The sequence below is a fragment of the Nostocoides sp. F2B08 genome (assembly GCF_009184895.1).
Classification (GTDB): domain Bacteria; phylum Actinomycetota; class Actinomycetes; order Actinomycetales; family Dermatophilaceae; genus F2B08.
In genome coordinates, this window is sequence record NZ_WESE01000004.1 from 226,892 (window position 1) to 284,562 (window position 57,671).

The 57,671-nt window shown below is 71.1% G+C and carries 51 protein-coding genes (2 of these 51 running past the window's edge); 31 read left to right on the forward strand and 20 right to left on the reverse strand.

Translation table 11 applies throughout. From position 1 onward, the window contains the following. Positions 1–967, forward strand: partial view of a substrate-binding domain-containing protein gene (locus GA707_RS10945; protein ID WP_193315287.1) — the 3' portion only. It extends 713 nt beyond the left edge of the window; only the last 967 of its 1,680 coding nucleotides appear in the window; its start codon lies off the left edge, out of view; the stop codon is at positions 965–967. A 92-nt stretch (positions 968–1,059) separates the two neighbouring features. On the opposite strand, the gene GA707_RS10950 is transcribed toward GA707_RS10945, so the two are convergent. Then, positions 1,060–2,001 (reverse strand): type IV toxin-antitoxin system AbiEi family antitoxin domain-containing protein, encoded by a 942-nt coding sequence (locus GA707_RS10950; protein ID WP_152178469.1) that lies wholly within the window; start codon positions 1,999–2,001, stop codon positions 1,060–1,062. 203 nt (positions 2,002–2,204) lie between these two features. Here GA707_RS10950 and galE point away from each other — a divergent pair, with 203 nt between their 5' ends. From galE to GA707_RS20830, 9 genes are all read left to right on the forward strand, one after another. Next, a complete protein-coding gene (galE, locus tag GA707_RS10955; protein WP_152178470.1) occupies positions 2,205–3,221 on the forward strand; it encodes a UDP-glucose 4-epimerase GalE in 1,017 nt (338 codons plus the stop codon). After that, a complete protein-coding gene (locus tag GA707_RS10960) occupies positions 3,218–4,570 on the forward strand; it encodes a DUF2254 domain-containing protein (protein WP_193315288.1) in 1,353 nt (450 codons plus the stop codon). Before galE ends, GA707_RS10960 begins: the two co-directional genes overlap by 4 nt. 207 nt (positions 4,571–4,777) lie before the next feature. Beyond that, positions 4,778–6,205, forward strand: coding sequence for a cytochrome ubiquinol oxidase subunit I (locus GA707_RS10965; RefSeq protein WP_152178472.1), 1,428 nt, complete (start codon positions 4,778–4,780; stop codon positions 6,203–6,205). 31 nt (positions 6,206–6,236) lie between these two features. Further along, on the forward strand, positions 6,237–7,310 hold the full coding sequence (gene cydB, locus GA707_RS10970) for a cytochrome d ubiquinol oxidase subunit II (RefSeq protein WP_152178473.1): 1,074 nt from the start codon (positions 6,237–6,239) through the stop codon (positions 7,308–7,310). 37 nt (positions 7,311–7,347) lie between these two features. Further along, a complete protein-coding gene (gene cydD / locus GA707_RS10975) occupies positions 7,348–8,955 on the forward strand; it encodes a thiol reductant ABC exporter subunit CydD (protein ID WP_152178474.1) in 1,608 nt (535 codons plus the stop codon). After that, a complete protein-coding gene (gene cydC, locus GA707_RS10980; protein ID WP_152178475.1) occupies positions 8,952–10,652 on the forward strand; it encodes a thiol reductant ABC exporter subunit CydC in 1,701 nt (566 codons plus the stop codon). Before cydD ends, cydC begins: the two co-directional genes overlap by 4 nt. Next, a complete protein-coding gene (locus GA707_RS10985) occupies positions 10,649–11,050 on the forward strand; it encodes a BlaI/MecI/CopY family transcriptional regulator (protein WP_370460039.1) in 402 nt (133 codons plus the stop codon). Before cydC ends, GA707_RS10985 begins: the two co-directional genes overlap by 4 nt. Before the next feature lie 109 nt (positions 11,051–11,159). Continuing rightward, on the forward strand, positions 11,160–12,074 hold the full coding sequence (locus tag GA707_RS10990; RefSeq protein WP_152178476.1) for a M56 family metallopeptidase: 915 nt from the start codon (positions 11,160–11,162) through the stop codon (positions 12,072–12,074). A gap of 244 nt (positions 12,075–12,318) precedes the next feature. Then, on the forward strand, positions 12,319–13,677 hold the full coding sequence (locus GA707_RS20830; protein ID WP_193315289.1) for an NYN domain-containing protein: 1,359 nt from the start codon (positions 12,319–12,321) through the stop codon (positions 13,675–13,677). Positions 13,678–13,696: 19 nt separating this feature from the next. Here the strand turns inward: GA707_RS20830 and GA707_RS11000 are convergent, their stop codons facing one another. Together GA707_RS11000 and GA707_RS20835 are read right to left on the reverse strand one after the other, a co-directional pair. Then, entirely contained in the window at positions 13,697–15,454 is a 1,758-nt protein-coding gene (locus GA707_RS11000; RefSeq protein WP_152178477.1) for a cell wall-binding repeat-containing protein, read from the reverse strand. Between the two features lie 146 nt (positions 15,455–15,600). Next, a complete protein-coding gene (locus GA707_RS20835; protein WP_193315290.1) occupies positions 15,601–15,756 on the reverse strand; it encodes a hypothetical protein in 156 nt (51 codons plus the stop codon). A gap of 107 nt (positions 15,757–15,863) precedes the next feature. Here GA707_RS20835 and GA707_RS11005 point away from each other — a divergent pair, with 107 nt between their 5' ends. The 5 genes from GA707_RS11005 to GA707_RS11025 all read left to right on the forward strand — a co-directional run bounded on the left by GA707_RS11005 (position 15,864) and on the right by GA707_RS11025 (position 20,171). After that, positions 15,864–16,253, forward strand: coding sequence for a DUF2237 family protein (locus GA707_RS11005; RefSeq protein WP_152178478.1), 390 nt, complete (start codon positions 15,864–15,866; stop codon positions 16,251–16,253). 57 nt (positions 16,254–16,310) lie between these two features. Next, the gene (locus tag GA707_RS11010) at positions 16,311–16,829 is read left to right on the forward strand and encodes a low molecular weight protein-tyrosine-phosphatase (protein WP_152178479.1); all 519 of its coding nucleotides are present in this window, start codon (positions 16,311–16,313) and stop codon (positions 16,827–16,829) included. Between the two features lie 417 nt (positions 16,830–17,246). Next, a complete protein-coding gene (locus tag GA707_RS11015) occupies positions 17,247–18,035 on the forward strand; it encodes a CPBP family intramembrane glutamic endopeptidase (RefSeq protein WP_152178480.1) in 789 nt (262 codons plus the stop codon). Positions 18,036–18,070: 35 nt separating this feature from the next. After that, positions 18,071–19,780: an alpha/beta-hydrolase family protein gene (locus tag GA707_RS11020; RefSeq protein WP_152178481.1), complete on the forward strand. Its 1,710-nt coding sequence runs from the start codon at positions 18,071–18,073 to the stop codon at positions 19,778–19,780. A gap of 46 nt (positions 19,781–19,826) precedes the next feature. Further along, entirely contained in the window at positions 19,827–20,171 is a 345-nt protein-coding gene (locus GA707_RS11025; RefSeq protein ID WP_152178482.1) for a hypothetical protein, read from the forward strand. An 11-nt stretch (positions 20,172–20,182) separates the two neighbouring features. Here GA707_RS11025 and GA707_RS11030 read toward each other — a convergent pair whose 3' ends face one another. Further along, complete coding sequence (locus tag GA707_RS11030; protein ID WP_152178483.1) at positions 20,183–21,820, reverse strand: hypothetical protein; 1,638 nt, start codon at positions 21,818–21,820, stop codon at positions 20,183–20,185. A gap of 119 nt (positions 21,821–21,939) precedes the next feature. Here GA707_RS11030 and purB point away from each other — a divergent pair, with 119 nt between their 5' ends. Continuing rightward, positions 21,940–23,355 carry an adenylosuccinate lyase gene (gene purB / locus GA707_RS11035; RefSeq protein WP_152178484.1) on the forward strand — a complete coding sequence of 472 codons (1,416 nt, stop codon included), beginning with the start codon at positions 21,940–21,942 and terminating at the stop codon, positions 23,353–23,355. A gap of 146 nt (positions 23,356–23,501) precedes the next feature. Here purB and GA707_RS11040 read toward each other — a convergent pair whose 3' ends face one another. After that, positions 23,502–24,611 carry a sterol desaturase family protein gene (locus GA707_RS11040; protein ID WP_152178485.1) on the reverse strand — a complete coding sequence of 370 codons (1,110 nt, stop codon included), beginning with the start codon at positions 24,609–24,611 and terminating at the stop codon, positions 23,502–23,504. Between the two features lie 194 nt (positions 24,612–24,805). Here GA707_RS11040 and GA707_RS11045 point away from each other — a divergent pair, with 194 nt between their 5' ends. Then, positions 24,806–25,117: a metal-sensitive transcriptional regulator gene (locus GA707_RS11045; protein ID WP_152178486.1), complete on the forward strand. Its 312-nt coding sequence runs from the start codon at positions 24,806–24,808 to the stop codon at positions 25,115–25,117. Positions 25,118–25,119: 2 nt separating this feature from the next. Continuing rightward, the gene (locus GA707_RS11050; protein ID WP_152178487.1) at positions 25,120–27,438 is read left to right on the forward strand and encodes a cation-translocating P-type ATPase; all 2,319 of its coding nucleotides are present in this window, start codon (positions 25,120–25,122) and stop codon (positions 27,436–27,438) included. Positions 27,439–27,553: 115 nt separating this feature from the next. Here GA707_RS11050 and GA707_RS11055 read toward each other — a convergent pair whose 3' ends face one another. Beyond that, positions 27,554–28,192, reverse strand: a complete 639-nt coding sequence (locus GA707_RS11055; RefSeq protein WP_152178488.1) for a VOC family protein — start codon at positions 28,190–28,192, stop codon at positions 27,554–27,556. Between the two features lie 83 nt (positions 28,193–28,275). Further along, positions 28,276–29,100 (reverse strand): RNA methyltransferase, encoded by an 825-nt coding sequence (locus GA707_RS11060; protein ID WP_152178489.1) that lies wholly within the window; start codon positions 29,098–29,100, stop codon positions 28,276–28,278. Between the two features lie 31 nt (positions 29,101–29,131). Between GA707_RS11060 and GA707_RS11065 the strand changes: the two genes are divergently transcribed. The 4 genes from GA707_RS11065 to GA707_RS11080 are packed head-to-tail and all read left to right on the forward strand — an operon-like array spanning position 29,132 to position 31,285. Next, positions 29,132–29,887, forward strand: coding sequence for a phosphatase PAP2 family protein (locus GA707_RS11065; protein WP_152178490.1), 756 nt, complete (start codon positions 29,132–29,134; stop codon positions 29,885–29,887). Continuing rightward, complete coding sequence (locus tag GA707_RS11070) at positions 29,884–30,417, forward strand: universal stress protein (protein WP_152178491.1); 534 nt, start codon at positions 29,884–29,886, stop codon at positions 30,415–30,417. The genes GA707_RS11065 and GA707_RS11070 overlap by 4 nt, the downstream gene beginning before the upstream one ends. Then, positions 30,414–30,899, forward strand: a complete 486-nt coding sequence (locus tag GA707_RS11075; protein ID WP_152178492.1) for a CrcB family protein — start codon at positions 30,414–30,416, stop codon at positions 30,897–30,899. Before GA707_RS11070 ends, GA707_RS11075 begins: the two co-directional genes overlap by 4 nt. Continuing rightward, entirely contained in the window at positions 30,896–31,285 is a 390-nt protein-coding gene (locus GA707_RS11080; RefSeq protein WP_152178493.1) for a CrcB family protein, read from the forward strand. The genes GA707_RS11075 and GA707_RS11080 overlap by 4 nt, the downstream gene beginning before the upstream one ends. 21 nt (positions 31,286–31,306) lie before the next feature. Here the strand turns inward: GA707_RS11080 and GA707_RS11085 are convergent, their stop codons facing one another. From GA707_RS11085 to GA707_RS11110, 6 genes are all read right to left on the reverse strand, one after another. Beyond that, positions 31,307–32,110 carry a DUF1206 domain-containing protein gene (locus tag GA707_RS11085; protein ID WP_152178494.1) on the reverse strand — a complete coding sequence of 268 codons (804 nt, stop codon included), beginning with the start codon at positions 32,108–32,110 and terminating at the stop codon, positions 31,307–31,309. Then, complete coding sequence (locus GA707_RS11090) at positions 32,107–32,898, reverse strand: HAD hydrolase family protein (protein WP_152178495.1); 792 nt, start codon at positions 32,896–32,898, stop codon at positions 32,107–32,109. The genes GA707_RS11085 and GA707_RS11090 overlap by 4 nt, the downstream gene beginning before the upstream one ends. Positions 32,899–32,919: 21 nt before the next feature. After that, on the reverse strand, positions 32,920–34,146 hold the full coding sequence (locus GA707_RS11095; RefSeq protein WP_226963722.1) for an ABC transporter permease: 1,227 nt from the start codon (positions 34,144–34,146) through the stop codon (positions 32,920–32,922). Next, positions 34,143–35,075 (reverse strand): ABC transporter ATP-binding protein, encoded by a 933-nt coding sequence (locus GA707_RS11100; protein WP_152178496.1) that lies wholly within the window; start codon positions 35,073–35,075, stop codon positions 34,143–34,145. Before GA707_RS11100 ends, GA707_RS11095 begins: the two co-directional genes overlap by 4 nt. 218 nt (positions 35,076–35,293) lie before the next feature. Next, positions 35,294–35,959, reverse strand: a complete 666-nt coding sequence (locus GA707_RS11105; RefSeq protein WP_152178497.1) for a response regulator transcription factor — start codon at positions 35,957–35,959, stop codon at positions 35,294–35,296. Next, the gene (locus tag GA707_RS11110) at positions 35,956–37,329 is read right to left on the reverse strand and encodes a sensor histidine kinase (RefSeq protein ID WP_152178498.1); all 1,374 of its coding nucleotides are present in this window, start codon (positions 37,327–37,329) and stop codon (positions 35,956–35,958) included. The genes GA707_RS11105 and GA707_RS11110 overlap by 4 nt, the downstream gene beginning before the upstream one ends. Before the next feature lie 207 nt (positions 37,330–37,536). Between GA707_RS11110 and GA707_RS11115 the strand changes: the two genes are divergently transcribed. Continuing rightward, the gene (locus GA707_RS11115; protein WP_152178499.1) at positions 37,537–39,432 is read left to right on the forward strand and encodes an alkyl/aryl-sulfatase; all 1,896 of its coding nucleotides are present in this window, start codon (positions 37,537–37,539) and stop codon (positions 39,430–39,432) included. Positions 39,433–39,474: 42 nt separating this feature from the next. Here GA707_RS11115 and serS read toward each other — a convergent pair whose 3' ends face one another. Next, positions 39,475–40,755, reverse strand: coding sequence for a serine--tRNA ligase (gene serS / locus GA707_RS11120; RefSeq protein ID WP_152178500.1), 1,281 nt, complete (start codon positions 40,753–40,755; stop codon positions 39,475–39,477). A gap of 211 nt (positions 40,756–40,966) precedes the next feature. Between serS and GA707_RS11125 the strand changes: the two genes are divergently transcribed. The 4 genes from GA707_RS11125 to GA707_RS11140 all read left to right on the forward strand — a co-directional run bounded on the left by GA707_RS11125 (position 40,967) and on the right by GA707_RS11140 (position 44,998). Next, positions 40,967–42,091: a hypothetical protein gene (locus GA707_RS11125; RefSeq protein ID WP_152178501.1), complete on the forward strand. Its 1,125-nt coding sequence runs from the start codon at positions 40,967–40,969 to the stop codon at positions 42,089–42,091. Positions 42,092–42,094: 3 nt separating this feature from the next. Further along, positions 42,095–43,006 carry an N-acetyltransferase gene (locus GA707_RS11130; RefSeq protein ID WP_152178502.1) on the forward strand — a complete coding sequence of 304 codons (912 nt, stop codon included), beginning with the start codon at positions 42,095–42,097 and terminating at the stop codon, positions 43,004–43,006. Between the two features lie 84 nt (positions 43,007–43,090). Then, positions 43,091–43,933, forward strand: coding sequence for a patatin-like phospholipase family protein (locus GA707_RS11135; RefSeq protein WP_152178503.1), 843 nt, complete (start codon positions 43,091–43,093; stop codon positions 43,931–43,933). Positions 43,934–43,939: 6 nt separating this feature from the next. Then, positions 43,940–44,998 carry a lysophospholipid acyltransferase family protein gene (locus GA707_RS11140; RefSeq protein WP_152178504.1) on the forward strand — a complete coding sequence of 353 codons (1,059 nt, stop codon included), beginning with the start codon at positions 43,940–43,942 and terminating at the stop codon, positions 44,996–44,998. Between the two features lie 99 nt (positions 44,999–45,097). Here the strand turns inward: GA707_RS11140 and pheA are convergent, their stop codons facing one another. Both pheA and GA707_RS11150 read right to left on the reverse strand, forming a co-directional pair. Then, complete coding sequence (pheA, locus tag GA707_RS11145; RefSeq protein WP_152178505.1) at positions 45,098–46,042, reverse strand: prephenate dehydratase; 945 nt, start codon at positions 46,040–46,042, stop codon at positions 45,098–45,100. Continuing rightward, a complete protein-coding gene (locus GA707_RS11150) occupies positions 46,039–46,458 on the reverse strand; it encodes a DUF4446 family protein (RefSeq protein ID WP_152178506.1) in 420 nt (139 codons plus the stop codon). Before GA707_RS11150 ends, pheA begins: the two co-directional genes overlap by 4 nt. Before the next feature lie 155 nt (positions 46,459–46,613). On the opposite strand from GA707_RS11150, the gene GA707_RS11155 reads away from it, so the two are divergent. Together GA707_RS11155 and GA707_RS11160 are read left to right on the forward strand one after the other, a co-directional pair. Then, positions 46,614–48,449: a long-chain fatty acid--CoA ligase gene (locus GA707_RS11155; RefSeq protein WP_226963723.1), complete on the forward strand. Its 1,836-nt coding sequence runs from the start codon at positions 46,614–46,616 to the stop codon at positions 48,447–48,449. Positions 48,450–48,668: 219 nt separating this feature from the next. Next, the gene (locus tag GA707_RS11160; protein ID WP_152178507.1) at positions 48,669–49,685 is read left to right on the forward strand and encodes a TIGR00341 family protein; all 1,017 of its coding nucleotides are present in this window, start codon (positions 48,669–48,671) and stop codon (positions 49,683–49,685) included. 6 nt (positions 49,686–49,691) lie between these two features. Here GA707_RS11160 and GA707_RS11165 read toward each other — a convergent pair whose 3' ends face one another. Further along, positions 49,692–50,990 (reverse strand): glycosyltransferase 87 family protein, encoded by a 1,299-nt coding sequence (locus tag GA707_RS11165; protein WP_152178508.1) that lies wholly within the window; start codon positions 50,988–50,990, stop codon positions 49,692–49,694. A gap of 39 nt (positions 50,991–51,029) precedes the next feature. Here GA707_RS11165 and GA707_RS20840 point away from each other — a divergent pair, with 39 nt between their 5' ends. Beyond that, positions 51,030–53,387, forward strand: coding sequence for a hypothetical protein (locus GA707_RS20840; protein ID WP_193315291.1), 2,358 nt, complete (start codon positions 51,030–51,032; stop codon positions 53,385–53,387). A 1,363-nt stretch (positions 53,388–54,750) separates the two neighbouring features. Here GA707_RS20840 and GA707_RS11175 read toward each other — a convergent pair. Next, complete coding sequence (locus GA707_RS11175) at positions 54,751–55,563, reverse strand: glycosyltransferase (protein ID WP_152178510.1); 813 nt, start codon at positions 55,561–55,563, stop codon at positions 54,751–54,753. Between the two features lie 8 nt (positions 55,564–55,571). Further along, positions 55,572–56,468 carry a DUF5926 family protein gene (locus tag GA707_RS11180; protein ID WP_152178511.1) on the reverse strand — a complete coding sequence of 299 codons (897 nt, stop codon included), beginning with the start codon at positions 56,466–56,468 and terminating at the stop codon, positions 55,572–55,574. Between the two features lie 159 nt (positions 56,469–56,627). Here GA707_RS11180 and GA707_RS11185 point away from each other — a divergent pair, with 159 nt between their 5' ends. Next, positions 56,628–57,104 (forward strand): ATP-binding protein, encoded by a 477-nt coding sequence (locus tag GA707_RS11185; RefSeq protein ID WP_226963724.1) that lies wholly within the window; start codon positions 56,628–56,630, stop codon positions 57,102–57,104. Here GA707_RS11185 and GA707_RS11190 read toward each other — a convergent pair. Further along, a protein-coding gene (locus GA707_RS11190) for an AI-2E family transporter (protein ID WP_152178512.1) crosses the window boundary here: on the reverse strand, positions 56,985–57,671 show its 3' portion. 630 nt of this gene lie beyond the right edge of the window; 687 of the gene's 1,317 nt are visible here — the last part of the coding sequence; its start codon lies off the right edge, out of view — the gene reads right to left on this strand; its stop codon occupies positions 56,985–56,987. The two genes, GA707_RS11185 and GA707_RS11190, sit on opposite strands and share 120 nt — an antisense overlap.

Sequence of the window (57,671 nt, forward strand, 5' to 3'; positions counted from 1 at the left end):
GGACATCGTTCCCTTCCCCGTCTCCGAGCAGCGTCTGGCCGCCTACGTCGAAAGCAACCCATCCTCCGGACTGCGGCCGGTCATCCCCGAGGGCGGCACACCCGAGCTGACCTACCCCATGTATGCGAGGACCGGCGCCCCCGCCGACGTCACCTCGGCCGCGGAGCGGCTCTACGAGGCCACCCAGAGCGACGAGGTCCTGGCCGCGCTGAGCGAGGCGGGCTTCCGGACCTCGGCCGCACCCGGGCCGACGATCAACGAGGTGCCGGCCGACGCATACGAGGCGTCGGTGCTGCCCGAGCCGGAGCGAGCGATCGCCACGACCCGGCTCTGGGACACCCTCCGCCTCGACATGCGGATGCTCGCGGCCATCGACGTCTCCGGCTCGATGCGCTGGGAGGCCGGTGACTCGACGCGGGTCGAGCTGACGCAGCGCTCCACGCAGGACGCGCTGGCGATCCTTCCCGACGGCTCGCAGATCGGCGCCTGGGGATTCTCGACGGACCGCGGTCCGGACGGGGAGGACTTCTTCGAGATCACCCCGATCCGCGGGCTCGAGACGCGCGTCGGCGACCAGACCCAGCGGCAGGTCCTCGCGGACGAGGTGGCTGCGCTCGACGAGCTGCTCGGCGGCGACACCGGGCTGTACGACACGGCGTTGGCCGCCTTCCGCGCCGTGCAGGAGGGGTACGACCCCGCCTATGTGAACTCGGTGGTGCTCATCACCGACGGCGAGAACGATGACAGCACCGGCGGCCTGGAGCTCGACGAGCTGCTCACCGAGCTCGAGTCCTCGGCCGACCCGGAGCGTCCGGTGCGGATCGTCGCCATCGGCATCGGGCCGGACACCGACCCCTCGGCCCTGCAGGCCATCGCGGACGCCACCGGCGGCACGAGCTACGTCGCCACCCAGCCGAGCGACATCGAGACGGTGTTCTTCCGGGCCCTGCTGGCTCGCGCCGCCTGAGTCGTCCGTGTTTGGTGCGTTGTGCTGAGTTCGGCGCGCTGTAGCGCACCGTTGTCAGTGCTGGGCACCTGCTCGGGAGCAACGCACCGGTGTCAGACCGCCCTGGCCGATGGCGCCGGGATTCCGCCGCGCCGACCGGCGAGCGCGAGTGCGGCGCGGACCATGGCGTCGAGACGTTCTGAATGGAAGAGGTCGGCCCACGTCACCCGAATGACGACGTAGCCCAACGCACGGAGCGCGTCCTCCCGCCGCTTCTCGCGGATGAGCTCGTCACGGCCCTGCGCTCCTGCGTACTTCACGGCACCGTCGAACTCCGCGATGACGATGCCGTCGATGAGCGCGTCCACGCGCCCGACGAACGCGCCTCGGGCGTCGCGGATGACGACCTGGGTGCGCACGGTGTAGCCGAGTCCTCCGAGCACGAGACGCTGCAGGCTCTCGCCGGGTGACTCACTGGCGGCGTCAACCGCTGCGAGCAGCGCTGCGCCCCGTGGCGCGAGGCGGCGTAGCCGTCGCCGGCACGTCTCCAGCCCCTCAAGATCAACGAGGCCACGATGCAGTGCGGCGTCAGCGGCGATGACCGCTGTCCGCAGCCCGTCCCGCGCGACGGTCTGGAAGATCGCCGTCTCGACGGATACCGAGCGCACTTCGTCGAGCTCGATCGTCAGCTCGCCGATGGGCATCGGGTAGGTCACCGCCCCGTCACGGTGGTACCTCTCCCGACCAGGGCCACACAGGACGACCGTCTCGAGAGCGGCCCCCACCAGCGGCAGGTCGGCCAGTGCCAGCGCGGAGCGAGCGGCGGCCACACAGGTGCGTCGCGCCGCCACGAGAGCGCGGACACGCTCGGCATGTCGCTGCTGCGGGGAAGCGTCCACCGGACCTGCGGAGTACACACCTCTGCTGAGGCGGCGAAGGGAGCCGGCCCGGACGGCTGCAGCGAGGTCGTTGTCCGTCAGGCCCATGCGAAGGGCGTCGATGCGAGTGAACACGCCGGAGCGTCCGAGAATGGGGTTCAGTCGGGTGGAGTCCATGAGCCGACGATGGGCGAGCAAACGCAGTGGCCGCGACGGCGGACGCCGGGACTGTGGACGACACACCCGACTCGAGGACCGGTGCGCTCCTCCGAGACCGGGCCGTTGCACTGTGTTCGGCGCGCTACAGCGCACCCAACACAGTGCAACGCACCAAACGCGGGAGGGGCGGGTGGGCCGGTGAACGCAATACCGTGGTCCCCATGCGTGTCCTCGTCTCCGGCGGTGCCGGGTTCATCGGCTCCCACACCGTGGTCCAGCTCGTCGCCGCCGGTCACGACGTCGTCGTCGTCGACTCGTTCGTCAACGCCAAGCCGTCCGTGGTCGCGCGGATCGAGGCGTTGACGGGTCAGCCGCTGCCGCTGCACGCGTTCGACCTGACCGACCGCGACAAGACCGAGCACCTGTTCTCCACCGAGGACATCGACGCGGTCATCCACTTCGCCGGCCTCAAGGCCGTCGGCGAGAGCACCGAGCGGCCGCTGGACTACTACGAGAACAACCTCGGCACCACCTTCTCGCTGCTGCGCGCGATGGAACGCCACGGGGTGAGCAGGATGGTGTTCTCCTCCTCGGCGACCGTCTACGGAGCGCAGGCGCCGGTGCCGATGCACGAGGACCTGCCGACCTCGGCGACCAACCCCTACGGCTGGTCCAAGGTCATGCAGGAACAGGTGTTCCGCGACGTCGCCGCCGCCAACCCGCACTGGCGGATCGCGCTGCTGCGCTACTTCAACCCGGTCGGCGCCCACCCCTCCGGCACGATGGGCGAGGACCCCTCCGACATCCCGAACAACCTCATGCCCTACATCGCCCAGGTCGCCGTCGGGCGCCGCGACCGGCTCGGCGTCTTCGGCGCCGACTACCCCACCCCGGACGGCACCGGCGTGCGCGACTACATCCACGTCGAGGACCTCGCCGCCGGCCACATCGCCGCCCTGCACCGTCTCACCCAGGTCGACGACCCGGTCTCGGTGTGGAACCTCGGCACCGGCCACGGCACCTCCGTCCTGGAGCTCCTGCACGCGTTCGAGCGCGCCTGCGGCCGCGAGCTGCCCTACGAGATCCTGCCCCGCCGCCCAGGTGACATCGCCGCGTCGTATGCCGACCCCACCCGCGCCCACACCGAGCTCGGGTGGCGGGCCGAGAAGACCGTCGACGACATGTGCGCCGACACCTGGCGCTGGCAGTCCCAGAACCCCGAGGGGTATCCGGAGTGACGACGACGCTCAAGGAGCGCTACCTCCGGGCGCGGGACTCCTTCTGGTTCCTCCCCGCGCTCCTGGTCCTGGCCGCCGTCGTCCTCTCGCAGGTGGCCGTCCTCATCGACCGTCAGCTCGAGCTGGCCTGGGCCAGCACCTCCGCTCTGGCCCTCGGTGTCGACGGCAGTCGCGGCCTGCTCACGGTCATCGGCGGGTCGGTGCTCGGCGTGGCCGCCACCGCGTTCTCCATCACGGTCTCCGTCATCGCGACGGCGAGCTCGTCCTACGGACCGCGCCTGGTGCGCAACTTCATGGCCGACCGCGGCAACCAGCTCGTCCTCGGGATCTTCGTCTCGACCTTCGCCTACTGCGTGCTCGTGCTCCGCTCGGTGACCGCTGCGGACAGCGACGCGGGCCGGGAGGCGTTCATCCCCTACATCGCGGTGTACCTCGCGATCGTCATCGCGCTGGTCAACATCGGCTGTCTGGTGTATTTCATCCACCACATCGCGGACTCAATCCAGATCTCCACGCTCGTCGAGACCGTCCGCAACGAGCTGCGCACGGTCGCCGAACGTGAGTACCCCGAGGACGCGGCCCGGTGGGCCGACTCGGCCGTCGCTGCCTCTCGCCTCGACCCGGGCGACCCGCGGGTCGTCGAGGTGACGATGGGCTCGCCGGGATACGTCGTGGGCGTCGACGCCGACTCCCTGGTCTCCTACGCGCGCAAGCACGACGTCGTCGTCGAGATCGTCCCGCGGGTCGGCGACCACGTCATTGCCACCGAGCCGGTGGCGCGGATCCGAGCCATGCGGGATGCCGAGATCGACCAGGCGGTGGAGGCGGCGATCCGGCGCAGGGTCAGCATCGACGACGCCCGGAGCCCGTACCAGGATGTCCGGTTCGCGATCCAGCAGCTCGTTGAGATGGCCGTGCGGGCACTCTCGCCGGGGACGAACGACCCCTTCACCGCCCAGAACGCGATCGAGGAGCTGGGCTCGGGGCTGGCCGCCATCGCGCGGGGCACCGAGCAACCGGACGGGATCGCCGACAGCGACGGCGAGCTGCGGCTCGTCCTGCGACGGCCGCGCCCGCTCGAGCTCGTCGACCTCGTCTTCGACGACCTTCGATCGCACGGCTCCGCCGAGATGCGCGTCATCCGTCCGGCGATCCAGCTCGCCAAGCGGATCGCCGAGGCCGGCTCGCCCGAGCTGGCCCAGCGGGCGTGGATGCATGTCGACCTGCTCCTCGACGCATACGGCGACTCCGGGGCTCCCGAGTTCGACGTCGACCGGATGCGTGAGCTCGCGACCACCTCGACCCAGACGCTGCGGCGTCATCCCTGGCCGCCCGAGCCCACCCGCTGACGTGGGCCGTGGTGCCGAACGCGGCGAGTAGCCCCCACTCGACACCGCACCGCAGCGGCCACGACATCGTGACGATCGCATACCCCACGGGGTGTGATCAATCCGACACCCTCGACAAGGGTTGAACGACTTTCGGTCCGACTACGGCGGCGGTAGCGTTACTACGTCATGTAGTAGGGCAGTTTCTGCGCGCACGGAGTCTCGAACATGAGCAATGTCGACCTGGCCAGATGGCAGTTCGCCATCACGACCGTCTACCACTTCCTCTTCGTCCCGATCACGATCGGCCTCTCCGCCATCGTCGCGTGGTACCACACCCGCTACGTGCGCCGGAAGAACCCGGACGACATGCGGCTCGCCAAGTTCTTCGGGAAGCTCTTCATCATCAACTTCGCCCTCGGGCTCGTGACCGGCATCGTCCAGGAGTTCCAGTTCGGGATGAACTGGTCGGACTACAGCCGGTTCGTCGGTGACATCTTCGGTGCGCCGCTGGCCTTCGAGGCCCTGCTCGCGTTCTTCCTCGAGTCAACCTTCCTGGGCCTGTGGATCTTCGGCTGGGGACGGATCCCGGAGAAGCTGCACGCGGCGACCATGTGGGTCGTCCACGTCGGCACCGTGCTCTCCGCCTACTTCATCCTCACGGCGAACTCGTTCATGCAGAACCCGGTCGGATTCCGGTTCAACGAGGAGACCGGCCGCGCCGAGATGGCCGACTTCGTCGCCGTGCTGACGAACAAGGTCCAGCTCGTCACCTTCCCCCACGTGATCTTCTCCGCCTACATGGTCGGGGGTGCCGTCGTCATGGGCGTCGCGCTGTACCGGATGCTCAAGGCCGACCCGCCGGCCGACCAGAGCATGTGGCGTCGCTCGGCCCGCCTCGGAGCCGTCGTCACGATCGTCGCCTCGCTCGGCGTCATCGTCAGCGGCGACATCCAGGGCAAGATCATGACCGAGGTCCAGCCCATGAAGATGGCCGCGGCCGAGGCGCTCTACGAGACCCAGAGCGGCGCGCCGTTCTCGGTCCTGTCGATCGGTCGGCTCGACGGGTCGGAGGCGACCGACATCATCGCCATCCCGGGCCTGCTGTCCTTCCTCGGCACCGGCGACTTCGCCGGCGAGGTACAGGGCATCAACGAGCTCCGCGAGCAGTACATCGAGGAGTACGGCGGGGACCCGAACTCGATCGTCTTCGACGCCACCTACACGCCGATCATCCCGCTGACCTACTGGTCGTTCCGGTTCATGATGGGCCTGGGATTCCTCACGATGATCGCCTCGGCGGCCGTTCTGTGGGCCACCCGATCGGGCCGCGTGGTCTCGCACCGCGGATGGCTCTGGGTCGCGGTGCTCGCGCCCCTGGCCCCGGTGTTCGCCAACAGCTGGGGATGGATCTTCACCGAGGTCGGACGCCAGCCGTGGATCGTGCACGGCCTCATGACAGTCCAGTCCGGGGTCTCCCCGTCGGTCTCGTCGGCCGAGGTGTGGATCTCGATGATCGTCTACACGCTGGTCTACCTCGTGCTCGCCGTGGTCGAGGTCAAGCTCTTCCTCATCTACGTCCGAAGGGGCGCCGAGCCCTACGAGGAGCCCACCGCGTCCGGATCCGACGACGACAAGCTCGCCTTCGCCTACTGAGCCGGCACCAGAGAAAGACAAAGGAATCACGATGGATCTCGCACTCTTCTGGTTCATCCTCATCGGCGTCCTGTGGATCGGCTTCCTGGCGCTCGAGGGGTTCGACTTCGGCATCGGGATGCTCCTGCCCGTGCTCGGCCGCGAGGGCGGACTGAGCGGCACGGCCGACGTCACCGCCGACGAGGCGGAGAAGCGCCGCCGCGTGCTCCTGACGACGATCGGCCCGCACTGGGACGGCAACGAGGTCTGGCTCCTCACCGCCGGCGGTGCGACCTTCGCCGCCTTCCCCCACTGGTACGCGACGATGTTCAGCGCCTTCTACCTGCCCCTGCTCCTCGTGCTCGTCGCGCTCATCGTCCGCAACATGGGCTTCGAGTACCGCCACAAGCGTAACGACCCGATCTGGCGCCGCAACTGGGACTGGTCGATCATCGCCGGCTCGTTCCTCGCTCCGTTCCTCGTCGGTGTCGCCCTGACGAACGTCGTCCGCGGTCTGCCGCTCGAGCTCCCCGAAGGCGCCCCTCCCGGAGCCTCGGAGTTCACCGGCACCCTGCTGACCCTGCTCAACCCGATGGCTCTGCTCGGGGGTCTGGTCATCGTCGGCCTCTCCCTGACGCACGGCGCCTTCTTCGCGGCGCTCAAGACCGCCGGTCCGATCCGCCAGGAGGCCCGCCAGGTCGGGACCACCGCCGGCGCCGTGACCGCCGTGCTCGCCGTCATCCTCCTCGGCTGGCTGGGACTGAGCCAGGGCACCGTCTGGTCGTGGATCACGACGATCATCGCGGCGGTCGCCCTGCTCGCCGGCCTGTGGTTCAACCTGCGCGGCGCCGAGGGACTGGCGTTCACGAGCACGATGGTGACGATCGCGATGGCCGTGACGACGTACTTCCTCGTCCTCTACCCCGACGTCATGCCGAGCACCCTCGACCCGGCGTGGTCCCTGACGATCGAGAACGCCTCGAGCTCTCAGCTGACCCTCCAGATCATGACCGGGGCGGCGCTCGTCTTCACGCCGATCGTCCTCGGCTACACGGCCTGGACGTACTGGGTGTTCCGCCGCCGGATCACAACCGAGCAGATCCCCGACCCGGTCTCGGTCCCCTGACCGGTCCGACCGCTCCACCCACCTCACCAGGCGCACGATGAGACCCTTCGACCTCCGGTTGCTCCGACTGGTCCCCGCGACGCGGGGGCCGGTCGGCGCGCTGGGGGTCGTCGGCATCCTCCAGGGGATCGCGACGATCGCCCTGGCCTTCGCGCTCACCGGTGTCGTCGTGGCCGTCGTCGACGGCACCGAACTGCGCGGACCGCTGATCCTCCTCGTGGCGCTCTTCGCGGTGCGGGCGACCCTCGCATACGCGGCGGAGGCCATCCAGGCGTGGGTGGGCGTGCGGGTGGCCTCGGCGCTGCGCGAACGCCTGGTCGCGCACCTCCTGCTCACTCCGATCGACCGCCGACCGGATCCGGAGCGGACGGGGACCCTCGCCGCGCAGGGGTGCAGCGCCGTCGAGCCGTATGCGGCGCGCTACCTGCCGAGCCTGGTGCACGCCGCCGTCGTGCCGGCTCTCGCGATCGTCGCGATGCTCGTCGTCGACTGGTCCTCCGCCCTCATCGTCATCCTCACCGTCCCGTTGCTGCCGGTCTTCGCGGCGCTCATCGGCCACACGACGGCCGACGACACCGGCCGCCGGTGGCAGGCGCTGAGTGCGCTCGCCGGCCACTTCGCCGACGTGATGCGCGGCCTGCCGACCCTCGTGGCCTACGGTCGCGGTGAACGCCAGGTCGAGACGATCGAGCAGGTCAGCGACCGGCACCGGCGCGCGACGATGCGCACCCTGCGCCTGGCCTTCATGAGCTCGGCGGCGCTGGAGCTGCTCGCGTCGATCAGCGTCGCCATCGTCGCGGTCTGGTGCGGCATCCGCCTCGCCAAGGGCAACATGGAACTCACCCCGGCACTGCTCGCCATCCTGCTCGCCCCCGAGGCGTACTGGCCGATCCGCCGCGTCGGGGCCGAGTTCCACACCGCCGCCGACGGTGCCGAGGCGATCGAAGCCGTCGCAGACCTCCTCGCCGCCGACGCCTCCCCCCTCCCTGCACTCTCGACCGGGGACCGCGGTGCGGACGAGCGGCGCGACGCGCTCGTCCACATCGCCGCCGACGGCCTCGGCTACACCTACCCGGGCGCGGAGGAGCCGGTCCTCGAGAACGTCTCGCTGCAGGCCGAACCGGGCCTGACGGTCGTCACCGGGCCATCCGGCGTCGGCAAGTCGACCCTGCTCGAGCTGCTCGGGGGTCTGCGCACCCCGACGACGGGCACCCTGACGGCCGGCCGGGCCCACCTCGTCTCGCAGCGTCCCTTCGTCGCAGCGGCGTCCGTGCGCGACAACCTGCGCCTCGGCAACGGCGCGGCGGACGAGGCGCTCTGGGAGGCCCTGCGCCGCGTCGGCCTCGACGGGACGGTCGCGGCCATGCCCCAGTCGCTCGACACCCTGCTGGGCGACGACGGCTTCGGCCTGTCCGCCGGGCAGCGCGCCCGGCTCGTCCTCGCGAGGGCCCTGCTCTCCAGCGCACCGGTGCTCCTCCTCGACGAACCGACCGCTCACCTCGACGCCGCCTCGAGCGCGACGATCCACGACCTCATCGCCGACCTCGCCGAACGGCGCACGGTCGTCGCGGTCACGCACCGCACCGAGCTCCTCGTGGCGGCCGACCGGCACCACCACCTCGAGCCCCGCGAGGTGCGGTCATGAGCACCCGCCGCCCCGCATCCGTCGTGTCGCTGCGGCCCACCCCCCGGATCCTTCTCGCCGGCCTCGTCGGCGGCGCCGCCACCGCGAGCGGCATCGCGCTCACGGCGACCTCCGGGTGGCTCATCGTGCGCGCCAGCGAGATGCCGGTGATCCTGACCCTGCTCGTCGCCGTCGTCGCCGTCCGCGCGTTCGGCATCGCGCGCCCGGTGCTCCGCTACGCCGAGCGCCTACTCTCCCACGACGAGGCGCTCGCCGACCTCGCCCGTCGCAGGTCGCAGATGTATGCGGCGCTCGTCCCCCTCACTCCGGCCCGCCTCGGGCGTCGGTCCAGGTCGAGCCTGCTCGGCGGAGTCGTCGACGAGATCACCGATGTCGTGGACGCGCACGTCCGCGTGACCGTCCCCGTTGTCTCGGGGGTGGTGGCCGGCGTCCTCGCCGCGGTCCTCGCGGCCCTCATCGAGCCGGCCGCCGGTGGCGTCATCGCCCTGCTCCTCCTCGCGGTCGCCGCGGCCTCGGTCGTGGCCTACCTGCTCGAGCGCTCCGCGCAGAGCGAGCTGCTCTCCGCACGCGCCCGGGTCCAGCAGGTCTCCGACCTCGTCGCCCGTTCGGGTCTGGAGCTGCAGGCGATCGGAGCCGAGGCCGACGCCCACGCGTGGCTCGCCGACGCTCACGGCACATGGCGGGCGGCGGTCCGCCGCCAGGCGCGAGGCCGGTCCCTCGCCGCCGCCATGATCCTTCTCGCCACGGGCGTGGCGACGGCCGGCACGGCGTGGATCGCATGGCGGGAGGTGTCGTCGGGGCCGGTCGCCGCGCTCCTCGTCGTCCTCCCCGTGGCCCTCGGCGACGGACTCGCCCCGCTTGCGGAGGCGATGCGTGCACTGGCCCGCACCGAGGGTGCCCAGGCCCGGGTCTCGGCGCTGCTCGACCAGGTGCCGGCGGTCGCGGAGGCCGGCGACCGCATACCCGAGGCCGTTCCCGAGCCGACCACCGACCGGCTGACCGCCTCGTGGCGCGGCGACCACCCCGACATGCCCGACGTCACGCTGACGATCGAGCCGGGCGCGGCGCTCGCGCTGACCGGACCCAACGGCGCGGGCAAGTCCACCCTGCTCGCGGTCCTGGCCCGTCACCTCGACCCGATGCGCGGAACGTACGCGCTCTCGGGGACGTCGGTGCGCGACCTCGACCTGGCGGCGACCCGGGCCCGATTCGCGGTCGTCGACGACGAACCGCACGTGTTCGCCTCGACCCTGCGCGAGAACCTCCGGTTCGCCGGCCCGGACGCGGACGACGAGGACCTCACGACGGCGCTGGTCCGCGCCGGGCTGGGCGACCTTCTCGACTCCCTCCCGGACGGCCTGGACACGAGGCTCGGCAGCGGAGCACGGGGTCTGTCCGGCGGTGAGCGGGCCCGGCTCGCGATCGCCCGGGCGGTCGTCTCGCAGCGGCCGATCCTCCTGCTCGACGAGCCGGTCGCCCACCTCGACCACGCGACCGCCGTGGCGGTGCTGCACGACCTGCGCTCCGCGGCGCGCGAACGTACGCTCGTGATGGTCTCCCACCGGCCCGACGGTCTCGCCGATTTTGACGCCGTGATCGAGGTCATGGACAATGGCGACATATCTACTACAGTGTGTCGTAGGGCGGCGTGCACTGATGAATCGGACGAGATCCGACAGGCTGAGGAGGCCCCATGAAGATGTCCCGACGAGCGCGACTCGGCGACCTCGAGCGAGCCATCATGGACCGACTCTGGGCGATCGACCCCCCGACCCCGGAGGCGGCGATGTCCGTCCGGGAGATCCACGACAGCCTCTCCCAGGAGCGCGACATCGCCTACACGACCGTCATGACCGTCCTCGACCGGCTGACCAAGAAGGGCCTGGTCACACGGGAGCGCGACGGCCGCGCCTGGCGCTACCTACCGCAGTCGACCAGCGAGGAGCTGACCGCCCACCTGCTGCGCGACAGCCTCGACCACATCGACACGAGCGACCGGCGCGCGGCGATGCTCCACTTCCTCGACTCGGCCAGCGCCGACGAGATCGACGACCTCAAGGCCGCCCTCGCCGAGCTGGAGTCCCGCCAGGCCTGACCAGGGCGACGCCGCGCGCCGCCGCGTGCGAGGGACGGGGCCCCGGCGGGGACTACGCTGAAGTGTCCCTGCCCGCCCCGTGATCCGCGGATCCCGACCCCCTCACTCCATGCCACTGCCGATGCTGAGCGCGCTCCTCACCGTCGCAGGACTCCTCCTGCTGGCGGTCGTTCTCATCTGGCCGGTGCAGCGGGCGATGATCCGACGGCACGTCTTCCGGCGCGAGCCCCTCCTCGCCCTCCTCGTCTGGCAGGCCGTCTCGCTCGCGGCGGTCGTGTCGCTGCTCGCCGCCGGACCGGTGGCGGTGTTCCTCATGCGGGGCCTGCTCGACCAGCCGCAGCACCGGGTGGTGGCCTACATCGCCCTGGCGATCACCGCATACATGCTGGTCCGGCTCGCCGTGGCCGGCCACCGGGTGGGTGCCTCCTTGCGGCGTACCCGCCGCGAGCACCGCGCCCTGCTCGAGCTCGTCGGGCGTGAGTTCGACGCCCTCGACCAGCACCGACCGCAGAGCCTGCGCGTCATCGACCACCCGACCCCGACGGCGTACTGCGTACCCGGCGTGCGCAACCGCGTCGTCATCTCCACGGGGATGCTCGCCAAGCTCGGCGGCCCCGAGGTGGCCGCAGTGCTCGCCCACGAGCGATCGCACGTGCGCGCCCGGCACGACCTGCTCGTCGAGTTCTTCACCGTCCTGCACACCGCGATGCCCGAGCCGCTGCGTCACGACGACGTCCTCGCCGAGGTCCACCTGCTCGCCGAGGTGCTCGCCGACCGCGCCGCCGCCCGCCTGGTCGGGCCGGTCCCGATGGGCCGCGCCCTCGTCGCGCTCGCGAGCTCGCCGCACCCGACCGCCACGCTCGGTGCCGGAGGGAACGGGTCCGCGAGCGCTGCGCAGGTGCGGTTGTCGCTGCTCACCGAGTCCGGCAAGCGCGACTGGGCGCTGGCCGCCGCCATGAGCACGTATGCGCTGGTCGTCCTCGTCCTGCCCGTCGCCCTCATCGGGATCATCGGCTCGCGCTAGCGCTCGGGCACTGCGGCTCTGCGGGGCTGGAGTCCGGCGGGGGTGCGGGGCTGGAGCGCGGCGGTCGGAGCGTCGAACCGTCGGCCGGAGAACCGGTGGTGCGGCGCAGATCCGAGCCCGTGCCGCGGAACTTGCTGCGCCCGGGGATGGTTTCCGCGGCATCAGCGCGGTTCCGCGTCCGGTCGCGGCCGCGGCGTGGGGCCGGGCGTTCACCGAGAGCGCGTTCACCTGGCAAGGTGGGGGCATGCGGTCCCATTGCGCCATCTACGTCGACGTCGGCTACCTGCTCGCAGCGGCGGCGACGCGGGTGACCGGAACCTCGCTGCGGCGCGGCGTCGAGGTGGACCACGCCGACCTCATCCGGGGTCTCATCGAACGCGCCGAGGAGGACTGCGGCCTGCCGCTGCTGCGTGTGAACTGGTACGACTCGGGTGCCCGACCCGGCGGCATGCCCGACTTCATCCAGGACTCGATCGGCCTGCTCCCGCGCGTCAAGCTCCGCCTGGGTCGGCTCTCCCACGCGGGCGAGCAGAAGGGCGTCGACCTGCGCATCGGCCTCGACCTCGCGACCCACGGCCGCAACCGGGTCGTCGACGTCATCTACCTCGTCTCCGGGGACGACGACCTCACCGAGGCGGTCGAGGAGGCGCAGGGCCACGGAGTCCAGGTCATCCTCCTCGCCGTGCCGGGACAGGACGGCCGCCCGCACGGCGTCGCCCGGCATCTGCAACGGGCCGCCGACGGTCTCATCCTGCTCGACGGCGAGGTCGTCGACGCGACCGTCCGCTCGCGCGCCATCCCCGAAGCACTCATCCCCGAGGAGCTGCGGCCGGACGGTGAGCCGGAGCCCGAGGGTGCCGGCGCCGACGCGGGCGGCGGTGTCGGCGTGGATGCCGGCGCCGAGGCACCCGGCGAGGCCGACATCGAGGCGGCCACGCCGGCGGCGGAGGGGTCGATGTCCGGGGACGATATCGGGGCGGAGGCGCAACCGCAGGACGAGGTCACGGACGGCGACACCCTCCACGACCCCGGGTCCGGGGCGATCCGCGCGGACCAGGAGACACCGGACGTCGACGGGTCACGACCGACCCGGCCGACACCCACGCCGGCAGGGGTCAACGGCTCGGGACCACCGCATACCCCAGAGGCGGAAGCCGTAGACACGCCGGCGGCCGACACGGCCCCCGAGCCGGATGAGGGGCCGCGGGAGGACGGAGCGGCGGAAGATCACGAGGACGCGGCGGCCGCGCCGAGCCCGTCGATCTTCGCCAAGAAGAAGGCGACGACCCTCGTCCCGCCACCGGAGCCGGTGTGGACCTCCACGAGCGCGACCGGGGGCTACGCCACGGTCGCCGAGACCGAGATCGACCCCGAGATCATCGACACCGTGGCTCGGCACGTGCTGCGCTCGTGGTGCACGACCGCCACTCCGGAGATGCTCGCCGAGCTCAAGGAACAGCGCCCGTCGATCCCCGGCGACCTCGACCGGGCGATGCTCGTCGACCTGTCCAATCGCAGCGGTCAGTACGACATCGACGAGGTCAGCCGCTACGAGCTCCGCGGCCGGTTCTGGCAGCTGGTCGACCAGGTCAGGCTGGTCTGAGCGAGCGGCTCGGTGTGGTTCACCGAAGGTACGTGCCGAGGGACTCCTCCACGGTCTGCGAGACCACACTCGTCCCGCCCAGGACGGTGATGGCCTTCAAGGGCAGGCGTGCGAGCTGCTCGTCCACACCCTTCGGCACGGACGCGCCGGGCACCAGGAGCACCGGCCCGCCGGTCCACGCACCGCGACCTGCGCCGGCCAGTGCATCCGGGAACGTGGCCCCGGTCGCGATGAACGCCTGCGCCGGCGCCACCGGGAACTCTGATGCGATGCGAGCCGAGGTCTCGTACCGGTCGGCGCCCGCAATGCGGGTCACGGTCCCGCCCTGGCGGACGAAGCTCCAGAGGTGCGCCTCGACGTCCTGAGAAACCCGGCTGACCCCCCCGAGGATGACGATCCGCTGCGGCTGGAGTCGGTACAGCTGTTCGAGGGCGTGGGAGTCGAGCCGGTCTGGCCGAGTGAGGAGCAGAGGGGCTCCGTCCACCCCGGCGAGGGCCGCGCCCGACATCGCGTCCGGGAAGTCGACTCCGGTGGCCACATAGATGGCCTCCACCGCGTGATTCCGCCACCCTGCGACCATGGCGGCGGTCTCATACCGGTCCTTGCCGGCGAGGCGAATGAGGCCATCGGGACCGGCCATCGGAACGTAGGAGTACAGGCTCTGGTAGGTCTCTGCCGACACCGATCCCTCACCCCCGACCACGATGATCCGTCGCGGCTTGAGCCTTGACAGCTCCGCGTCGACGTCTGCGGGGATGCCCGACTTCGGAACCAGGATGACCGGACCGCCGAGGTATCCCGCCAGCGCCGCCCCGGCCAGAGCATCCGGGTAGTTCTCTCCTGTCGCGACGACGGCGACAGGCACTCGCGGCGGGAACATGCTCGAGATCCGAGCGGCGGTCGCATAGCGGGTGGCACCCGCGAGCCGCGCAACACCACGCGAGCAGGTCGTTCCCCATGACTCGACACACACCTCGAAGGGTCCCGGCTGGTTCGCCGTCACCGTCAACCAGTTCTCGTTCCAACCACGGCTCATGGGTACGCTCACCTCCCGGCCGGACCACTCGGTCAGGTGACCTGGGGTGGAAACGATTCCCGCCGTATGGTCGGGGAACAGGACACGCGCCGTCCCGAAGGCGCCGGTGAGCTCTGGAGGTACGAAGCTGTCGGTGTCGCGTCCCGCTCGGTAGAAGCGGGGATCTGGATCGGCCACATCGCTGCGCACCCACTCTCCGGGAGCGATAGGACGTCCGATGAGGTGGTTCCCGTCTGGCTCACCGTCCGTTCCTCGCTCGGCGCCGAGCGCGTTCTCCGGCATCACCCGAATGCGGTAGCTCCCCTGCCGGTCCACCGGCCGCCCACCCCCGGGTTGGGCCGAGACGACGACGAAGTAGCGCGCGCCCGCCTCGGCCGGGATGGCGTTCGACGCCACGCTCGTCGGACTCGGTCGGCCCGCTCCGAGGAAGCTCGTCATCCGGGTCTCGTCGTACGCATACATCGTGAGCGGACCCAGCTCGACTGCGACATCGAAGGTATCGACCAGGTACGTGCCGGTGGCGGGTGCGACGAACGTGTAGTAGTCGACGTCCGCCTCTCCGCGAATGGTGGCATCGACCGTGTTGCTGATCCCTGGGAGCAGCGTTGTCGCGGTCGCCTCGGTGTCGTTCGGCTCCGGCTCGGTGAGCGCGTGCGCCCCGGTCGCAAACCAGAACGGGAGCAGGACCACGCTCGCCACGGCGGCCACGCTCTGCCGCGCGGCTCGGGACAGCAGCCTCAACGAACGACCCTTCGGAGTGAACCACCGGTGGGGCAAACCCCAACGCGGCTCCCCGGGGCGGCGAGCCCTCCGAAGGTTAGCCGATCAGCCTCCTGTAGACGGACGCCGTCTCGGCCATACGGACGAGGGCCCGAGGACCCGACGGGTCAGTGGCCGACGTGGCGCAGGCGCGGGTGCCGCAACGAGTGCGCGAGATGCGCCATGGCGTGCCGGACGACGACCACCGGTCGGCGCTCGAAGATCGGCCGCGCCTCGCGCTCCGGGTGCTCGACGAACTGGACGGGCGTGAGTGAGCGGGCCATGCCCGGCGTGATCATTCGCATATCCAGAAGGAGTCCGGACACGCCCGTTTGATACACCGGACCCGTGCGGTGTTCCCGGCGGGCGGCCGGGCTGGGAGGATCGTGGCATGCTCCAGCGCAACGTCCTCGGCGAGGACCTCGAGGAGTGCGGCAGCGACCCGGTGACCGGCTTCACGCGGTCCGGATGCTGCGAGGCCGTGCCCGAGGGCCACAACCTGCACACGATCTGCACGGTCGTCACAGAGGACTTCCTCACCCATCAGCAGGAGATCGGCAACGACCTCGTCACGCCTCGCCCCGAGTGGGGGTTCCCCGGGCTGCGTCCGGGTGACCGGTGGTGCGTCGTCGCCCCGCGCTGGGTCGAGTCGGCCCGCGTCGGGCGGGCAGCGCCGGTGGTGCTGGCGGCGACGAACGAGGCCGCCCTCACCTACGTGCCCCTCGAGGTGCTCCGCCAGTATGCGGTGGACGTCCCCGACGACCCCCGCGGACTCGCATAGGGGTCGGGTCCGCGACGGATTCTCCTCCCGCCCTCGGTCTCTGAGAGGCTGGTGCGCATGTCGGATTTCAGCACGTCGGAGTACCGCATCGCCGTCGTCTGCTGGGGCAACATCTGCCGCTCACCCATGGCCGAGTTCGTCCTGCGCCAGGCCTTCGACGAGGCGGGCCTCGGCGACCGGGTGACGGTCTCGAGCGCCGGAACCTCGACCGAGGAGCTGGGCCGGCCGATGGACCGCCGCACGATCGCCGTCATGGAGCGCAACGGCGTGCGGGACAGCGGCTTCCGCGACAAGCGGGCGCGTCAGTTCCGGACCGACGACTTCGACGGGGTCGACCTGGTGCTCGCCGCCGACCATGTCCACGAACGGATCCTCAAGGACCGGGCCCGGCACTCGGACGACGCCGACAAGATCCGGCTGCTGCGCTCGTTCGACCCCGAGGCCGCCGCCGCCGGAACGCTCGGCATGGATGATCCCTGGTACGGCGACGACGACGACTTCGACATCACCTACGCCGAGATCGCCGCCGCCGCGCCGCACATCGTCGAGCACGTCCGCCGCGAGCTGGCCGACTAGTCCCGCCGCGCGACGCACCGTCCGTCCTGCGACGGTCACTGTTGAGCGCGCACACATCGCCCAGGGATACAGCGTCGGATCGGCCGGTGCGGACGGCGGGTTGGGATCGGGAACCGCGCCGGGGGTGCGGCGGTTCCAAGGCCGGCTACGTCAGTCTCGCCACCGATGCGATCGTCAGCCAGGGCACGTGGAAGGCGCTCGTCAGCGGGGCGGTCGTGAGCAACGACGGCCGCCCTCGTACTGCGCCCTGAGCACCACCGCGCTCAACGGCTACGCCGCCAGGTCGCCTTCACCGCCCCTCGGATCGGGGTGTAACGGTTACGCCCCCTCGCACAGCTTTCAGGGCCTCTCGCGGCGAACGCGCAAGGCGCATACTCGATCCACACCTTCCCCGGCGACCCCTGTGAGGAACCCGCCATGCGCGTCACACCACGCCCGCTGATCACCGTCGGTCTGGCGATCGGCTACATCACCATCATGGTCATCACCTGGGCCGTCGTCGGCCTGGACTACGACGCCGTCGGCGACAGCACATCGACCATCCTCGAAGGCATCGTGCTGCCGGTCGCGCTCGCCTCGGCCTTCCTGGCCGGTGCCACGAGCTACCTCGGATGGTGGGGTCCTGCGATCCGTGAGCAGCTGCGCGCCCCGAGGTGGCTGTGGGCTGTGCCCGCGCTGATGGTCCTGCCGGGTCTCGGATCGCTGCTCGGGGGGTTCGAGCCTGCCGGCCGCACCGCGTCCTACCTTCTCGCCCTGGGCGTGGGCACGTTGCTCGTCGGCTTCGGCGAGGAGATGCTGACCCGCGGCACCGGTCTCGTCGGTCTGCGCGGGGGCTTCAACGAAGTGCTGTCGTGGTTCTTCAGCTGTCTGATCTTCGGCCTGCTCCACGCGGTCAACGTCTTCTTCGGACAGTCGCTCGGCTCAACCGTGCAGCAGATCCTCATCGCCTTCCTCGCCGGCTCGGTCCTCTACATCACCCGTCGCGTCTCAGGCACCTTGATCGTCGCCATGATCCTCCATGCCTGGATCGACTTCACCACCTTCGCGTTCTCGGAGGCCGCCACGGACGCCGAGTCGCCTCTCATGGTGCTCAGCTTCGCCCAGTGGGCAGCGTTCGTGATCGCCGTCATCGGAGTGGTCGTCGTGCTTCGCCGGGGAACCCCTGACCGGCGGCACGACCCGCAGGACGCGCTCGCGGTCTCCTGAGTGGAGCTGCGGGACAGACCGAGCCAGGAGAGACGATGAGCGCAGGACCGGGAACCATCGAAACGGACACCGACCCCACGACCCACGTACGGGAGGCGCCGGCATCGACGTCCTCCCGGCATCGGCGTCGGCCGGGTCGGCTGAGCCTGACCGGTGGAGCACTCGGCCTCACCTTCGCGGCTATGGCAGCCACGCCGTCCCTCGTGCCTCGGGGATGGCTCGTCAACGGGGTGCTCGTGGGGCTGTGCATCATCACCGGCTACGGCCTCGGGGCGTTCGCGGGATGGGCATACCGCACCCTGCAGCTTCCCGACCTTCCGCCGCAGGCCCGTCGGGTCGCGTGGCAGGTCCTCGCGATCCTCGGGGTCGCCGCGCTGCTCCTGAGCGCGTGGCTGGGTCGCACGTGGCAGTCCGAGCAGCGCGAACTGCTGGGCATGGACACAGCTGTTGAGTGGCTCTGGCTGGCCTCCCCTCTGCTCGGAGTCGCCATCGCGGTCCTGCTGCTGGGCATCGGGCGAGGCGTGAAGGTGATGGGTCGCGGCATCTTCGCGCCGCTGGGCAGAAGGCTGCCGACCCGGGTGGCGTGGCTCATCGCCCTCGTCGCGACGGCGTTCATCACCTGGCAGATCCTCTCCGGCCTCCTCATCACCACGGCCATCTCGGTGGCCGACTCGAGCTTCGCTGCGAGCAACGACGACGACAAGCCGGGCGTGGTCAACCCCGAGTCGGAGTACCGCTCCGGTGGACCCGCGTCCACGGTCGCGTGGGAGAGCCTGGGGCGGGAGGGACGCGCGTTCATCCACCAGGGGCTGACCGCCGACGAGATCGCGGAGGTCGTCGACGACCCCGCAGCGGTCGACCCGGTGCGGGCCTTCATCGGACTGGAAGCGGCGTCCACGGCGACGGAGCGGGCGCAGCTCGCAGTCGCCGAGCTGCGGGCCTTGGGCGGCTTCGACCGTGCCGCCATCGCGGTTGCCGGTGGCACGGGCAGCGGATGGATCGATCCCAAGGCCGCCAATGCCCTCGAGTATGCGACCCACGGCGATGTCGCGACCGTCTCGATGCAGTACTCCTACCTCCCGAGCTTCCTGTCCTTCCTCGTCGACCGGAGCCGTTCCGCGACCAACGCCGAGCAGCTCATCACCGCCCTGAGGGTGGAGCTCGACCGCATCCCACCCGATGAGCGCCCGGATCTCTACGTATTCGGAGAGAGCCTCGGAGCCTTCTCCACCGGCAACGCCTTCACCAGCGTGGAGGACATGTCCACGACCACCGACGGAGCTCTCCTCATCGGACCGCCGAGCTTCGACACGACGTGGCAGGAGGTCGTCGCCGCGCGCGAGCCGGGCTCACCCGCCTGGCGGCCCCTGTACGGCGACAGCGGAATCGTCAGAGTCGCGACGACCGAAGCCGACCTCACCGGGCAGACGCTGCCCTGGGCGACCGGCAACCCGATCATCTATCTCACGCATCCCTCGGACCCCATCGTGGCATGGACGGCCGATCACGCCCAGTGGCTCGATCCGCGAGGCGCCGACGTCCACCCCCGAGTCACCGCTTGGCCGGTCGTCGGCGGCCTCCAGGCCACGGTCGACCAGTTCGGGGCCAACGGGGTTCCTCCGGGGCACGGCCACATCTACGACGAGACCATCGCCATCGCTTGGTCCGAGATCGTCGCCCGACCCGGGCTCCCGGACAGCGAGGTGGACGCCATCAAGAAGGCCATCGCGGACCTACCGCACTGATCAGGTGACCGGCGCATACAACGCGCAGTACCTCCTGGAGTTGGACATGAGCATCCCCGTTGTCGACGGGCAAGCCGGCCTCCCGACGCCTGCATCAGGCGACGTGCAGGCCGAGACAGCGACGCCTACGGTGTCGTGGTCCGCTGTCGGCCTGCGCAGCGCGATCCACGACGAAGCGCAGAGGCTCATCGGCGAGTACCCGACCATCCCGGCGGGCTCCGTACTCCGCTGCTTCGCCCGCGCTCTGCGTCTGGCTCGGCTCCACGGGTTTCCACCGGGGGAGACTGTGCCCACAGCGGCCAAGACGGCCCGGCTCGCGCTGAGCAAACGGATCGGCGGATCCCCCGGCGCTTCGGAGCAGCCTCGAGGCAGCGGCTCCACAGCGGGGTAGACCGTCGCTGGTCAGTCCGCCTGCGCTGGGGAGACCGCGCGAGAACGGGTCCAGTCGAGCAGCCGACGCCGCAGCTGCACCCTGGCCTCCTCGGGCGCGTCCAACAGGCTGTCGGTGATGAAAGCGGCGTCGTTGTCGAGGAGACCGGGTTCCATGGCGAGGGCGGTGTCCAGCTCCCGCGCGGCCGGCTCGTCCATCCCCAGCCCGGCAAGGGCGAGGGCACGGAGCAGGGGCCCCCACACATCATCGGGCTGGTGCAACAGACTCATCTCCGCCAGCGCGCCTGCGTTGTCCCCGGCGAACAGACGGTCCATCCCGAGGAACACGTGGTTGTAGCCGGGATGGTAGGGGTTGAGCCGGTTCGCCTCGCGGATCATCTCGATGCCGCCGTCCCAGTCACCCGTGCGCAGGAGCAGCACACCGGAGGTGTAGAGCAGTGAGGCGTTGGCCGGATTGAGCTGGACGGTGCGCAGCGCGTGATGCCGACACTGCTCGTCCAGACCGCGGTAGAGAGCCACCCCTGCCAGGACCTGATGGGCTTGAGCGCTCGCGGGGTCGAGCATCAGGGCGTTCCCGGCGAGTCGCTCGGCGAGCGCTATCGACTCGTCGGGATCCGGCGTCCAGTGCATGATTCCCTGCAGGCAGTGGACCCAGCCGGCCATGGACAGCAGGACGACGTTCCTCGGCTCCACCTCGAGTGCCGTGAGCAACCTGCTCGCCGCTGTCTCGGTGTCCCTTCTGCTCCCGGAGTCGGCGAACCTGTAGAAGGCCAGCACGGCAGCCCGCACCTCCGTCCCGGGGTCGTCCTCGCCGACCTGGTGCCTCTCGACCTCGCGGCGTACCACTCCTCTGACGTCGCCGACGGTCGCAGCGATCCTCGTGACGAGTCGATCCTCATCTCTGAACCCGTGGAGACCGGCCTGGTCCTGGTCGAAGTGCTCGGACCACAGGACCCTGCCCGACGCCCCGTCGTACACGCGAATGGTCAGCCGGAGGGTGTCGACGGTGGAGCGCACCGATCCCGCAAGCACGTACTCGACGTCGAACTCGCGGGCGATCGCCGGCGCGTCCACCGGGGCGGCGACGCCGCGCTCCGCGACGACCGGTCCGATGATCCGCAGGTCCGGGAAGGCGCTGAGCGAGCGCACGAGTGAGTCGGAGAGAGCGACTGACGCCTGGTCGCGGTGCCCCTCCGCGCGGAGATCCGCGAACTGGGCGACGGCGACACCGGGACGCAGCGGCTCCGCCCTGCCCACGGCCCTGGGCCGCTCGGAGTAGAAGAACCTGGGGACATAGCTGCCCTTGGGGAGCTCGATCACCAGCGGCTCCTCGGACCCCTGGCCCGCGTAGTACCGAGCCATCGCGGCTCGTAGACGGATCGCCTGTACCCGTGCCGTGGGATTGGTCCTCGGGTCGAAGTCCCCGCCTCGGCCGAGGGCATACCGGGCGACCGTGCGCTCCTTGAGCCGGTCAGCGCGGCCGGCCAGTGTCTCGCTGACGACGTACGCGAGGAAGTCTCGGGAACGGACCGAGGACCGCAGCTCCTCACTGTCCAACAGCCGTTTCAGGGCGGCGATGACGGCGACGGGCGTGGGCGCGTACTCGCCGGCAGCCTCACGTCCCCCGTCCGCGGCGTCCGAGTTGTACACACTTTAAGCATGCACCCCCGCACACGATGTGTGCACGGCTACCCGAAAGCATCGGATCGACGTCATGGTCGGTGGACGGCGTGGCTGGACCACGAACGGGGTCTGGGAGGATTGGGCCCATGTCATCCCTTGCCGACGCGATGCCGCCGATCGCCCTCGGACCGCTGGACGGTCGCTACCGCGGCGTCGTCGCCCCGCTGGTCGACCACCTCTCCGAGCCGGCGCTGAACCGGATGCGCGTCCACGTCGAGATCGAGTGGCTCATTCACCTCACCGACGGCCAGGTCGTCCCCGGCGTCCGTGTGCTGACCGACGACGAGAGGGGCGAGCTGCGCGCTGTCGTCGGGCACTTCGACACCGCAGCCATCGAGGAGCTCGCCGACACCGAGCGGGTCACCCAGCACGACGTCAAGGCCGTCGAGTACTTCCTCAAGAAGCGGCTCACCGACATCGCACCCGACCCCCAGGACGCGGGCCTGGCCGAGCTCATCCACTTCTGCTGCACGAGTGAGGACATCAACAACCTCTCCTACGCGCTCATGGTGCAGGGCGCCGTCCACCAGGTCTGGCTCCCCCGCGCCCACGCGCTGCTCGGCACGGTCGAGGACATGGCACGGGACCTCCGAGCGGTCCCCCTGCTCGCGCATACCCACGGACAGCCCGCGACGCCGACCACGATCGGCAAGGAGTTCGCGGTCCTCGCCTGGCGGCTGCGCAGGCAGCTCCGTCGGATCGAGGGGGCGGAGTTCCTCGGCAAGCTCAACGGCGCGACCGGGACCTTCGGCGCGCACATCGCAGCGGTGCCCGGCGCGGACTGGCCGACCGTGAGCCGGACCTTCGTCGAGGGGCTCGGCCTGACCTGGAACCCGCTGACCACCCAGATCGAGAGCCACGACTGGCAGGCCGAGCTGTACTCCGATCTCGCGCGCTTCAACCGGATCCTGCACAACCTGTGCACCGACGTGTGGACCTACATCTCGATGGGCTACTTCGCCCAGGTCCGCGGCCAGGGCACGGTCGGGTCGAGCACGATGCCGCACAAGGTCAACCCGATCCGCTTCGAGAACGCCGAGGCCAACCTCGAGGTGTCGAACGCGCTCTTCGATGTCCTCGCCGCGACGCTCGTGTCGTCGCGCCTGCAGCGCGACCTGACCGACTCCTCGATGCAGCGCAACATCGGCACGGCGTTCGGGCACAGTCTGCTCGCGATCGACAACGTCGTGCGGGGCCTCGCGGGTCTGGACGCCGTGCCCGAGGCGATGGCCGCCGACCTCGACGCGAACTGGGAGGTCCTCGGCGAGCCGGTCCAGTCGGCGATGCGGGCCCTTGCCGCGCAGGGCGTGCCGGGGATGGAGGAGCCCTATGAGCGGCTCAAGGAGCTCACCCGCGGTCGGCGGATCGGCCAGGAGGACCTCATCGGCTTCGTCCGGGGGTTGGGCCTGCCGCCCGAGGTCGAGGAGCGCCTCGTCGAGCTGACCCCTCAGACGTATGTGGGGCTCGCCCCCGCGCTCGTCGACCACCTCGGGCACGGCTGAGCTCGCGCCGGTCCGGTCTCACCTTTCTCTCCCCATCCGGTAAAGGGATCCTTCACCACGGTTAGTTCGCGTGGTGGAGAATCCCTTTCTCTCCCCAACCGGGAAACGTCAAGGCCCCGGCGCTGTGCCGCACGCCGCCCTGAGGCTCAGGCGGCGGTGAGCTCGGCGCGACGTTCCGACGCCCAGCCCGGCCCGCGCAGGACGAACCCCACCCGGTCCGCCCACGTCGTCGACCTGGCTACGTCGCGCGCCATGTCCCGCCACTCGTGGCCGGCGATGACGACCGGGTCGAACGAGTCGATGTTGCTGGTCAGCCCGTAGACGACCGGCTCACGCTCCGCCTCGAACGTGCCGAACAGCTTGTCCCACACGATGAGGATCGAGCCGTGGTTGCGGTCGAGGTAGCGGCTGTTCGACCCGTGGTGCACCCGGTGGTGCGACGGCGTGTTGAGCACCTTTTCGAGACAGCCGATCGAGCGGACGGCCTCGGTGTGGATCCAGAACTGGTAGATCAGGTTCAGCGCCCGCGCCTGCTCGATGAGCGACGGCCGCACCCCGAGCCAGGCGAGCAGTCCGTAGGGCACCGTCATCGTGACACCCTCGGCGACCGGCTGGCGCAGCGCGGTCGAGAGGTTGTAGTGCTCCGAGCTGTGATGCACGACGTGCACCGCCCACAGCCATCGGCTCTCGTGCGAGAGGCGGTGGTTCCAGTAGTAGATCGCGTCCCACCCGAGGATCGCCACGGCCAGCGCACCCGCTCCGCCGCCGAGGTCGCGCCCGCCCCGCTCGAAGAGCCGCTGCCCGCTCGTGATCGCCGACCACGTCGTCGCCGCGGCCAGCGAGGTTGCGCCGACTGCGGCGAGGGCCATCGCGCCGGTGAGCCGACCGGCCTTCTCAGCCCGACCGGGCCGGTCCTCGTCGCGGACCACTCCCGCCTCCGGAAGGGACCCGTCCTCGCGCCGCCGCCGTACGACGTCGAGCACCGTCGTCGCGAGTGATGCGACGACAGCTCCCGCGACGAGCGCCTTCGCTCCCCGACCGACGCCCGGGGTCAGCGGGTCGAGCAGGCGGCGCGACGCATACGGCGCGATGAGCGACCCGACGCCCATGGTGAGACTGGCGATCGTGTCCTTGAGCTCGTAGTCGGCGGCGCGTCGCTCGCCGGGCGCGGCCGGGTGCCGCCGCAGCCAGACATACTCCGCCGCCATCGCCCCGATGAAACCCGGGATCGCGAGGACGGTGAGATCGACCTTCATGGGAACCGAGGTTACCGACCGGTATTCCTCGGGCGGGACCGAACCGAGAATCCGGTATGCGGTGCGCGTCTTCGCGCGAGGCCGCCCGTGGTACCGAACGAGGGGTGCTCGCCCCATCGGCACCACAGTCACACGCGCGGAGGCATACCCTCCAGGGGTTTGACACATACCCCTTAGGGGTATACTTTCGAACAATGGATCACGTGCCTGACCACACCACTGCGACTCCCGGCTACGCGGACACCAAGGGCGCCCAGCTCAAGCGCCTCCGGCGCATCGAGGGCCAGGTCAGGGGTCTGCAGCGGATGGTCGAGGAGGACACCTACTGCATCGACGTCCTCACCCAGGTGAGCGCCGTCACCCGCGCCCTGCAGGCCGTGAGCATGAGCCTGCTCGAGGAGCACCTGCGCCACTGCGTCGTCGACGCCGCGCGCGAGTCCGACGAGGCCGGCCAGGCCAAGATCGACGAAGCGACCGCCGCCATCGCGCGGCTCGTCAGGAGCTGACCATGACGACCCACACCGACCACGACCTCACCACCGCCGCACGCGGCACCGACGGCACGACCGCTGAGAACCTCCACGAGGTCGACCTCGCCATCAGCGGCATGACGTGCGCGTCCTGCTCGGCCCGCGTGGAGAAGAAGCTCAACCGTCTCGACGGCTGCGAGGCGACCGTCAACCTCGCCACCGAGAAGGCCAAGGTCCGCTTCAGCGCGCCGCTCACGATCGAGGACATCATGGCGACGGTCGAGAAGACCGGATACGGCGCCTCGCTCATCGAGCCTCGCGGCGGTCCCGACGGCAGGACTCACGACGGCAGTGCTGGCAACGGCGATGCGCACGGGGAGCACGACCACATGGAGGACATCGCACCCGTCGACGTCCTCAAGCGGCGCGCCCTCATCGCCGCGGCGCTGACCGTCCCCGTCGTCATCCTCGCGATGGCGCCCGGCATGGACTTCGCCGCGAACCCCTGGCTGCAGCTCGCGCTCACCACGCCCGTCGTCCTCTGGGCGGCCTGGCCGTTCCACCGGGCCGCGGCGATCAACGCCCGACACCTCGCCTCGACGATGGACACCCTCGTCTCCATCGGCGTCAGCGCCGCCTACCTGTACTCCCTCGTCGGCGTCCTCAGCGGGGCGGCTTCGGGCGGGATGGCCGGCATGGACGGCGAGGCCGAGCCGGCAACGCACCTGTACTTCGAGACCGCCGCCGTCATCACGACCTTCCTCCTCATGGGGCGCTGGATGGAGGCACGCGCCAAGAAGCGCGGCAAGTCGGCGCTCGAAACCCTCCTCACGCTCGGGGCCAAGGATGTCGCCGTGCTGCGCGACGGCGGTGAGCAGCGCATACCGATCGAGCAGCTCGCGGTCGGCGAGGAGTTCGTCGTGCGCCCCGGCGAGAAGGTCGCGACCGACGGCGTCGTCGTCGACGGCGCGAGTGCGGTCGACGCCTCGATGATGACCGGCGAGCCCGTCCCCCTCGACGTCGGTCCCGGCGACGACGTCACGGGCGGGACCGTCAACGCCCACGGTCGGCTCATCGTCCGGGCGACCGCGGTGGGCGCCGAGACGACCCTGGCCGCGATGGCGCGGCTCGTCGAGGATGCCCAGACCGGCAAGGCCCCGGTGCAGCGGCTCGCCGACCGGGTCAGCGCGGTGTTCGTGCCCGTGGTCCTCGTCGTCGCGGTGCTCACGCTCATCGGCTGGTGGGTCGCGACGGGCGAGTTCACGACGGCACTGCCGATCGCCATCACCGTCCTCATCATCGCCTGCCCCTGTGCGCTCGGGCTCGCGACACCGACCGCGCTGCTTGTCGGCACCGGTCGCGGCGCCGAGCTCGGCGTCCTCATCAAGGGCCCGCAGATCCTCGAGGACACTCGCCGCGTCAACACCGCCCTCATCGACAAGACCGGCACCGTCACCACCGGCGAGATGACGCTGCAGCACATCGAGACCGACGGTGAGATCACCGAGGAGGCGGCGCTGCTCGCCGCGGCCGCCGTCGAGAGCGGCTCAGAGCACCCGATCGCCCGCGCTGTCACCGCGGCCGCCGCCGAGCGGGGGCTGCAGCCGCCGGCCATCCGCGACTTCGCGGCTCTGGCCGGGTCGGGAGCGCGCGCGGTCGTCGTCGGCTCCCGGTCGGAGCAGGAGGTGACCGTCGGGAGGGCCGACCTGTTCGAGACCGTCCCCGAGTCGCTCGCGTCGGGCGAGATGACGATCCCCGGCACCCGGATCCTCGTCGGCTGGGACGGCCGCGCACGGGCCGCCCTCACGGTCACGGACACGGTCCGCGGTACCAGTGCCGCCGCCATCGGCGACCTGGCCGAGCTGGGGCTCAGCGCATACCTGCTCACCGGTGACAACCTCACCGCCGCGCGCTCGGTGGCCCGGGCGGTCGGCATCCCCGAGGACCGGGTCATCGCCGACGTCCGCCCCGAGGACAAGTATGCGGTGGTCGAGCGACTCCAGCGCGAGGGCAAGGTCGTCGCGATGGTCGGCGACGGGGTCAACGACGCCGCGGCCTTGGCGCAGGCCGACCTCGGTCTGGCGATGGGCTCCGGCACCGACGTCGCGATGAACTCCGCCGACATCGTCCTGATGCGAACCGATCTCGCGTCCGTGCCGACCGCCATCGGGCTGTCGCGTCAGACACTGCGGACGATCAAGCAGAACCTCGGGTGGGCGTTCGCCTACAACACCGCGGCGATCCCTCTCGCGGTGGCCGGGCTGCTCAACCCGATGATCGCCGGCGGCGCCATGGCGCTGTCCAGCGTCCTCGTCGTGACGAACTCGCTGCGGCTTCGCCGGTTCGGGCGGCACTGATCCGGGTCGCCACGACGCACCAGCGCCCCGGCTCCCCGCGAGGGAGACGGGCGCTGCGGTGTCAGACGAGGGCTGCACGCCGCGGTCGGCACCACACCAAGGGCGCCCACGCCGGTCAGAGGGTGACCTTGCCCTCCGGGGTGTCGAACGTGACGGCGAGCAGGCCTGGGGTGCCGTGAGGAGCGACGAACGAGAAGTCGATGACGGTCGAGGTCTTCGACGCGGGCAGTCCGAGCCACTCGCAGACCCGCTCGGGGTCACCGGCGATCTGCAGCGACTCGATCGTCACGCCGCTGTCCTCGGCGCCATGGCTCGGGTGGTTGTCCAGCGACTCCCACTGCACGAAGAACGGCAGCTGCGGGTCGGACTGCAGACCCTTGACCCCGAGCTGCTTCCATCGCAGCTCGACGCCGTCCGGGCGATGGCGGTTGCCGTCGGCGGAGCTCCGGCCGAGGCGCTTCTCGAACTCGGTGATGTCCTCGACGCGGATCACCCAGCCGAGCCAGCCGCCGCCGGCCTCGGTGCGAGCCTTGACCGCCTGACCGAACGGGGCCTTGTCGGAGGCCGGGTGGTCGAGGCACTCGACGACCTCGACGTAGCGTTCGTGCGCCAAGGGAAGGATGACGTTGCGAGTCCCGAACCGCGGGTGGACTCCCCCGTCGACGGGTGTGACACCGATGAGCTTGCCGATACGTTCGGCGGTGGCGTGCACTCCGTCGTGCTCGGCTGCATAGGACACATGGTCAACTCGCATAGCGTCCATCGTGACACACCGGAGGGAGTGCTCTTGACACGGGTTCGTCTGCCCAATAGCCGCAGGTCAGAGGTGAAAACGCTTTAGCGGCGCTGCCGTACGGCCTCGTACACCACGATCGCGGCGGCCGTTGCGACGTTGAGCGAGTTGACCGTCCCGGCCATCGGGATGCGCACCCGCACGTCGGCCGCGGCGAGCGTCTCGTCGGTCAGACCCTGCTTCTCGGTGCCCATGAGGATCGCGACCGGTCCGGTCAGGTCGACCTCGGTGTGCAGGGTGTCGGTGTCGGGTGTCGTCGCGACGGTGCGGATCCCGCGCTCCCGCGCCCACGCCATTGTCCGTTCGGTCGATGCCGCGGCCACCGGCACGGCGAACACGGTCCCCTTCGAGCCGCGCACGACGTTGGGGTTGCTCCAGTCGGTCACCGGGTCGGCGGCCACGACCGCCGAGACCCCGGCGGCGTCCGCGGTGCGCAGCATCGCGCCGAGGTTCCCGGGCTTCTCGACGCCCTGGCTGACCAGGACGAGCGGGTCGGGTCCGATCATCTCGTCGAGCTCGTCGAGGGTGCGCTCGACCGAGTCCGCGACGAGGAGCACCCCGTCGGGCCCCTCCCGGTAGGCCGCCTTCTCGAACGCCGCCCGCGACAGTCGCACCGTCTCGGTGCCGGTCGAACGGACCCGGTCCACGAGGTCGGACGCACCCGGCGGCATCAGCTCGGGGCAGTGGAACAGCGTGCGCACCCGCGCACCGGCCTCCACGGCGAGCGCCGACTCCTCGACCCCGTCGACGACGACGACGCGCTGGGCGTCGCGCACCCTGCGGCGGCGCAGCGCCACGAGCTCCTTGACGCGCGGATTGGCGGGCGAGGTGATCAGCCGGTCCTCGCGCGGGGTGTCGGTCGGTGCCACACGGTCACAATAGGGCGGTCACAATGGGGCGGTGACCGATCACGGAGGGGCCGCATCCGGGCGGTATGCACTGGCCACCGTGGTCGGGTTCGTCACCCTCGCGATGCTCGTCGCCACCGGCGCCACCGAACGCTTCGACCAGGCGGCCGTGACGGCGGCGACGGACGTGACCCGCGCATACCCGTGGCTGCGCGACGCGCTGATCGTCGTCGAGGAGGTGACCCGCCCGATCTGGCTGTATGCGGTGGCCACCGCGATCTGCATCGTCGCCGCGTGGCGGCTCGGGATGCGGCGACGGGCTGCCGCGGCGTGGCTGACCATGATGGTGGTGTGGGGGACGGCGGCGCTGCTCAAGCTCGTCGTCGGCCGGGAGCGGCCGAGCGTCGTCGACGCGGTGTGGGAACACGATGGGCTGAGTTTCCCCTCCGGTCACGCGACGAACAGTGCGGCGATGGCGACGGCGGTGCTCATCCTGCTGGCCCCGGTGCTGGCCGTCGGCCTCCGCCGCGGGTTGGTCGTCGCGGCAGTGCTGTTCGTCGCCGTGGTGGCCCTTCACCGCGTGTTTCTCGGGGTGCACTACCCGAGCGACGTCGTCGCGGGGGTGGTGTTCGGCTGCGGGCTGGTCTTCGCCCTGAGCCGGCTCTGGCCTGCAGGCGGGGACTCAGCCGCCGAGGACTCAGCCGCCGAGGACCGGGCCTATCCCGGAGCGGGGTCTAGCGTGAGGGTCGAGCCGACCCGCGACGACCGGCCCGGAAGCGTCGGCGAGAACGAAGGAGCGACCCGATGAGCACTGAGGTCCCCCAGCCCCAGCCGTCGCGGCTCACCCCGTTCGCCGGAGGAACCATCGTCGTCGGCGTGGTCCCGGGGCAGCCCGAGCTCGTCGCGCTGACGGCACAGTCCCTCGCCCTGGCGACCGGCGCCACCGTGTACTTCGCCTATGCCGACCCGCGTCGGATCGTCGACCGCGAGCTCGACGACGGGTCGGTCCTGCACTCCGACCTCGATCCGGATCTCGCGGACGAGGTCGAGTGGCGTCGGAGGGAGGCCGAGCTGGTCACCGGACTCCGCGAGACGCTGGGGGACTCGGTCCCTTGGGACTTCCGCTACCTCGCCGGCCGGGCCGACCGCGCACTCACGCATCTCGCCCGGTCGGTCGACGCCGCGGTGATCGTCGTGGGCGGCGGCGCTGCGGGTGCCCAGGAACGGATCCATCACCTGCTCGAGGGCTCGGTCGCCAGCCATCTCTCCCACCACCAGCACCGGCCGGTGCTCGTCGTCCCGCTGCGCGTCGTCGACTGGAAGACGCCGCTGGGATGAGCCGGGTCCCGGCAGCCCTGCCGCAGGTCCCGGCGCCTGCGCGTTCCCACGCTCTGGCGCTCGTGTTCGCCGGCGGCACCATGGGGTCGGGCCTGCGGGCCACCATCGAGAGCGCCTTCTCAGAATCCGACTCGTCGCTCCCCTGGGCGACGCTCTTCGTCAACGTCTCCGGTGCCGCACTGCTCGGTCTGCTCACCCAGCTCGTGGCCCTGCGATGGCGGGATCCACGCGGGCACCGGCTCCGGCTCGCTCTCGGCACAGGACTGCTCGGCGGATACACGACCTACAGCACCTTCGTCGTGGAGTCCGTCCGGCTGGGCGAGCGGGATCTCGTGGCCGCTCTGATGTACGACGCGGCGTCTCTGACACTGGGTTTCGTCGCGGCTCTGGCCGCCGTGGTCGCGGTGCGGTCATGGGATCGGCACCGGCCCGACCCGGGTGAGCGGCCCGGCCCCCCGGTGGAGGAGGAAGGTCTCGGATGACCCTGATGCTCGTCGCCCTCGCCGGCGGGTTGGGGGCCTGCGCGCGATACCTCCTCGACGGCGCGATCACCCGCCGCTCGGCCCTGAGCGTGCCGGTGGCCACCCTCGCGGTCAACGTGCTCGGCTCGTTCCTGCTCGGCTTCCTGGTCCAGTGGAGCGCCCTGGCAGCATGGGGCACCGACGGCCAGCGGGCGCTGCTCGCCGCCGTCGGCGGCGTGGGCTTCCTGGGCGGGTTCACGACGTTCAGCACCGCGAGCGTCGAGCTGGTCGCGCTCGTCCGCAGCCGTCGCCCGGTCACGGCGATCGTCCTGGCGGTCTCGATGCTCGTGCTCAGCCTCGCCTTCGCCATGCTCGGGATGCTGCTCGCGCGGGTGCTGACCGGCTGAGCGGTGCAGTCGTCCCCACGCTCAGAGGCGAGCGTGCCTGGCCCGGCCGAATGAGTACACGCCGTATCCGGCGATGCCGACCCCGACGACGGTGAGCAGGTACGGCCCGAAGGGCTGGTCCCGCAGCGTCTTGAGCGCGGCGTCGAGTCCTCCGGCCTCGCTGGCCCGGGAGGACAGCGCCGCGCTGACGAACAGGCCGCCGACGATGACGAGCGCCACGCCCTTGGCGATGTAGCCGACCCGACCCGCGACCTCGACGAAGCGACCGGGATGCTCCTCGAGGTCCTCGAGGAACCCACGAGTCCACCCTTTCCAGACGTGGTAGCCGCCACCGGCGATGACCGCCAGGCCGATCAGACCGACGAGGACCCGGCCACCCGGCGCACTCATGAGCTGGGCGGTGAGGCTGTCCGTCGTCTCCTCACTCGACCCGCCCGCTCGCTGGGTGACGCGGAAGGCGGTGAAGGCGAACACCGCATACAGGATCGCCTTGCCCGCTGCCTTGGCCCGGTCGGTCCACTCGCTGCCGTGGGCGCCGACGACCGCCTCGGTGACCTGCCACAGCCCGAGCAGCGCGAACCCCGCGACGGCCAGCCAGAGCAGGAACGGCCCGGTCGGGGTGGATGCGAGGGTGGCGAGAGCGCCGGACTGGTCGGCGTCCTGCGAGCCGCCGCCGACGCCCCACGCCACCCGGACGGCGATCCAGCCGATGAGCAGGTGGATCACACCGCTCATGGCGTAGCCGAGTCGGGCGCCCTGCTCGACCACAGGGTGGTCGCCGGCGCGGCGGGCGGTCGAGGTCAGGTTGTCTCGTGACGCGGTCATAGGAGTGAGCGTAGGACCGGAACGAGTCCGTCGTCGTCGACGTCATCGGTCACCTCGTCGGCGACCGCCTTGACCTCGTCCGGTGCGTTGCCCATCGCGACCCCGCGAGCGGCCCAGCGAAGCATCTCTACATCGTTGCGCTGGTCGCCGATGGCGATCGTGTGCATCGGCTCCACCCCGAGCCTGCGCCGAAGAGGCTCGAGCCCGGACGCCTTGGAGACGCCCTCGGGGTTGATGTCGAGCCACGCCGACCAGCCGACGGCGTAGTTCACGCCGTGCAGCCCCACGCGGTGCACCAGGGCGAGGAACTCGTCCGGCGAGGCCTCCGGCTCCCGCAGCGTGACACGGGTGACCGGGTGCTCGAGGAGCTCCTCCCACGGCACGACCCGCTCGCTCGCGTCCAACTCTCCGTCGGGGAAGTTCGCGCTCACCTTGAACCCGACGCCGGGCTCCTCCACCGCCACCAGGGCTGTGGGTGCGTGCTCGCGCAGGAGCGTCAGAACCGGTCGCGGGTCGAACGTGACCGACTCGATGACCTCGTAGCCGTCGTCGAGGTCAGGGTCGAGCCGCAGCGTGAGCGCCCCGTTGGAGCACACCGCGTACCCGGTCGTGATGCCGAGCCGGTCCAGGATCGGGAGGGTCCCGACGATCGCGCGCCCTGTCGCGATGGTCACGTGGTGGCCGGCGGCGAGGACATCGGCGACCGCCTGACGGACCGGCTCCCGCAGCTCGCCCTCGTGGGTGATCGTCGTGCCGTCGATGTCGAGGCCGACCAGGTGGCGCGTCATGACCTCAACGCTAACGGTGTGTCACTCCGCCGTCGTCCACGCCTGCTTGAGGGAGATCCGGCCCTGGTTCTGCAGGAGCGAGCGCCGGTACAGCCGCTCGCCGACGATGATCGTGCCGAGCGCGAAGACGAGCATGACCGCGAGCGCCACGATCGGCTGCCACACCGGCACGTCACCCTCGAGAATACGGATCGGCATGAGCACCCCGGAGATCGGTGGGATGAACGAGGCGACCACCTTGGCCGTCCCGTCGAGGAGGAAGCTCGAGAAGAACACCCCCATGACGAGGAACGTCAGCGGCGTCGTCGTCGACTGGAGGTCCTCGGTGCGCGAGGCCAGCGCACCCGCCACCGCCCACAGGCACGCCAGGGCGACGAAGCCCGCGGCGAAGAAGACGAGGAACCACGCGACCGGGCCGCTGATCGCCGAGACGAAGGAGCCGTAGGGCGTGAAGCTCAGCCCGATCAGACCGACGCCGGCGTAGAGCAGGATCTGCAGGATCGCGAGGACGGTGTTACCCAGGACCTTGCCGGCGAGCAGGTGCCGCACCGGGATCGAGGTCGCGATGATCTCGACGATCCGGCTCTGCTTCTCCTCGACGACGCTCGAGGCGATCTGCATGCCGAACACCAGCGCCGACAGGTAGAACAGGAACGCCATGACGAAGCCGACCGCCTGCGCGAGGCCGGCGCGTTCGGCGTCGCCGACGAGGAACTCGGACGAGACGACCGACCCGGCCTCCAGCTCCGACGCGGTCGTGCCGAGCGCCTGAGCCTGCTCGTCGATCGTCACCGCCCGCACCACCTGCTCGGTCACCCCGAGCAGATCGCCCTCGCCCGAGACCGTCGTCAGCGTCCACCCGTCACCCTCGCGGTGCAGCCAGCCGTCGACCTCCTCGTCGCGCACCGCGGCCTCCGCGGCGGCCTCGTCCGCGACGACCTCGCTGGTCACGACGACCTTGTCGTCGATCTCCGTCGCACTCGCGGCCAGCGCCTCCGCCATCGGGGCGTCGGCTGCGGTCGTGACCACCGCATACTCGGACGTCCGCTCGGCCTGGTAGGCGTTCCACCCGAGCCAGGCCGCGAGGATCGCGACGGTGAAGAGCGTGCCGAGGACGAAGCCCTTGTCGGTGATCTTGACGAGGATCTCGCGGCGCATGACGATCGGCCACGCGGCGCGGCGTCGCGGGCGCTCGTCCGACTGCGTCGCGGGAGCGTCCTGCCGGGGGCTTCGGGTCAGGGTGGTCACTGGGTCACCTCTCGGTAGATCTCGCTGAGACTGGGCCGGACGAGGCCGAACTCGAGGACGGCGGCGCGGCTCGACGCGCGCTGGAGCAGAGCCTGCTCGGCGCCGGCAGCCTCCACCTCGAAGAGGACCGAGCCTCCGTCGACGTCGACGACGTGGATGCCGGGCACGTCCCGCACCCAGCCCGCATCGTCGGAGATCGTCAGGCGGTAGCGGCCGGACTCGCGCTCGCGCAGGTCACCGGTTGCGCCCTCGACGACGACCCGGCCGCGGCTCAGGATGACGAGCCGGTCGCAGAGCCGCTCGACGAGGTCGAGCTGGTGACTCGAGAAGAGCACGGGCACGCCTCGGGCCGTGTGCTCGCGGAGCAGGTCGGCCATCGCGTCGACCGCCACCGGGTCGAGCCCGGAGAACGGCTCGTCGAGGATGAGCGCGGCGGGCTCGCGCATGACTGCGGCGATGATCTGCACGCGCTGCTGGTTGCCGAGGCTGAGCTTCTCGACTCGGTCCTTGGCCCGGTCGGCCAGGCCGAACCGCTCGAGGTGCTCCATCACCGCCTCGCGGGCGGCCTGGGCGGACATCCCGCCGAGCTCGCCGAGATAGACGAGCTGGTCGAGCACGCCCTGCTTCGGGTAGAGCCCGCGCTCCTCCGGCATGTAGCCGAAGCGTCGCCGGTCGTCGTGGGTGATCGGCCGCCCGTCCCAGTGCACCTCGCCGCTCGTGATGCCGAGGACGCCCATGACCATCCGCATGGTCGTCGTCTTGCCGGCGCCGTTACCGCCGACGAAGCCGGTCATCTGGCCGCCGGGGACGGAGAAGCTCACGTCGTCGACGGCGGTGATGTCGCCGAAGCGGCGGGTCAGGGAGTGCAGCTCGAGCCGGGCGGTGCCGGTTCGCGACGAGGTGCTCGTGGGCAGTGTGGTCACGGACATGACAGCGACGGTATTCGCGCCTCGCCTCCCGCGGATCCGTCACCCGGGTGATCGTGGGCTCCCCCGGGTAGGGGATCGCTGCTCGACCCGAATCTCGTCAGCAGCACTCGATCTTCGGAAGCACCACCCGAACCGCGACCTGACCCCTGCACCTGCAGGGGTCAGGTCGCGGTTCGGGTACGGGCGCGCACTTCGGGACGGGCGTCCGTGCCAGCCGCTCAGCGCGTCGGGGAGACGAGTCCGGCCTCGTAGGCCCAGATGACGGCGTGCACGCGGTCGCGGACGCCGACCTTGGCGAGGCAGTTCGAGACGTGCGTCTTGATCGTCGCCTCACCGAGATAGAGCTCGCGGGCGATCTCGGCGTTCGACATCCCCCGCGCCAAACCGACGAGCACCTCGCGCTCGCGCTCGGTGAGCAGCGCGAGCTCGGACGGCTCCCGACGCGCCCCGGCGTCCGGCCCGGCGGTCATCCGCTCGATGACGCGCCGCGTCACCTCGGGCGCGAGCAGCCCATGGCCGTGCCCGACCGCGCGGACCGCGTCGATGAGCTGCTCGGGCTCGGCGTTCTTGAGCATGAAGCCGCTCGCACCGGCCTCGAGTGCGTCGAACAGGTAGTCGTCGCGGTCGAAGGTCGTGAGGATGACGACCCGCCCGAGCTCCTCCTCGACGATCCGCCGGGTCGCCTCGATGCCGTCCATCCCCGGCATCTGCACGTCCATGAGGACCACGTCTGGTCGGTGCTCGCGGGCCGCGATGACGGCGCTCATCCCGTCGGCGGCCTCGCCCACCACCTCCAGATCGGGCTCGACGGACAACATCAGCCGGAACCCGGACCGGACCATCGCGTGGTCGTCGACGAGCAGCACCCGCAGCAGCTCACTCACGCGACCTGCTCCGTCGCGGCGTCGAGGGGGTAGCGAACCCGCACCCGGTAGCCGCCGCCGGCCCGCGGGCCGATGTCCACGACCCCGCGGTGCGAGGCGGCGCGCTCACGGATGCCCAGCTGGCCGAGGCCGCTGCCGAGAGTGGACCCGCCGCGCGGGCGACCGTTGTCGACGACCTCGACCTCCGCATACGGCCTGTCCTCGCCCTCGATCCGCACGACGACACTGACCCGGGTGGCGGTCGAGTGCTTGCCGACGTTGGCGAGCGCCTCCTGGACGGTCCGGTAGATCGAGTGGCCGACGGGCGCCGGCACGCGGGCGGCCGCGTCCGGTCGGGACTGCACGAGCCGGTATGCGACGGTCCGGTTCGCGGTCTCGTGCGCCGCGGCGAGGGCCGGGAGCTGCTCGATCGACGGCTCCGGCTCGCGGCCGTCCGGCTCGTCCCGACGGGACCCGATGTGGCGCAGCGTGCCGAGCAGCCCCCGCATCGAGGAGACCGCCTCGCGCGACGAGGACTCGATCGCCCCCAATGCCGGAGCGGCGGCCGCCGGGTCGTGAGCGAGGACGCGGTGCGCCGCCGCGGCCTGGACGCCGATGACCGAGACGTGGTGTGCCACGACGTCGTGCAGCTCGCGCGCGATGCGCAGCCGCTCCTCGGTGATGGCCTGGTCGCGCAGGTCCTCCGCCTGGGCGGAGATCGTCTCCGCCTGCTCGCGCAGCTGCGCCTTCTGCCGGGCGTCCCGCCAGAGGATCTGCCCCCCGGCGATCGCACTGCCGAAGTAGATGACGTTGATGACGAGGGTGAGCAGCACCGCCGACGGGATCGGGCCGAGCAGCCCGGTGCGCCCGACCCCCGCGGTGTCGTCGACGATCTCCTGGATCGAGTTGCCGACGGCGAACTGCAGCGCGATCCACGCGAACATGACGACGACGATGACGCCCATGACGGCGACCATCGCGCGCCGGTCACGCGCCCAGGCCACGGCCGAGAGAAAGGCGACGAAGTAGGCCACCTGGAGCGTGAACTGGCTCATGACCATCGGCATCGCGACGCCGACGACGACCATGTGCACCGCCGCAAGCAGGCCGACCGTCAGTGGCCAGCGCCGCCGTCCGACGAGCAGCGCCGCGCCGGAGAGCACCGCGAGTGACTGCAGCCACACCGGCCCGACGACGTCCTCGAACATCCCCAGGCTGCGGGCCAGCTCGAGCGAGACGACGCCCACGACGGCGACCACACCCGCCAGCACGATGTCGCGGCGCTCGATCGTCGGACGTGGCCGCACCCACGGGTCGTCGACGCCGAAGGCGTCGGTGAGCCACTCGCCGAACGACCGGCGGGCGGGTGCGGGATCAGGCGCGTCGCGCATACCTGAAGAGCGTAGGCGAGTACCGTCGAAGGCGGCTCCCCCGCGCGGCTGACGCTTCGGTCCACCCGCGGGAGGACGGTCGACTCCACCCGGAGCGGGTGGACCGAGTTCCCCTATCCCCCAGAGGACGGCGCACGGGCGTAGCGTCGAACCGCGCATCCAGGGTCGGGCCGATTCGACCCGGCGCGTCGACGTCGAGGAGAGCAGATGACCGAGGACACCCCTCGCCCGGCGACACCGGTGGTCGCCGCGCAGAACGAGCGGCTCAAGGACGAGCTGCCGTTCCACGACACTCAGGACTTCGAGGACGCCGCGCGCGGGTTCATCGCCTCGCTCGACCCATGCGTCATCACCGCCGAGGACGGGCGGGTCGTCTGGGACAACGACTCGTACTCGTTCCTCACAGGGGACGCGCCCGACACGGTCAACCCCAGCCTGTGGCGCATCTCCACGCTCAACGCCATGCAGGGCCTGTTCGAGGTGGTCCCGGGCGTCTACCAGGTGCGCGGATTCGACCTGTCGAACATCTCCTTCGTCGAGGGCGAGACGGGCGTCATCGTGATCGACCCGCTCATCTCGACCCAGACCGCTGCCGCGGCGATGTCGATATACCGCGAGCACCGAGGTGACCGACCCGTGCGGGCGGTCATCTACACACACAGTCACGTCGACCACTTCGGCGGGGTGCGGGGAATCGTGAGTCAGGAGGACATCGACTCGGGAGCGGTGGAGATCATCGCACCGGAGGGGTTCACCGGCCACGCCGTGTCGGAGAACGTCTTCGCCGGGACCGCCATGGCCCGCCGAGCCGGGTACATGTACGGTGCCGCGCTGCCCCGCGGTCCCCGGGGCCAGGTGGGCGCCGGCCTGGCCCAGACCACGTCCCTCGGTGAGGTGACGATCATCCCTCCGACTTTGGAGGTTACCCGTACCGGAGAGGAACACGTCGTCGACGGGCTGCGGATCGTCTTCCAGTTGGCACCTGGCTCGGAGGCGCCGGCCGAGATGCACTTCCACTTCCCCGACCTGCGGGCCCTCTGCATCGCCGAGAACGCCACGCATGTGCTGCACAACCTGTTGACCCTGCGCGGAGCCGTGGTCCGCGACCCGCACGCGTGGGCGGGATATCTCACCGAGGCGATCGACCTGTTCGGTTCCGACACCGATGTCGTCTTCTCACCGCACCACTGGCCGACGTGGGGCCAGGACCGGGTCGTCGAGTTCCTGAGGCAGCAGAGCGACCTGTACGCCTACCTGCACGACCAGACGCTGCGGATGCTCAACCAGGGGATGACGGGAACGGAGATCGCCGAGGCCATCCGGATGCCGCCCGCCCTGGACAGCGCGTGGCACACCCGTGGCTACTACGGCTCGGTCAGCCACAACGTCAAGGCGATCTACCAGCGCTACATGGGCTGGTACGACGGCAACCCGGCACACCTGTGGCAGCACCCGCCGGTCGAAGCGGGCAAGCGGTACGTCGACTTCATGGGCGGCGCCGACGCGGTCGTCGACAAGGCCCGTGGCTCCTTCGAGGCCGGCGACTTCCGGTGGGCCGCGGAGGTTCTCAGTCACGTCGTGTTCGCCGAGCCCGACCACGCCCCGGCGCGCGAGCTGCTCGCCGACACGCTGGAGCAGCTCGGCTACGGATCGGAGAACGGGACGTGGCGGTCGGTGTACCTCTCGGGCGCCTACGAGCTGCGCAACGGCTCGTTCGGCACGCCGACGCAGACCGCCTCACCGGACCTGCTGTCCCAGCTCACCCCGACCCAGCTGTTCGACTCCCTGGCCATCCGGGTCGACGGCCCCCGGGCCTGGGACGAGCGCCTGACCATCGACGTCGTGCTCACGGACAGGGACGAGACACATCGCCTGTGGTTGCGCAACGGGGTGCTCTCGCAGTCGAGCGCCCCACAGCACGACTCCGCCGAGCTGGTCCTACGCCTGCGCCTCCCGATCCTGCTCACCATGGTGGTCCGCGGGATCGACGCCGTCGACCTCGATGAGGCAGGGGTCGAACTCGAGGGTGACATCGGCGTCCTCGGCAGGTTGCTCGCCGTCCTCGACCAGCCCGATCCCGACTTCGCGATCGTCACGCCTTAGGCGGCGCCCGCAGGGCGCCTGGGTCCTGACGGCCGTGCGCCGTCAGGACCGGGGCGTGAGTACGTCGAGACCCACGGCCTCGCGCAGCGCCTCCGGGACGACGACCGAGCCATTCGCCCGCTGGTGGTTCTCGAGGATGGCGACGAGCCAGCGCGTCGTCGCGAGCGTGCCGTTGAGGGTGGCCGCGACCTCGTTGGCCCCACCCTCGGCGGAGGTCCGCTTGAACCGCGTGCCGAGCCGGCGGGCCTGGAAGGTCGTGCAGTTCGACGTCGACGTGAGCTCCCGGTGCCGATCCTGGGTCGGGATCCATGCCTCGCAGTCGAACTTGCGCGCGGCCGGACCGCCGAGGTCGCCGGCGGCCGTGTCGATGATGCGGTACGGCACCTCGATCGTCGCGAGCATGTCCTTCTCGAGCTGCAGCAGCCGGTCGTGCTCGGCCGCGGCGTCCTCGGGACGGCAGTACACGAACATCTCGATCTTGTTGAACTGGTGCACCCGGATGATGCCGCGGGTGTCCTTGCCGTAGCTGCCGGCCTCGCGCCGGTAGCAGGTGGACTGACCGGCGTAGCGGATCGGCCCGTTCGAGAGGTCGATGACCTCGTCCGCGTGGTAGCCGGCCAGCGCCACCTCGCTCGTGCCGGTGAGGAACAGGTCGTCGGAGGGCAGGTGGTAGACCTCATCGAGGTGGTTGTCGATGAAGCCCGCGCCGGCCATGGTCGTGCGGTTGACCAGGGTGGGGGTGATCATCGGCGTGAATCCGGCCGCAAGGGCCCGGCGCATGGCGAGGTGCAGCAGACCCATCTCGAGGCGGGCGCCCTGGCCCTTGAGGAAGTAGAACCGAGCCCCGGCGACCTTGGCGCCGCGGGCCATGTCGATCGCGTCGAGCCCCTCGGCGAGCTGCAGGTGGTCCTTCGGCTCGAAGCCCTCGGCCGCGAAGTCGCGCGGGGTGCCGATCTCCTCGCGCACGACGTAGTCGTCCTCGCCACCGCTCGGGACGCCGTCGATGATGACGTTGCCGATCCGCAGCATGAGGCTGTCGAGCTCGCCCTGTGCCTCGTCCGCGGCGGCCTGCAGCGCCTTGACCTGGGCCGCCAGGTCCTTGGTCCGGGCGAGCAGCGCCTGCTTCTCCTCGCCCTGGGCGCGCGCGACGTCCTTGCCGAGGGACTTCTGCTCGGCGCGCAGCCGCTCGAAGGAGCTCAGCGAGCCACGCCGGCGCCGGTCGGCCGCGAGGACGGCGTCGACGATCCCCTCGTCCTCGCCGCGGGCGCGTTGGCTGGCACGCACCACCTCGGGGTTCTCGCGGAGCAGCTTGATGTCGATCACCCGCGCAAGTCTAGTGAGCGGGTATGCGGTGCTCGCCCCACGCATACCGGCCGTCCGGGCGACTCCCCGCGACGGACGGTTCGGCGTCGGCCACGGGCGTCGATAGCCACCGCTGCGCCGTCCGTCGCGGGTGGAAGGCCGGGGCTCCGATGGATAGGAGGCGACCTCGGCGTTGCCGGAGAGCGCGCTCGCGCTGGTATAGGTTGACCGCGTGACGGACACGGAGACGATGTGGCTCATCGTCGCGGGGGTGGTCGGCCTCGCGGTGATCGCGTTCGTCACGTACCTCGTCGTGAGGACGACTCGGGACCGTCCGAAGGGCCCGGGGCGGCATCGTGCCCCGAACAAGAAGCGCCCGCACCGCGACACCTTCCGGACCGAGGAGCCCGAACCCGAGCCCCTGAAGCGCGCCGCGATCATCGCCCAGGGCGCCGGCCCCGAGCTGCGCGCGGAGCTGACATCGCTGTCGATCGCGACCGGCTGGGACGAGCCCCTCTGGCTCGCCGCCGAGGACGTCCACTCTGCGGCGGCCGTGGCCCGCGAGGCCCTGGCCGCCTCGGTCGACGTCGTCGGCGTCCGAGGCGACTCCGCCGTCGCCCGGGGCGTCGTCACGGTCCTGGCCGGCACCGAGACCCCGGTCGCCTTCCTGCCGGCGCCCGACGAGGGGGCGCCCGCTCATACCGACGCCCCGTCGGACCCGACCGACTCGCCCGCCGTCGCCGCTCCTCCACCCGGGGGACGCCTCGCTCTGCCCTCCGCCGGCATCGCGGCGGCGATGACGACCGCCCTCACCGGACAGAACTCGCGCATCGACATCGGCCGGGCCACGATCGCCGCGGCCCCGCCCGACGATGGGTCCGCGGGAACGGAGGGCGGACCGGGCGCTGAGCCGCGGGCCCAGCATCTCGTCTTCCTCAGCTCGCTCGTCATCGGCGACGTCGTGGCCGACGACGAGCCAGCGCTGCGGACGCGCACCGTCGCGCGCAGCCTCGTCAAGGGGACCTCCTTCACCGCCACCGTCAAACCCGACGACGAGGAGGCGATCACCCGCCCCTCGCGCTCCCTCGCGTTCTCGACGCGCGCCGACGGCTCCGCCGTCCTCGACGGGTACCTGCACGCCAGCCAGTCCTTCAAGGGCTGGACCGGGGTGGCCCGGGCGATGATGCGCAAGTCCTCGCGGGCGACCCCGCTGCTCGTGCCCATGAAGTCGGTCGCGTTCACCGTGACGCTCGACAAGCCGGCCCGGTTGACCGTCGACGGCCGCGACGTCGGAGAGTGCCATCCCGGCGAGTCGACGATCTCGGTCGACCCGCTCGCCCTCGTCGTGCGGCGCTGACCGGTGCTCGTCGCGGCGCCATCGCCCGAGCAGGTCGACCGGGCCCTCGGTCTCATCGTCGACCGGCAGGCCGCACCCGTGACCGCCTGCGCCTACCTCGGCACGACACCGGACGGCATCCGGGCCGAGCTCGACGACATCGAGATCCCATGGCGCGAGACGCTGCGAGTGGCGGTCGACGACAGTGCCGACGTGGTCGGCGCCGTGCTCGTGGACTGGGACGAGGAGACCGGCCGCAGCTGGGTCCACGGTCCCTGGACCCGCGACGAGGCGATGTGGGACGAGGTCGCCGACGCGCTCCTCGACGCGGCCGTCACGCTGACCCCGGCGACCGTGCAGGACCACGAGGTCTCCGCCGCCCCGGAACACGAGCGGCTGGCCGAGCTCGCCACCTCGCGCGGCTGGATCGCGAGCGAGGTCAACTACGTCTACGTCGCCCGGTCCGCCGATGGATGGCCGGATGCGCCCGCGACGGTCCGTCCCGCTGTCGACGGCGACCTCGAGGCGGTCACGGTGATCCACGAGGAGGCCTTCCCGGGGACCTACGCGACGGCGCGCCGCCTGCTCTCCGACCCCGAACGGGTCACCCTCGTCCTCACCGAGCTCACCGAGCTCGCCGACAGTGGCCGTTCCACCGGCGGTGCCGGCTGGGTCCTGGGCTACGCCTCCGCCGAGATCCAGGCCGACGGCGACGGCTACCTCGACTTCATCGCGCTCTCCCCCGGGGCCCGCGGCCGGGGTCTGGGCGCGGGACTGCTGAGCGCCATCGGTCGGGCGGTCCTCGCCGCCTCCCCCAACGGGTGCGTCAATCTGACCGTCAAGGAGTCCAACGCTCCCGCCGTCCGGCTCTACGAGCGTTTCGGGTATGCGCGGGAGGCCGAGCTCGTCGGATACCGGTCCCGGCCGACGGACTGAACAGACGGGCCGAGCAGACGGGCCGAGCAGACGGACCGACCGACGACACGGCGACCACAGTCACCCGGCCGTACGCTTGCACCCGTGACCACGCGAGCCGCCACCCGGACGGCCTTCGTCCTCGGCGGCGGCGGCGTCCTCGGCGCCGCCCAGGTCGGCATGCTGCGGGCGCTGCTCGACAGGGGCGTGCGCCCCGATCTCGTCCTCGGCACGAGCATCGGGTCGGTCAACGGTGCGTTCGTCGCCGCCGACCCGACCCCGGCCGCCGCCGACCGGCTCGCGCAGATCTGGCGCACCGTCCGCGAGGAGGGCGACTTCCTCGAGAACCCCTTCAAGCAGGCCGCCCGCGCGGCGAAGTACCGCACGCACTTCATGTCGACCAGACCGCTGCGCCGACTGATCGACGAGCGGCTCGGAGTGGAGCGCATCGAGGACCTCACCGTGCCGTTCCAGTGCGTGGCCGCCCATATCGAGTCGAGCAAGGCGCGCTGGTTCACCTCCGGGCCGATCACGCCCGCGATCCTCGCCTCGTGCGCCGTGCCCGGCATGTTCCGGCCGGTCGAGATCGACGGCCAGCACTTCCTCGACGGAGGGCTCGTGCACTCGATCCCCGTCGGCCGGGCTCTCGAGCTCGGCGCGACCGACATCTACGTGCTCCAGGTCGGCCGCGTCGAGCAGTCCCTCCAGGTGCCGACCAAGCCGTGGGAGGTCGCCGCGGTCGCCTTCGAGATCGCCCGCCGGCACCGCTACCACGAGGAGCTCGACACCGTCCCCGACGACGTCACCCTGCACGTACTCCCGAGCGGCGCGTCCTCCACGCCGGCCATCTCGCTGACCCAGGGAATGGGTAGCCGCATCGAGGAGAGGGCGGAGCAGGCGTATGCGGCGAGCACCGCATACCTGGACAGTCACCTGAGCAGAGGCTGAGGCGAGATGGTCATCCCTCCCCCACCGCTCTGGGCGCGCCGTCTGGTGCAGGTCATCTGGCTGCCGCTCGTGGCGCTGATCACCGCGCTGTCGGTGCCGTTCTTCGTCCTCGGGGTGCTGCTGTGGCCGATCGACCGCAGGTTCCGGTTCGTGCGCGTGCTCGCGATGCTCGTCGTGTTCCTCTGGCTCGACGCGGGTCTGGTGACCGGGTGCTTCTACATCTGGCTGCGGCACCTGCGCCAGGGCGACTACCACGAACGGGGTGAGTCCTGGCGACGCGAGCACGAGAAGCTCCTGCTCGACGCACTCGACGGGATCATGGAGCACTCGCAGCGATGGGTGGGTCTGCGGGTCGAGCTCGAGGAGCCGGTCGACTTCGGCAGTGAGCGGGCGCCGCTGCTCGTTTTCGCGCGGCACGCCGGACCCGGTGACTCGCTCGTGTTGGCCTGGCTGCTGGCCGCCTACGCCGGGCGGCTGCCGCGCGTGGTGCTCAAGGACTTCCTGCGGTGGGACCCGGGGATCGGCGCCGTGCTGTACCGGGTGCGCTCGTACTTCGTGCCGTCGCGCTCAGGCGCCGGCGACGACCGGACGAAGCCGATCCGGGAGATGGCGGAGACGCTGGAGCTGATGGACGCGATGCTGCTGTTTCCCGAGGGCGGCAACTGGACGCGGGGACGCTGGCAGGCCAACATCACCCGGTTCCGAGAGAGCGGTCAGGAGGAGCGCGCCGCGCAGGCCGAGTCGTGGGTGCACGTGCTGCCACCCCGATCCGGCGGCGTCGTCGCCGCCATGTCGGCCCGGCCCGATGCGGACGTCATGATCGTCGCGCACACAGGGCTCGAGTGGCTCCTCACGCCGTGGCAGATCTTCAAGGCCATCCCCCTGCACGACCACCCCTTTCTCATCCGGGCCTGGACCTTCGGCCCCGACGAGCGACCGAGCGATCCGGAGGCGATCGAGGACTGGATCGACGAGCAGTGGGAGGTCGTCAACGAATGGGTGGGCAGCCACCGCGAGTTCAGCCCGCGCCACCGTGACTCGAGCCGTGGCCAAGCGACGCAATAGGAACGCCATGGCCGGTCAGAACCGACACGAGTGCAGCGCGTCGGCCGGCTGGTCCTGGCGGCTCGGCACACCATCGCGCGCGGCCCTGGAGCCGCCCGGTCAGCCCGCAGCGGGCGGCGTGCGCAGTGCGTCGAGCCAGGCGCGCGCCTCATGGAAGGCGTCGTCGCTGATGTCGGGCGACACGCGCACCTCCACCTCGTCCGCCCGAGGATATGAGCCGAGGAACCGCACCCCCAGGCACACCCGCTTCAGGCCGACGAGTGCCTCACCCACTCGTTCGTCGAGGACGTGCCCCTCGAAGTCGACCGAGAAGCAGTAGGAACCCATCGACTGCCCCGTCGGACGGGACTCGAGGCGGGTCATGTTGATCCCCCGCACCGCGAACTGCTCGAGCAGCTCGAGCAATGCCCCCGGCCGGTCGTGGTGCTGGAACAGGACGACGGTCGTCTTGTCGGCGCCGGTGCGCGCCGGCAGCGCTCCGGGCGGCGCGACGAGGACGAACCGCGTGACCGCGTGCTTCAGGTCGCCGATGTCGTCGGCGAGGATCTCGAGCCCGTTGTTCGTCGCGGCGACGGGAGCGCAGACGGCCGCCTCGAAGGTGACCTCCGGGTCCACGGCGAGCGACTGTGCCGCCGCCGCCGTCGACAGGGCGGGCACATAGACCGCCTCAGGCAGCCGCTCGGCGACGAACCCGCGCACCTGGGCCCAGGCATGCGGATGGGTTCCGACCCGACGCACCTCCTCCAGTCTCACCCCGGGACGGGCGGCGAGGACGAAGGTGATCGGCACGAGCACCTCGCCGACGACGACGAGCGGATCGCCGTGCGCGAGGGCGTCGAGCGTCGCGCTCACGCCGCCCTCGACGGAGTTCTCGATGGGGACCATCGCCGCCGCGATCTCGCCCCGCCGCAGCGCCTCGAGCGCGGCGTCGACCGAGCCGAACGGTCGCTGGTGCGCACCCTCGGGGAGCCCCCACTGCTCGAGCGCCATCTGGGTGAACGTGCCTGCCGGTCCGAGATAGCCGTAGGTCGTCGGATCGCTCATGCGCCGGCCCTTCCGGTGCGTGCCGCCGCGAGAGCCTGCTGCTCCTCGGGCGTCAGGGTGGTGTCGCTCCGACCGGAGACGAGTCCCTTGGCATAGGTGCGCGACTCGCCGCGGGCGTGGATCGCGGAGATGACGACGCCGTCGCCGGCGTCGTCGACGAGGGCCGCGCTGAACGACAGCCGCCCGCCCATGTCGCCGAAGGCGTCGTAGCGGACGACCGCCACGTGACGCAGCGCCGCTGCGATCTCGGCACGCAGCGCGGCCACGTCGGCCTCCCCCGCGGGCCGGTGCGCCTCGAGCCGCCGAACCCGGGTCTGGAGCCGCAGACCCCACACCGCGACCGCGACGAGCAGCAGGAGCGGCAGGACACCGAGGACGACCAGCAGCGCCGCCTCGCCCCCATTCATGCCGAACATGGCACCACCCTATTGACGTCCGTGCCCACGCTGTATGCGGTGCTCACCCGCCGAGCGCGCCCAGCGGCACGGACAGGACGGACCGGGTCGGCGCCGATGAACGTAGGGTGGGAACCGACGAGGGCCGACGTGCCCTCCGGAAAGAGGCGAACGTCATGGCCATGACGTCGATGGGTTCGACCGACACGGGCGCCTACGCCGAGCCGGCGCGCTCGCTGGCGCAGATGTTCTACGACAGGGTTGCGCAGACTCCACGCGGCGAGGCGTTCCGATTCCCCACCGGCGACGGGTGGAGCTCGGTGACCTGGGCCCAGACCATGGAGATCACCAGGACGTTGGCGGCCGGACTGCTGGAGCTCGGAATCCAGCCCGAGCAACGGGTGGCCATCGCCTCGGGCACCCGCATCGAGTGGCTCTACGCCGACCTGGCGATCATGTGCGCCGGCGCGGCGACCACGGCCGTCTACCCGTCGACCGATGTCGCCGACGTCGCCTTCATCCTCTCCGACAGCGGGACACGCATCGTCTTCGCCGAGGACGACGCGCAGATCGCCAAGCTGCGCGCCCAGCGCGAGCACCTCCCCGATGTCATCCGTGTCATCACCTTCGACGGCGAGGCCGATGGCGACTGGGTGATCGGCATGGCCGACCTCGAGGCGTTGGGGGCGCGGCACCTCGCAGAGACCCCGTCGTCGGTCGATGATGCCGTGGCCGCCGTGCGGCCCGATCACCTCGCCACGCTGATCTACACGTCGGGGACGACCGGGCGCCCCAAGGGGGTGGAGCTGCCCCACCGCTGCTGGACCTATCTCGGCGCCGGTGCGGAGGCCATCGGGATCCTGCGACCGGACGACCTTCAGTACCTGTGGCTGCCCCTGTCGCACTCGTTCGGCAAGATGCTCGCAGCCGTGCAGCTCCAGGTCGGCTTCCCGACAGCCGTCGATGGCCGCATCGACAGGATCGTCGACAACCTCGCGGTCGTGCGACCGACCATCATGGCCGGACCGCCACGGATCTTCGAGAAGATCCACGGCCGCATCGTCCAGACGATGGCGGAGACCGGGGGCATCCGGTCCAGGCTGTTCACCTGGGGCTTCCGCGTGGGTGAGCAGGTCGTCGCGGCGCGCGCCGAGGGCAGGCCGCTCGGCCGGATCCTCGGTCTACAGTTCGCCATCGCCGACCGCCTCGTTCTCGCCAAGATCCGGGACCGCCTCGGTGGACGGATGCGGTTCATGATCTCGGGGAGCGCCGCCCTATCGCCCGACATCGCTGCCTGGTTCCGGACGGCAGGTCTGACCCTGATCGAGGGATACGCCCTGACCGAGACGGGCGGCGGTGCCTGCGTCGGCGACCCGGAGCACCCGGTCCCGGGAGTCGTCGGACCTCCGCTCGTCGGATCGGAGCTGCGCATCGCCGACGACGGCGAGATCCTGCTCCGCGGCCCACACGTCATGCGCGGGTACCACAACCTGCCAGAGGAGACCGCTCGGGTGCTCAGCCCTGACGGCTGGTTCGCCACCGGTGACATCGGCGAGCTGGATGCGCAGGGGAGGCTGCGGGTCACGGACCGCAAGAAGGATCTCATCAAGACCTCTGGTGGCAAGTACCTCGCCCCACAGCCGATAGAGGCCCAGCTCAAGGCGCTGTGCCCGCTCGCGAGCCAGGTTCTCGTGCACGCCGAACGGCGCAACTACGCAACGGCGCTCATCGCCCTCGACGTCGACGCCCTGCCGCAGTGGGGCCGAGCCCGGGGTCTGGACGTCGGCGACTTCGCCGAGCTGACCGCGAACCCGGAGGTCCGCGCTTACGTGGGGACCTGCGTCGCGCAGCTCAACGACCAGCTGAACCGGTGGGAGACCATCAAGGACTTCCGGATCCTCGACCACGACCTCACGGTCGAGGGCGACGAGCTGACGCCGAGCCTGAAGCTCAAGCGCAAGGTGCTCGAAGAGCGGTACGCCACCCTCCTCGACTCCATGTACACCGGGTAGGGCCCGGACGTCACGGTCTGTCCGGTCCTCGCGGTCGTGCGGCACTCCGCGTCGGCAGCCACAGGATCCGGAAGACCAGCACGGCACCGACCACGTGGAACCGTTTCATTGCCGTCCCGAGCGCCGGTTCACCGTGCCATGATTGGCCCCCGGCTGAGCCTCACGCGGCCCCTCACGAGGAGCGACAGCCACAGGGAGAGACGGCCCCAAGGAGGGACCATGGTGACGACGATTCGCGAGCGAGTGCTGCCAGAGCGTCAACGGCGCACGCTGGAGGAGCTGACCGAGGACCTCGATCTGCGGTCGGGCGACCACGCGTCGAAGCAGTCGGCGTTCTGGTCGATGCTGGTCCTGTCCGGCATCATCGCCACGGCCGGCGTCCTGGCCGACTCCACGGCGACCGTCATCGGGGCGATGATCATCGCCCCCCTCTCGACGCCGATCATGGGCATCGCCCTGGGGATGGTCAAACGGGAGCGGCTGAGGGCCGGCCGGTTCGTCCTGGCGGGCGCACTCGTCGTCGTCGCGATCGGTGTCGGGGTGGCGCTGATCATGCCCGGCTCGATCGACGTGACCGGGAACTCGCAGATCGCCGGGCGCACCTCGCCGACTCTCCTCGATGTCATCGCGGCGATCGCGACAGGAGTCGCCGGGGCCGTCGCCCTCGCGCGGCGCGATGTGGCCGCCGTTCTGCCCGGTGTGGCCATTGCCATCTCACTCGTGCCCCCACTCGCCGTCGTGGGGATCTGCCTCGGCGCCGGAGCGACCGGGCACGCGCTCGGAGCGCTCCTCCTGTTCCTGTCGAACCTCGTGGCGCTGGTCCTCGCCGGAACCCTGATCTTCGCGGCGCTCGGCTACTCCGACGAGGCGGCCCGGCTGTCCCGGAAGGTCGGCGCACGCAGGCAGTCCGCGTTCGTGCTCTGGACCGTGGCGGTGCTCGTGCTGATGCCGTTGGCCGCCAACTCCGTCCTCGTGGCAGGCATCCACATCTGGACCGAGCGCGCCCGCGCCGTGGCCGAGGACTGGGTGTCGGGGCAACCAGGCACCGCGGTCCAGGATGTGGAGTTCGTCGGCGGCGCCCTGCGCATCGATGTGCGCACTCCCGGTGAGCTGCCATCGACCACGGATCTGCTGAGCGCTCTCGAGGGCGAGATTCCCGACGGTGTGCCGATCGTCGTGGACACCACCTTCGGCGACGAGATCGAGGTCGGCGCCGTCGGCCAGGATCCAGGCTGACGCACCTCAGGTCGCCGACCGCCCAGGTGCCTCGGCAACGCCGACCACGGCAGCACCACCCCCGTCATCATCGCCGTCGTCGGCAACGCGCCGTGCCTCGTCGTCCCTCGCGAGCAACCAGAGGATCCCCAGCACGAGCAGCGCACCCACCACGTCGGCGTTCTGCATGAACCGACCGAAGAGCGACACCGGCCGGTCCTGCGCGAGCCACGTGATGCCCCACCACGGCAGCCGCATGAGGAACCACGCCATGATGCCGAGCGCCGCATAGGCGCGCCAGCGCGGTCGGGGCGGCCAGGCGCCCAGCACGGCGAGGACGACGACGACGACCCAGTGGAAGTGGTGGATCCACGCGACCGGCGAGAGCAGCACCGCGAGCATCCCGACCGCGGCGACCTCGCCGACCGAGTCGCCACGCCGCCACAGCTCGCGCGCGACGAGGAACCCGGCCACCCCGACGGCGACCACGAGCGCGACCCACAGCACCGTCCCCGCCGTCCCGTCCGGGCCGTGTCGCAGCAGCACCCCGCGCAGCGACTGGTTCGACGTGCCGGAGTTCGGCCCGAGCCGCGTCGGGTCGGTCAGTGCACCGGTCCAGAAGGTCCACGAGGCCCGCGGCAGCAGCACGGCCGTGACCAGCGTGACGAACCCGGCGGTGACCACCGCCGTCGCCGCCTCCCGCCAGCGTCGGCAGACGACGTAATGGACGATGAACACCCCCGGCGTGAGCTTGACGGCGGTCGCGAGCCCGACGAGCATCCCGGGCGGCAGCGACCGCAGGATCCGCGGCCGGGGTCGGCGGAGATCGGCCAGGCACGCGAGGACGAGAAAGGCGTTGACCTGCCCGAAGCGGATGCCGTCCGCGACAGGATGCAGCCACAGCATCGGCACCGTCAGGGCGGCGATGATCACCGGCCGCCAGGTCGCGGCCCGTTCGGATACATGCCACGGCAGCAGGCGGTATGCGGCGAGCCAGACGATCCCGAACGTCGCCGCGACCTGGGCGACCGTCCACAGCCATCCGGCGACCTCGAACGGGACCATGCCGAGCGGCGCGGAGAGGATCGCCGCGAAGGGCGGGTAGGTGAACGGCAGCAGCTGCGGGGGTTCGGTGAGCGTGGCGTAGATGTCGGTGCCGGCCAGCATCGAGAGGGCCGCCTGCCGGTAGACCTCCACGTCGACCTGCCACTGGTCCTCCGGCCAGAACACCAGGTAGCGCAGCACCGGGGGCAGCGCACCGAGCACGAGGATGAGGACCGCAAGACCCCACACCGGTATGCGGTGGGGAGCCCGGCCGGAAGTCACGCCGCCATTGTGTCGTAGTCACCCCCGTAGGCTGGTGGGGTGACTCTCGCCCCGGTCCGCCGCCTGCTCGCCCTCCTGGGCGTGCTGTTCGGGGCGCTCCTCCTGCTGCCCTCGCAAGCGGCCCAGGCGGCACCGTCCTCCACTCATACGGCGCTGCCGGGAGTGCAGTCGGCCCAGGCGGACCCGTCGGGAGCGACGGTGCTCGTCGGCACCGGGGGAATCACCTGGTCCGACGTCGACCCCGAGGTCACACCGCGGCTCTGGGAGCTGCTCCGCGACGGGTCGGGCGCGGCGCTGACGGTCCGCTCGGTCAACACCTCGACGTGCCCCGTCGACGCCTGGCTCGGTGTGTCGGCGGGCGAACGTGCCGCCGCGCCGAGCGCCGACGGCAACCCCCGTCGGGCCTCGTGGGAGCCGTGCCCGGAGCCGTCGCCGGTGGTCGACGGCCAGGTCGAGGAGTGGGACGACTACACCGAGGCGGCTGAAGCGCTCCGCTTCAACGCCCAGCTCGGCTCGCTCGGCGACATCGCCGCCGAGCAGGGCGTCTGCATCTCGGCCGTCGGACCGGGTGCCGCCCTGGGCGCCGCCCGCGGTGACGGCAGCGTGGAGCGGACCACCGCATACGATCCCACGGTCCTGCCCGAGGCCCTGACCGACTGTCCGATCACGCTCGTGGACGTCGGCTCGCTGCCGCAGGCGCTCGAGGGCGAGCCGCGCACGGAGGCGCTCGCCGAGCTGGATGCGCGCATCGGCGAGGTCGTCGACGCTGCCCCAGCCGGCGCCAACGTCATCGTCGCGAGCATGGCCGACGACGGCCGCGAGTCGAGGCTGCGGATGGTCGTGGCACGAGGGCCCGACTTCGGAGCGGGCGTCCTGGTCTCGCCGTCGACGCGGCAGCCCGGCCTCGTCGTCAACAACGACCTGACGACGAGCCTGCTCGGGCTGACCGGCCTGGAGATCCCGTCCCGCCTCAACGGCGGAGTCATCTCCAGCGAGTCCGCGGGCGTGAACTCCGAGGAGCTGGCCCAGGAGCGCTGGCAGGAGCTCGTCGACTACGACCTCGCGTCCTTCAAGATCCGCTCTCTCGTCCCACCGTTCTTCCAGGCCTTCGCCTACGGCCAGCTCGTCATCTACCTGCTCGTCCTCCTGGTGTGGAAGGGCAAGCTCGGCAGTCCCGAGACCCGCGGCCGCTGGCTCGACGTGGCCCGGGTCGTCGCCGTGAGCGCGGCGGCGGTCCCGGCGGCGACGTTCCTCGCCAACATCGTCCCGTGGTGGCGGGTGAGCTGGCCGATGGTCGCCATCGTCGCCTCGGTCGCCGCCTGGACCGCGATCATCGCCATCCTCGCGCTGTGCGGGCCGTGGGGACATACCGGACTGGGGCCCGTGGCGGTCGTCTCCGCCGTGACCGTCCTGGTCATCGGGGTGGACGTCATGACCGGCTCCCGCCTCCAGCTGTCCTCACTCATGGGGCTGCAGCCGGCGATCGGCGGGCGGTACTTCGGCATGGGCAACGTGCCGTTCGCGCTGTTCATCACGAGCGCGATCCTCCTCGCGACGGTCGTGGCCAACGTTCTCCTCGTGCGCGGTCGCCGCACGGCTGCGGCCGGGGCAGCCGGCGCGATCCTCGTCGTCGCCCTCATCGTCAACGGCGCACCGATGTGGGGCGCCGACGCGGGTGGCCCGCTGTCGCTCCCGCCGGCCATCGCCTTCCTCGTCCTCACCATCCTCGGCATCAGGCTGACCTGGGGACGGTGGCTGCTGCTCTTCGCCGTGACGGGCCTGCTCTTCCTCAGCGTCGCCTTCCTCGACTCACTGCGGCCGATCGAGAGCCAGAGCCACCTCGGCAGGTTCTTCGAGTCCCTCACGAGCGGGGGCGGCAACGCCTTCGACATCGTCATCCGCAAGGCGCAGCAGAACTGGGACGTCCTCACCGGCAACTACACGCTGACGATGCTCGTGCCGTTCGCGCTCGCCTTCGTCATCTACGTCCTCGCACGGGAGACGTCCTGGGGCTCACGGGCGCTGCAGCGCTCCTTCGACCGCTACCCGGCGCTCCGTCCGGGCCTGCTCACCCTGCTCGTGGCTCTGACGATCGGATTCTTCGTCAACGACTCCGGCGTCGCCATCCCGGCTGTCGGTGCGACGATCGCCGTTCCCCTCCTGATCGCCATCAATGTCCACGTGCTCCGGCAGGGCCGGCTCACCCGGGACGAGCGCCCCGATCCCGATCCGGACCCCGATCGGGGCGGTGCCGCTGCGGCTCAGGATCCCGCTGCGGACCACCCCACGCAGGAGGGCCTTCCCGCGGGCGCCGGAGCCGCGTCCCCAGCAGCGCCACAGCCAGCCACGCGAGCAGAACGGCGTAGGGCGCAACGCCACGACGCACGTCGAGCGTGAGCCGTTCGACCTCGTCGCTCATCGCCACGACCCGGCCGGGCACGTAGGCCAGCGCCATCACCGTGCCCCGCCACAGCGCGAGCAGGTCGAGCGCCGAACGCGCGGCGAGAGTGAGACCCGCCCAGACGAGCACGTCGTACCAGGGCAGGGAGTACGGTGCGGCGAGCACATAGGCGAGCGAGCCGACCACGAGCACTCGGGCGGTGACGCCGGCGCTGGTCCTCGCAAACAGGTCGGTGCTGGCCCGCCACAGCAGCACCGCGAGGACGACGCACACGACGGCGGCCATCCAGACGATGAGTGCCCGGACCCGCTCGTCGTCGACGGGGCCGAGCAGCTCGCTGTCGAGGAGCAGTCGCCACGGGCCGGCCAGGGAGATGTGGCGACGCGCGAGCCGCAGCTGGTTGAGCACGTCCGGCCACCAGACGGCATAGAGCGCCAGGGCCGGGAGCATCCCGAGCCCGAAGAGGAGCGCCCGTCGGGGCAGCTCCCGGCGCTGGGCGAACCACCACCCGATGAGCACAGCGGGCACGATGAGACCGGCCGTGAACTTCACGCCGATCGCCAGCCCGGCGGCCACCCCCGCCCAGATCACCCATCGTCGGTCGCCCGAGGCGGCGATGAGAGCGACGACCACGAGGGCCCCGGCGAGGATGTCGATGTGCGCGCCGAGGACGGCGACCCCGAAGACGATCGGGTTGGCCGTCCACAGCAGGTCGACTCGCCCCGGCACGTCGCTGAGCTGGAGCAGGACGGCCCGGATGAGCAGCCAGCACGCCACGACGACGAGCTGCCAGAGCCACACCACCTGGCGCTGGTTGTCTCCCCCGAGCCAGCCGACGGCGTGCATGACGAGCGTCGCGACGGGCCCGTAGATGCTCACGACGTCCTGGTACGGCGGCTCGGCACCGGCGACGACCGGATCGACGCCGCCCCCGGCGATCCAGGCGTCCGGAGCCACCGCATACGGACTGGAGCCGAGGGCCGAGAGCCGACCGTAGGCGGCGTAGCTCGTGTGGTCGGCCGACCCGAACGGCCGGGTCAGCAGAGCGAGCGCGCCGAGGCCGACGGCCATCGGCCAGGTCCACGTGAGGATGCGCGCGCCGAGCCAGCCGAGCACGACGCCCGCCGCGCCGAGGAGGTATGCGGTGGCCAGGATCGCCGTGACGGTCGCCGAGGTGAGGGTCAGGGGCAGCAGCGTCCCCGGCGCCCAGCCGCGCGGGCCCAGGTCGGGCAGGGCGGCCGACTCGCGCGACAGGCCCACGACGATGAGCAGCCCGAAGGACACGACGAGCAGCGTCGTGCGCCAGACGGCGAACCGGTCGAGCGACCCGTCGACGCGGCGGGCATCGTCGGCCATGGGTCAGCCGCGGGTCCGGAAGACCTTCGCCAGCGCCGACCTCATCCGGTCGGTGGGCACCCGGCGCCATAGCCGGCCGGCGGCCGCGGCGAGGTCCTTGTGTGCCCTGGGCGCCTCCCGGGTTGCGAGCGCGAGCGCGACATCGCGCATCTGGGCGGCCCGATGCGCCTTGCCGCGCCAGTCGGACCCGGTGACCCGGTGGTGGACGTCGCACGGGATCTCGCTGACGGTGAAGCCGGCGCGGAGAACATCGATCGTCATGCCGACCTCGACCCCCCAGCCGCGGGCGAGTGGTGTTGCGGCGTCGAACGCCGGCCGGGTGATGCAGCGCTGGCCGGAGAGCGGCTGGACCGCCTCGTAGCCGGTGGTCGCCCGGATGCCGCGCTGGGCGAGCCGGACCACCCGGCCGCGTCCGCCGCCGGGGGTGTGCTGGCGCGGCAGGTTCGCGATCGTCAGGTCCGCCTGGCCGAGCATGACGGGCGGGACCAGCGGGGCCAGGCCGGCGGCGCTGCCCTCGAGGTCGGCGTCGACGAAGAGCAGCGCCCGGCCCACCTCGCGACCGTCCGTCACGTCCTCCTGGGCCACTCGCCGGGCACCGGTGCCCATCGCAGCGGCCTTACCGCGGTTCTGCGGGTGTCGCACGACGACCGCTCCGGCCGCCGTCGCGATCTCGGCGGTGCCGTCGGTACTGCCGTCGTCGACGACGACGACGATCTCGACGCCCTGCACACCCTGGATGGACGCGATGGTCGCGGCGATGCGGTCGGCCTCGTCCTTGGCCGGGATGACGGCCGCGACGCCGTTGCTGCTCGTCATTGGCCCGCCTAGCGCAGGGTGACCTGGCGGCTGAGCAGTCCGGACTTGGCGCGTCGCTCGTCCGCGGTGAGGCTGTCGGTCGACGCGACCGCGCTTGCATAGCGACCACGCCAGGCCTCGAGCGCTGGCTCGTAGTCCGCCGGTGCCACGTCGGGGTCGAGCTCGACGACCGGGACGAGGAGACCGCAGGCGCGGAAGGCGCCGAGCAACCGGGTGCCCTCGCCGAGGTCGTCCTCGCCGGCGGCGTGCAGCCGCGCGAGGGCGTTGGTGGCGGAGTCCTCACTGTCGGGCACCACGATGCGCACATACGTGCGCTCGCCGATCCGGCACCAGAATGCCGAGTCCTCGCCCATCCGGACGGTCGGGACGGCCGAGGCGTTGGCGCGTTCCAGCGACTCCTTGGCATCGCCGTCCAGCTCGGCCTCCCCCACCCAGAAGTCGAAGCCCTCGTGGACCTCGGCCCGGAACGGCGTGCTCTGGTCCACGACCTCCTGCAGTCGTGGCGTCTCGACCGTCGGCTGCGGGACCGACTGCAGTGCGCTCCCGAGCTCCACCTGTGCGGTGGCGAGCAGCTGGCTGACCAGGTCGCGGGACGGGTCGCCGCTGGCACCTCCGGACTGGGTGCCGATGAGGATCTCACCGGTGTCCCGGTGCAGACCCGCCCAGGCGAGCGGCAGCACCGTTGCCACGGTGGCCTCGGTGACACCCTCTGGTGCCGCGTCGCCCTTCAGTGTGATGCGGCCTGTGGCCGCCGGGAGGATCTCTCGGATCGCCACCCACTCGGTCTCGCCGGCCAGCCCCTCGAACGGGCGGGAGACGAAGGGGACCTGGACGGTCCGCTCACGTCTGGGAGCGGAGGCCCGCGCCTCGTGGCGAGCCTGACGACGTCGAGAAGCCTTACCCATGGCGCACCACTGTACGGCCCACCGGACACGGTGGAGTCGCAGTGTCACGGCCGTGCCGCCGGGAGGTCTCGTCCGAGCCGGGCTGCGGTCCAGGCACTGTCGGCCGGAGCCGCTTTCGCGGGTTCCCGCCCGTCCGCCGTCTCGGGTTACCCTCGCGGGGTGAGTGAGACAGCGGCGAGCAGCGACCCGAACATGGATGTCGACGAGTACGGCGGCATCCCCGGTCAGGGGCTGGTCCGCACCGCCCGCATCCCGTGGGGGGTCGAGGCCGGCGCCGAGGCCCGGCGGGTGGTCGTCACGGACCTCGAGGCACGAGACGTCGCCGAGGACACGATCGACGAGGCCGAGCTCGTCCTCAGCGAGCTCATCGCCAACTCACTGAGGCACGCCAGCCCTCTCGCGGACGGCACGATCAGGGTGCACTGGAAGGCCAAGAACGACGTCGTCGAGCTCGAGGTCTCGGACGGTGGCGGAGAGACCGTGCCGTCGGTGCGCCGGCCGGCTCCCCTGGCCCCGTCAGGTCGTGGGCTTCGGATCGTCCGGAGCATCGCCCATGAGTGGGGCGTCGTCGACGACCGCGGGACCGTCACCGTCTGGGCGGCCATCGGCGGACCCTCCCGCCGCCGCGTCACCTGAGCCGCCCGAGGTCGCGCCCGACGCCGCGCGCTTGCCGGAGCCACGGGCCGGCAACGCGCGGGCACCCAGCGTCCGGGCGTTGCTGAGGACCTCCGTCCATCCCGGACCGCCCGGTGGGTCGCCCACGGGCTCCGTCACGGGGTTGCGCAGGCTCTGGACGACGACCTTGATCATCGCCATGACGGGCACTGCGAACAGCGCGCCCACGATGCCGTAGACGTAGGAGCCGATCGTCACGCCGATGATGACCCCCCACGGATGCAGGTCGACCGCCTTGGACATCAGGAGTGGCTGGAGGACGTTGCCCTCGATCTGCTGAACCAGCAGAACGATGCCGACCATGATGAGAGCCGCGGTGAGACCCTCGCTGAAGCCGGCGATGAGGACGACCAGCGCCCCCGACACGAAGGCGCCCACGACGGGCACGAAGCTCGCGAGGAACACGACGATGGTCAGTGGCAGCACGAGCGGCAGCCCGAGGATGAGCGCTCCGAGGCCGATACCGACCGCGTCCACCGCCGCGACGATGGCCTGGGTCTTGACGTAGGCCCGCACGGACTGGAAGCC

Excerpts from the sequence above, each read along its gene's own strand:
- GA707_RS10950 (WP_152178469.1), bottom strand. The coding sequence starts at position 2,001 with ATGGACTCCACCCGACTGAACCCCATTCTCGGACGCTCCGGCGTGTTC.
- galE (WP_152178470.1), top strand. The coding sequence starts at position 2,205 with ATGCGTGTCCTCGTCTCCGGCGGTGCCGGGTTCATCGGCTCCCACACC.
- GA707_RS10965 (WP_152178472.1), top strand. The coding sequence starts at position 4,778 with ATGAGCAATGTCGACCTGGCCAGATGGCAGTTCGCCATCACGACCGTC.
- cydB (WP_152178473.1), top strand. The coding sequence starts at position 6,237 with ATGGATCTCGCACTCTTCTGGTTCATCCTCATCGGCGTCCTGTGGATC.
- cydD (WP_152178474.1), top strand. The coding sequence starts at position 7,348 with ATGAGACCCTTCGACCTCCGGTTGCTCCGACTGGTCCCCGCGACGCGG.
- cydC (WP_152178475.1), top strand. The coding sequence starts at position 8,952 with ATGAGCACCCGCCGCCCCGCATCCGTCGTGTCGCTGCGGCCCACCCCC.
- GA707_RS10985 (WP_370460039.1), top strand. The coding sequence starts at position 10,649 with ATGAAGATGTCCCGACGAGCGCGACTCGGCGACCTCGAGCGAGCCATC.
- GA707_RS10990 (WP_152178476.1), top strand. The coding sequence starts at position 11,160 with ATGCCACTGCCGATGCTGAGCGCGCTCCTCACCGTCGCAGGACTCCTC.
- GA707_RS20830 (WP_193315289.1), top strand. The coding sequence starts at position 12,319 with ATGCGGTCCCATTGCGCCATCTACGTCGACGTCGGCTACCTGCTCGCA.
- GA707_RS20835 (WP_193315290.1), bottom strand. The coding sequence starts at position 15,756 with ATGGCCCGCTCACTCACGCCCGTCCAGTTCGTCGAGCACCCGGAGCGC.
- GA707_RS11005 (WP_152178478.1), top strand. The coding sequence starts at position 15,864 with ATGCTCCAGCGCAACGTCCTCGGCGAGGACCTCGAGGAGTGCGGCAGC.
- GA707_RS11010 (WP_152178479.1), top strand. The coding sequence starts at position 16,311 with ATGTCGGATTTCAGCACGTCGGAGTACCGCATCGCCGTCGTCTGCTGG.
- GA707_RS11015 (WP_152178480.1), top strand. The coding sequence starts at position 17,247 with ATGCGCGTCACACCACGCCCGCTGATCACCGTCGGTCTGGCGATCGGC.
- GA707_RS11020 (WP_152178481.1), top strand. The coding sequence starts at position 18,071 with ATGAGCGCAGGACCGGGAACCATCGAAACGGACACCGACCCCACGACC.
- GA707_RS11025 (WP_152178482.1), top strand. The coding sequence starts at position 19,827 with ATGAGCATCCCCGTTGTCGACGGGCAAGCCGGCCTCCCGACGCCTGCA.
- purB (WP_152178484.1), top strand. The coding sequence starts at position 21,940 with ATGTCATCCCTTGCCGACGCGATGCCGCCGATCGCCCTCGGACCGCTG.
- GA707_RS11040 (WP_152178485.1), bottom strand. The coding sequence starts at position 24,611 with ATGAAGGTCGATCTCACCGTCCTCGCGATCCCGGGTTTCATCGGGGCG.
- GA707_RS11045 (WP_152178486.1), top strand. The coding sequence starts at position 24,806 with ATGGATCACGTGCCTGACCACACCACTGCGACTCCCGGCTACGCGGAC.
- GA707_RS11050 (WP_152178487.1), top strand. The coding sequence starts at position 25,120 with ATGACGACCCACACCGACCACGACCTCACCACCGCCGCACGCGGCACC.
- GA707_RS11055 (WP_152178488.1), bottom strand. The coding sequence starts at position 28,192 with ATGCGAGTTGACCATGTGTCCTATGCAGCCGAGCACGACGGAGTGCAC.
- GA707_RS11070 (WP_152178491.1), top strand. The coding sequence starts at position 29,884 with ATGAGCACTGAGGTCCCCCAGCCCCAGCCGTCGCGGCTCACCCCGTTC.
- GA707_RS11075 (WP_152178492.1), top strand. The coding sequence starts at position 30,414 with ATGAGCCGGGTCCCGGCAGCCCTGCCGCAGGTCCCGGCGCCTGCGCGT.
- GA707_RS11080 (WP_152178493.1), top strand. The coding sequence starts at position 30,896 with ATGACCCTGATGCTCGTCGCCCTCGCCGGCGGGTTGGGGGCCTGCGCG.
- GA707_RS11085 (WP_152178494.1), bottom strand. The coding sequence starts at position 32,110 with ATGACCGCGTCACGAGACAACCTGACCTCGACCGCCCGCCGCGCCGGC.
- GA707_RS11090 (WP_152178495.1), bottom strand. The coding sequence starts at position 32,898 with ATGACGCGCCACCTGGTCGGCCTCGACATCGACGGCACGACGATCACC.
- GA707_RS11100 (WP_152178496.1), bottom strand. The coding sequence starts at position 35,075 with ATGTCCGTGACCACACTGCCCACGAGCACCTCGTCGCGAACCGGCACC.
- GA707_RS11110 (WP_152178498.1), bottom strand. The coding sequence starts at position 37,329 with ATGCGCGACGCGCCTGATCCCGCACCCGCCCGCCGGTCGTTCGGCGAG.
- GA707_RS11115 (WP_152178499.1), top strand. The coding sequence starts at position 37,537 with ATGACCGAGGACACCCCTCGCCCGGCGACACCGGTGGTCGCCGCGCAG.
- GA707_RS11140 (WP_152178504.1), top strand. The coding sequence starts at position 43,940 with ATGGTCATCCCTCCCCCACCGCTCTGGGCGCGCCGTCTGGTGCAGGTC.
- pheA (WP_152178505.1), bottom strand. The coding sequence starts at position 46,042 with ATGAGCGATCCGACGACCTACGGCTATCTCGGACCGGCAGGCACGTTC.
- GA707_RS11150 (WP_152178506.1), bottom strand. The coding sequence starts at position 46,458 with ATGTTCGGCATGAATGGGGGCGAGGCGGCGCTGCTGGTCGTCCTCGGT.
- GA707_RS11155 (WP_226963723.1), top strand. The coding sequence starts at position 46,614 with ATGGCCATGACGTCGATGGGTTCGACCGACACGGGCGCCTACGCCGAG.
- GA707_RS11160 (WP_152178507.1), top strand. The coding sequence starts at position 48,669 with ATGGTGACGACGATTCGCGAGCGAGTGCTGCCAGAGCGTCAACGGCGC.
- GA707_RS11175 (WP_152178510.1), bottom strand. The coding sequence starts at position 55,563 with ATGACGAGCAGCAACGGCGTCGCGGCCGTCATCCCGGCCAAGGACGAG.
- GA707_RS11180 (WP_152178511.1), bottom strand. The coding sequence starts at position 56,468 with ATGGGTAAGGCTTCTCGACGTCGTCAGGCTCGCCACGAGGCGCGGGCC.